This window comes from Labrenzia sp. THAF35 (assembly GCF_009363595.1).
GTDB lineage: Bacteria > Pseudomonadota > Alphaproteobacteria > Rhizobiales > Stappiaceae > Roseibium > Roseibium algicola.
Window position 1 is genome coordinate 1105001 of the sequence record NZ_CP045380.1, and the last position, 55808, is coordinate 1160808.

The window sequence follows — 55808 nt, forward strand, 5'->3', positions numbered from 1 at the left end:
ATCCGGCTTGCCCCCTGGCGTCAGCGGCATCTTTGCCCTGATGTGAATATGCCTCGGCACCTTGCCGGGTGCGAGACGTTCGCGGCAATGGCGCAGCAAGATCTGCTCTGCACCCGCCAAAGACGCACCCAGCTCAACCACCGCCTCCAGCCGGTGACCGCGCACCCGATCCGGTAACCCTGCGACGACTGCAAGGGCGACGGCGGGATGTTCGGCCAATACGGCCTCAACCTCTTCCGGATAAACATTCAGCCCGGAAGTGATGACCATGCGGTTTTCCCGTCCTGTCAGAAACAGGAAGCCCCGCTCATCGAGAAAACCGTGATCGCCGACGGTGAGCCAACCGTCCCGCCAGAGCGTGTCCGGCGATGTGCCGCTTATATAGTGCGAAAACAGCAGTCCGCTCCGCACCCAGATCAGCCCGGCCCGGCCAGGGACAGCGGGGGACGAAGGGTCACCGATCACGATGTCGACCCCTTGCGCGGCACGCCCTACCGAGCCTGCGGGGACATTGTCCTCAGGAGAGGACAGGGTGATGAAGCTGGTTTCCGAAGCCCCGTAGAATTCGAAAAGGCGTGCCTCGGGGAAAACCGACTTCAAGGCCTGCCGGTCGGCTTCACGCCATTTGGCCCCGCTCGCGAGAACTTGTTTCACCGCAGCGATGGGACCGCTGCGCCGGGCAGCCTCGGCCAGAAAGTGCAGCTGGGTCGGCGTTGCATAAAGGACAGAGCCTTCAGGGGCGCTGCCAAGTTCCCTCAGGACGACGCGCGGATCGAACCGCGGCGTGAGCACCACCTGCTGGCCGCATGCGAGGCCGCAGACAGCGCCATAAAGGTGAAGTGAATGCGTGAGCTGCCCGGGCAGGACGACGCGGCTGCCTTTCAAAATACCGAAGGCCTGTGCCGACAGTTTGAAGCTTTCGAGCCACGATCTGTGAGAGCGCACATAGCCCTTGGGGACACCGCTCGATCCGGAGGTGAAGCCTGCATAAAAGAGGTCGTCCTCGTCCGGCAAGATCTCAGGTGGAGTTTCCGGTGACCTTCGCGCTTCAGTGGAACCGGTACCAGCCGTCAGCAACACCGGCAGAGACTGGTCATCGATGACGAGGTCTGGCCCAACCGCTTCCAGAACTGCTGATGCCTGGGCTGAAGGCCAGTCCGGGTCCATGACCGTGGCGACACGCCCGGTGCGGGCGCAGGCAAAGAAGCAGACGACCAGGTCCGCAGGGTCCCGAAGACGCAGGACCACATAGCTTGCATGGTCGGTCCGCTCAAGAAGCACTGCCTCGATCCAGTTGATCCGGGCTGCAAGCTCCTGCCAGGAGAAAGAGTTGGAACCGCATGTGAGTGCGGCCCCAGTGGCTTTCTCACTGGCAAACCGGTCGAGACTGTCGCCGACGAAGGCCATGATGTGGCCTTGCTGGATCTGCGGAATTAAGACCGGGACAACACGGCACCCGGCAGGCCGCGTGCGACGGTCTGAACGATGAGCGCCGTAAGTGCGACCTTGACCAGGTCACCGGGAATATAGATTGCGCTGCCAAGCGCGGCTTTCGGAAGGGAAAGTCCGGCCATGATGGCAACGCCCGGGATGCCGAAAGCGTAGACCACAAGAATGCCGCCGACCGCAGCCGCTATTGCCGAAGACACCAGAATGTTCAGCTCGCGGGTCGACTGCATGATCAAGCCGGCCACGAGAGCTCCGACCGGCCAGCCGATCAGAAAACCGACAGACGGACCCATGAAGACGCCAAGACCACCGCGGCCGCCGGACAGGAACGGCAAGCCCAGCGCGACGAGAAACAGGAAAAGCAGCACGGCAAGCGCACCGCGGATGGGGCCGAGCATGACACCGGCCAGCATGACACCGAGGGTCTGCGCCGTGATCGGCACACCGCCGAGAAAAGCGATCGCCACGGGCGGAACCAACCCCAGGGCGGCAATCAGCGCGGCATAGAAAGCAACGTGCACAAGAGACCTGTCAGCCATGATGAATTCGACCTTCTTCTCGTTAACAAGGGCGCTGCCGTTCAACCTCGCGCGGATCTTACCACATGAGGGTCAGGCAACGTCATCTGTGGGCGGGATATCCCAGTTTTTGGCCGAATGCCAGCCATATGGAGCTTCTTTTCGGTCATCTTGACAAGCCTTCCGAGCCGCCCCGCGCCTTCAATGCCTCGGCAACATGATCCGACATGCTCAGGGACTGAATGGCGAAAGGCGCCAGCAGACGCCACGAATTTCGCGTGCCTGTTCGCGCCTGCCAGGCTTCGCGCAACTGACCGAAAACGACGAGCATATAGGGCGCGAAGCGAAGCACCAGCGCAACGCCCAGCGCCGGTTTGCGGGGAGAGAAACCGAGGAACTCGAGCGGCCTGAACAGCGGCTGGACGGCATTCAACATATCGTCCATGCGGGTGGTCACCGAAACGAAGTTTGCAGCCAGGATCATGATCGCAAGCCGCAGGATGATCGTAACCCCTTCCAGAAGACTTCCGGACACCCAGTGAAGCGCCAGCAGCACGGCAAGCAAAAACGACATTGCCCGCAGGAGCTTCAGTTGCGCCAGTCCCTCGCGCCCGAGGGAGGCATAACACAGGAGAACACCTGCAAGAGCCGGCAGCAGAACCCAAAATGATGTGTATCGCAGCAGCAGCAGGCTGGCGACGGCAACAGCCAGAAGCTTCAGGCCCGCGGGCATCCGGTGGGCCCAGCTGTTGCCCTGGAGATACACCGACATCATAACTCGGCAACCTCCACATCCATGCCCTGCCGCGAGACGACGTCTTCCTGAAACGCCGCCCGAACCGCATCCGGCGCGCCATCCATGCGCAAACGTCCGTCCTCCAGCCAGAGCAGTCTGTCGAAACCGTCGAACTGGCTGAGATCGTGACTGACGAGAACGATCTTTTGCGGCAGTGACAGGATTTTCTGGCGGATGCGCACTGTCGTCAGTGCATCGAGGCTGGCCATCGGCTCGTCCAGCACCAAGAGCCGCGGCTCCATGACCAGAACCGCCAGGATGCAGACGAGCTGTTTCTGACCGCCGGAAAGTTCCGTGATCGGTTTGCCGGCCAGCCCCTCACAGCCATGCAGGGCGAGGAACGCCCGCGCGCGACTGCGGCTTTCTTCCTTGCCGGCCCCGAGTTGGGTGAGGCCAAAGGCGATCTCTTCTTCCACCGTGGGAAAAATGGCCTGATGATCCGGGTTCTGGAACACGAAGCCGACATGACGCGGCAACTCCAGTTCCGCCTCGGCGGAGGGGGCTCCAAAAAGCGTGAGGTTGCCGCTCGTCGGTGTACGCAACCCGTTCAACAGGCGTACAAGAGAGCTCTTGCCGGACCCGTTCAGGCCGATAATGCCGATCCGGTCTTCGGCGAGCTGCAAGGTGAGATCCTGCAGGATATGCTCTTTGCCGACACTCAGGCCAACCCGATCGAAGACCGCGTAGGGACTGGCGTCGGGATTACAGACACTGGGCCTGTCCTTGAGTTTCCTGCTTTTGGGCCAGAATGCCATGTCACCTCGTCGCGGACGGCACTCCTTGCAAGGGCCGGTCCTGTTTTGCGCGCAGCTTATCGGTCGGATCTGCCGGCTTGTCAAAGACTGACAGGTGCCTGGCAAAATCACACATTACCGCAAGGCCTTACCCTACCGGGCGGGTGAGATCGGGCAATTCGGCCAATTGGCCGATGGTGGATCTGATGCGCTGGAGGGCCCAGCGGAAGCGGTCGTCGGACTGTTCGGATCCGAAGGTCAGGCGCAGATAGGGCGCCGGCTGGTGGTCCTTCGCCTGAAAATACCGGGATGACAAAACCGAAATGCCCTGGTGTCCGAGCGCGTTCTGAAGCGCGTCGGGATCGACGGTTTCCGGCAGGCGCAGCCAGCCGAACACCTTGTTGACGTCGCTCTGCAGGAAATGCGGCGCGAGCAGTTCACGCGCCGCCAGGAACCTCGTGCGGTTTGCCTTGCGCTTAAGGCGCAGCGTCTTGAACAGATGTCCCTCGCGTACCCAGCCGGCAATCAGTTCTGCCGTGATGGGGGACGCCATCCAGGTGCTTTCACCGATCTTGTTGCGAATGCTGTCACCGAAAGGCCTGGGCACATGGACGAAGCCAATCCGGCTTCCGGGTGAACAGACCTTGGAGATACTGGCGATTGAGGCCGTGCGCTCCGGCGCCAGCGCACCGAAGGCGGGCAGGGCGTCCGGCAGAAAAGGCGTATAGGGATCGTCCTCGACGATCTTCAGGTCGAATTGCCGGGCAACCGCCACCAGATCCTGCCGTTCTTCGACAGACATTGTGTGGGTGGTCGGGTTCTGCATGTTCGGCATCAGGAACACGCCTTTGACACCATGCGTCTTCGCGGCCTGGGCAAGCGCTGCCGGATCCATGGCGCCGAAGCCGCCATCGGCCCGTATCAATGCGGGCAAAGGCACCGGCTTCAGGCCGATGCTGGCAAAGGAACTGAAGATCGACGGGTAGGTGAACCGGTCGACGGCAACCGCATCGCCCGGGCGGAACAGGGCCTGGCAGGTGACCTGAATTCCGTGCTGCGCGCCACAGGTAACCGCGACCCGGTCCGGGTCGGCTTCCAGACCGTAGTCCTTGAAGACGAGAGCCCCGGTTTCGCGATGCGCCTTGAGCCCTTCAGACGGTACGAACCCGTTCAACCGGTCTATCCCCACCGTGCGCGCCATCCGCGTCAGCCCGTCGGAAAGACTCGGGTTTAGATGCGGATAGGCAAAGTTTCGCGCCAGATCGCAGGTTTCCGGCTCGTCTTCCTTCGGGGCAAGGGGCGAAACCTTCTGGGTTTCAGAGGCAATATAGGTGCCCCGTCCGGTTTCTCCCTTCACCAGCCTGCGCCGCTCGGCTTCGCCGTAGGCACGGGTAATGGTGCCGAGCGTCACGCCAAGCTGATAGGCAAGTTCACGCTGCGGCGGCAGCCTGTCGCCCTGGGCAAGCGCCCCGGTCTTGATGTCGGCTTCCAACGCGTCCGCGATCGCCAGATAGATCGGGCCACCGGCCGCTTCGATGTTCGGGATCCACATTGTCATGAGAACAATGTTATCATTGACTGATACAATACCTCAAGACAATTAGTATCTCCGCTATTTTGTATCGATTGTATCGAAACACTCGATGCTGTGTCTGGAGATACCCATGGATTACGCCACGTTTCTCGCCTTCGCGGTGTTCGTCATCGTCATGACCGGGACGCCCGGTCCGGGCAACCTGACCTTTCTGGCCATCGGCGCATCCGCAGGGTACCGCACCGCCTTTCCCGTGATTGTCGCCTCGCAGATCGGATCTTTGCCGCTCAAGCTCAGCGTTGCCTATGGCCTGGGCCATGTGATGGCCGGAGGCGGCACGGTGGTGACTGTCTTCAAGGTGCTGAGCATGGCCTATATGAGCTATCTTGCCTGGCGGATCGTTTGCCTCAGCGTCAAGCCGAAGGGCGAGGTCGCGCTGCCCAGTTTCTGGGAAGGGTTGCTGATACACCCGCTCAGCCCGAAAACCTGGGCCATGAACCTGGTCGCCTTTTCAACCTTCCTGGCCGGCAATGGGCTCGGAATCCACGAAAACGCGATGATCCTGGCGGCGGGCTTTACCCTTGGCGGGATGGTGTTTCATTCCCTTTGGGCCCTGGTTGGCGTGTCGATCCTCGCCCTGATCGGCGAAGGCCCGCTCATGCGAGCCATCACGGTGACCATGGCAATCGCCATGTTGGCGGCGACTGTTTGGGCATTGCTGATCTGAGGCTGCGTGTCAGTCAGTAAACAAACGGGATGAACTTGTGCGTGCGGGCTGCATAGGCGTCGAATTGCGGGCCATATCTCCGCGAAAGATAGGCATCGAGCGCCGGGATATGAAAGACCACAAAGGAAACCGCCATGAATGCCGGCACGGCAAGCGCCGCAAGATTGTGGGTGAGCAGAGCCCAGCCCGTGAACAGCACCGTGTCGCCGAAATAGTTGATATGCATCGCTGAGGCGAAGAGGCCCCCGGTGTAGCATTGGCCGTGATGGGCGGGATCACGTTTCCACCACTTGCGCTGCAGTTCCGACCAGCTGTTGAGAAACGAACCGCCGACCACCATTGCAAGCGCCACACCATCGAGAACCGAGAAGGGTACGGCGGCCTGCCGAAAGGCACCGCTGCCGAGCAACAAAAAGCCGATTTCGAAGAAGGCGATGAAGGCTCCCAGTCCAAAGACCTCCGGAAAAGCAACCTTCCGGGCAAGCAGGTAGAACAGGGTCAACAGATGGCGGGCAAAATAGAGCAGAGTGCAGGCAAGCAGGAGCAGACCACGCTGCGGATCGGCGAGGGTGAGTTCCAGCCCGAACCAGGCACCGACCCGTACCCATCCACCGCCCAGAAGAAGCCAGATGCTTAAGAGCACACAGATGAGGTGAAGTGCTGCGAAGACACATTTTTGCAGCAGGGACCTTTCGTGCTTGCGACTCACGCCTCCAGGTTGCGCCATGAATACTCCTTCGATCCGACAGCTCGATTTTTGGAGCTTGTGGACCGTCAATTTATTTTCGTCCAACTGGACTAAAAAGAGATCTAGACGACGCACCATCAGGTGGTCAATATGTTTATCGACCAACTGGACGAAATAATGCCGAAACAGATCGATCACGAGGCCTACCGGCTGGAACTTGCGCGCAAGGCTGCGCCGCTTTTTTCCGAACTCGGCTACTCCGGCCTTGGCATGCGCCGCGTTGCAGAAGCCCTGGGATTGTCGAAAAGCGCGCTCTATCACTACTTTCCAAACAAGAAGAGCCTGTTCCTGGCCTGCACCGAAACAGTCATGGCGCAGATGACGTCAGAGGCCGGCGCGAATGATGCTTCACGGGTGCCCGCGTCAGCACTGGTTGACTTTGCCCGGAGCCTGGAGCCTGGATTTGCAGCCGAAATCTCGCTGCTGTTCGACTACCTGCGCGGCAAGACGGGGGAAGAAATCGCCAGTGATCCGGCAATGAAGCTCGCCAATGACCAGCTGCGCGGGCACGTTCGAAGCCTTGCGGGGAGCGAGGCCGCCGACAGCGTGCTGTGCCTTTTGATGGGCACCTTGCTGATGCGCCATTTCACCGGCGGCACACTGGATTATGAGACCATTCTGCCGGCGCTCAAGAAACTGACCTGACCGGAGGCACTGCGTGAAGCGAGACAGATCCGGCAGCATGCGCCTGCCGGATCTGCCCGACCGGCCACAGGGGAGACCGCGGCCGGGTGAAGGTCAGGCAACGGGTAAACTCTACCGCTGCAGGTCCTTCAGTTCCTTTTGCCAACGCGCCTCGAACGACGTTTCATGCAGGTTGGGGCCAAGCCCGATATCCCGGCGCAGCTCGTCCGGCAGATGAGCCACGTTCACACGCTTGCGGCCTCGGGTTGCCATCCTTGCGAACAGAGAACCGATAAGCGACCTGAATGAAAAGCCCAAGTCTTGCTGATGGGTCGCGCAGCCCGATTTCGTCTGGGAGAGCCTGAACACGTCTATAACTCCTGTTTCTTGTGAGTTACATATCGGCGGGTTTCGGTTGTCTTACCAACGAAAATTCGATAGATATGCATAAGGGAGACTTATGCATGTCAGTGAATTTGCCACCACTTTCCGCGATCCGGGCCTTTGAAGCTGCAAGTCGGCACCTGAGTTTTACCAAAGCCGGCGACGAGTTGGGCATGACCCAGGCGGCTGTCAGCTACCAGATCAAGATCCTGGAAGATCGTCTCGGCTTTCAACTGTTCACCCGCAAGGCCCGCAAGATCGAGCTGACCGACAATGGCGGGCAACTGGCGGCGCGAGTGGTGGATGCGTTCTCCTCGCTTCGCAGTGCCTTCGAGGATATTTCCGAAAAGAACGCCGGCCAGCTTGTCGTCTCCAGCAACACCACGTTTGCGGTCAACTGGCTGTCAAACCGTCTGTTCGAGTTCCAGATGCAGAACCCGGACGTGGGCGTGCGCATCGTTCCCTATGGCCCGCATGCTGAACCGGAGTTCAACGAATCCGACGTCGTGATTTCCGCCTGCAAGGCCCCTCCGAAAAACTGGCTCGCCCATGAAATCGTGCGCGCGGACTTTACGCCGATGCTGAGCCCGAAGCTTGCGGACACGATCGGCGGCGTCAAAAAGCCCGAGGACATTCTGAAATTGCCGCTGGTCGATCCGCAGGACCCGTGGTGGCAGATGTGGTTCGAGGCAGCGGGACTGCCGAATGTCGACCTGAGCGGTCACCCTAGCTCGCGCATGGGGTCACAGGCGCTCGAGGCCAACCGGGCGATCGCAGGACAGGGCGTCGCAATCCTGACCCCTTATTTCTGCAAGACCGCCCTTGAAAACGGCCAGCTGATCCAGCCGTTCAAGCTGACCTGCCATGCCGATGACGAAAGCTGGTACATGAGTTACCCGCCCGCCCTGCGCAGCAGCCGCAAGGTCCGCCTGTTCCGCGACTGGGTTCATGCGGAACTGAAGCGCGACGGCATGCCCGTCACCGCGCCGATGGCAGTGGTAGCCTGAGGACACCCGGCCCCCAACCCAAGCTTCCGGATCATGAAAAAGCCCCGGCCATCCATCGGACGACCGGGGCCAATTGCTTTTCGGGCACCAAGGCCTGCCTTACGGCGTGAACACAATGGTCTTGTTGCCGACGATCATCACCCGATTTTCCAGGTGGTATTTGACGGCACGGGCCAGCACGCGGGATTCGATGTCACGGCCACGGGCGACGAAATCGTCAGCGGAGAGCGCATGGCTTACCCGTTCGGCGTCCTGCTCGATGATCGGGCCTTCATCGAGATCCGGCGTCACATAGTGAGCGGTGGCCCCGATCATCTTGACGCCGCGAGCATGCGCCTGGTGATAGGGCTTAGCGCCCTTGAAGCTCGGCAGGAAGGAGTGGTGGATGTTGATGATCTTGCCGAACAGACGCTTGGAAAGGCTGTCGGAAAGCACCTGCATGTAGCGGGCGAGAACCACCAGATCGGCTCCGGTTTCCTTGACCAGCTTCAGCAGTTTCTCTTCCTGCTCGGCCTTGTTTTCCTTGTTCACCGGCCAATGGTGGTACGGAATGCCTTCGTGCTCGGCCGTGCGCTGGCTGTCGGTGTGGTTGGAAACGATCGCGACCACTTCGGCATCCATCCAGCCGACGCGGATCTGGTAGAGAAGGTGCAACATGGCATGGTCGAATTTGGACACCATGACGATGACCTTCGGCCGTTTGGCCGTGTCGACCAGTTTGGCCTTCATGTCGAAACGGCTGATGACCGGGTCAAGCGCCCTCTGAACGCTTTCCAGGGTCACGCCTTCCGGAGCCAGAATGGCAATACGCAGGAAGAACTGGTTGGTTACCCGGTCCCAGAACTGGTCACTTTCGGCAATATTGGCGCCAAAATCCGCCAGTTCCGTCGTGACTGCCGCCACAATGCCAGGCTTGTCCGCGCAGGACAGCGTCAGAACGTAAAGGCTATCCGCCATGATTTTCCAGTCTCCAACCTTGAGGGCCGCAGCCCGCTGATTTTGCTTCGTGCCGGATGCCGGCCCGAACGATCAGGCAGGCATCAGACTGTGTTCCTTCAGGGCCGATACCAGATCGCTGACCCGGTCGGCATTGTCTATCGCGCGTTCTCCGGTCCTGTTCCACAGGCCGTTTTCAAAACCGATCCTGGTCTTGCCGCCCCGCCGGACCGCCTCCACCAGACACTCCGTCTCGCGGTGTCCGAAAGCGCAGACCGCCCAGTCCAGCGACTGCCCCTTGCCGCGTTCCGCGAGCTTTTCCAGAAACGACACCAGATCTTCCGGTGCGCTTTCCTGGTCTGCCGCATAGCGCCCCAGAACGAACAGCAGCTGATGGCTTTCCCCTGCCAGGGTGCCGGCTGCCGCTAGGTCGAAAAACCGGTCCAGATCATCCGCGCTGTAGACGATATGCTGGACCGCACATTCATGGTCGAACGCCCAGTGGTAAAAGGCTTTTGCCTGGTCTTCCCCGCCTTCCGGAACCATCTCCCGGATCGCGACGGAGACCGCATCCGGCTTGACCTTGTAGACCAGTTCGCGTTGCTCTTCCGGAGTGTATTTTCCAACAGCTTCCGTGGTGATTTGAACCTGCATTTGCGGCACCGCAACACGCATTTCCGACAAGAGCTCACGATAAAGCCCGGCGTCAAGCACATGGGCACCGGTAAGGTCGCGTACGTGGGCATGAAGCGCACCGGCTCCAGCCTCAAGACACGCCTTTGCCGCTACCACCGTTTCAGCGATGGTCATCGGCAGGGCGGAATGATCCGCCTTGGTCCGGCGGGCACCGTTGGGAGCCACCATGATCAATGATAAAGGCGGCGGAACAAAAAGCGCACTCATGTTCAGAAGACCGCCTTGAACGCCTGGTTGAGCTTGTCGGTAATCTCTCCGACATGGCTGTCCTCGAGAATGAAAGGCGGCGCCAGCAGGATATGGTCGCCCCGCACCCCATCGATCGTCCCGCCCATCGGGTAGCAGATTAGACCGGCCTCGAATGCTGCCTTCTTGAGCGCCTTGTTGATGCCCCTCTTCGGATCAAACGGCGCCTTGCTGGCCCGGTCCTCGACGATTTCGATGCCTCGGAAAAGTCCGCGGCCGCGAATATCACCAACATGCGGGTGCTGACCGAAAGCATCGTTAAGTGCCGTCGTCAGTTTCTCGCCCATCGGCATCACCCGGTCGGCAACGCCGCCGGTCAGTTTCCTGAACACGGCGAGCGCGGCGGCGCAGGCGGTCGGATGGCCGATGTATGTGTGGCCATGCTGGAAAAAGCCCGATCCGGTCTCGATGGCTTCGTAAATGGCAGCGGTGCACAGCATGGCACCGACTGGCTGATAGCCGGCTCCGAGCCCTTTCGCGATGCATAGAATATCCGGTGCGACACCATCCTGCTCACAGGCGAACAGGGTGCCGGTGCGGCCCATGCCGCACATGACCTCGTCCAGGATCAGAAGCACGCCGTAATTATCGCAGATCTCCCGGATCCGCTTGAAATAACCTTCGACCGGCGGCAGGGCACCCGCCGTCGCACCGACAACCGGTTCGGCAACGAAAGCCATGACGTTTTCCGGCCCGAGCCGAAGGATTTCCGCTTCCAGTTCGTTGGCGATCCGCTGACCGTAGTCGAAGGCGGTTTCCCCCTCGCGGCGGTCCCGATACTCGTAACAGGGGGCAATATGGGTGGTATCGATCATCAACGGTGCAAAAGGCTCCCGCCGCCACTGGTTGCCGCCGGTTGCCAGCGCACCAAGCGTATTGCCATGGTAGCTCTGCCTGCGGGCAATTACCCGGTGCCGTGACGCTTCACCCTTCTCCAGAAAGTACTGACGCGCCAGCTTCAGCGCCGCCTCCATGGCTTCCGATCCACCGGAGACGAAATAGACACGGTCCAGATTGCCTGGTGCTTTTCGGATCAGGAGATCCGCCAGTTCCTCTGCAGGTTCGCTGGTGAAAAAGCCTGTATGGGCGAAGGCGATCCGGTCCACCTGGGCCTTGATGGCAGCGATCACATCCGGATCGCTGTGCCCGAGACAGGAGACCGCGGCGCCGCCGGATCCATCGAAATATTTCTTTCCGGACCGATCGAGAATGTAGCAACCGTCCCCTGTTACTGCGACGGGAAGATCGGCTTTGGTGTGGCGGGGAAAAACATGAGACATGGCAAACGCATCCGACAACTGACGGGACAGCCCACATTGGGTTGACGCATTTGTATCAGAAAACGTTAGCTCCTGAAACATTTGTTTCGAAGGCGCGTTAACCACGTTTTTCATTAGAATTTTAATAAAATTCAATCAGCCTGCGCGCGGGGGACGAGATTGTAATCAGTAACCGAAGGCCGCCCGTCATGCGTCAGCGCCTCACCGCCTGGATCGTATTCCTAGGATTGACTGTCACACTTGCCGGCTGCGGAACCGTCGCCGGTGTTACCGGCATGGGCTGGATGACCGCATCCCACAATTCCATCGACTATAACGACAGTTCCTGGTGCGTGCCGCGCAAGCTGAAGAAGGTTCTAAACCGGGTTGCATCCCGCTATGGCAAAGTGACTGTCAGCTCGACCAAGCGCTGGTGGCTTGAGAACTGGTGGAAGGGTGGCGCCAAGGATTCCTATCACCTCAACTGCCGGGCGGTCGATTTTTCGGTCCGTGGCAACCCGTCGTCCGTCATTGCCTTCTTGAAATCACAGCCGGAAGTTGGCGGATACAAGCACTATTCTTCCGGCCACTACCACATTGACACCGGCCCGCGCCGGACCTGGTAGCCGCCTGGCAGGCAATAGCCCGGCCCGGTATGTACCGGGCCTGATTGGCCAGTGACGGCAAACGCTACTTCAGTTCGCCCAGTTCCAGTGCCATTTCCCATGCGACAGGGTCAAAGCCGACGAAATTCTTGGTTTCGCCTGCCACGATCGGCCTTTTGATAACGGACGGGTTCTCGATCATCACGTCGAGCGCGCTCTTGGCGTCGACAACGCTGTCCTGCGTTGCTTCGTCCAGGCGCCGCCAGGTGGTGCCGCGCTTGTTCAGGATAGACTCCCATCCGAATTCACCGACAAAGCCGGCCAGTCGATCGGCATCGACGCCATCCTTCTTGTAGTCGTGGAACTCATAAGGCACGCCGGCCTCTTCCAGAAACTTCCGCGCCTTCTTGACGGTGTCGCAGTTCTTGATGCCGTAGACCTTCATCGCCTCTTCCCGATTGTTGGATGTCCGGCCCGGAATGTGCCGACTGACGCCCGGGATGCAAGGTCATAGCCGAAGAAAACCCGAAATTTTGCGAAATTTGACCTGACAGTGCCTGCATACCGAGGAGTTTTCCCCGTTTCGCGTGCCTTCACGGGCAGTTCACCGCATTTCCTTTTTGCCTCCTTGACCTCGGCTGCCCCCCGCGCTTCAAGTGGCAATTGACAGGGCAGACCGGCAGAAGGCCGGAACGGCCAGACCGGAGACTGAAAATACATGCAGGAAGAGGCCCCCGGCACAAGCCGGCCGAACAGGCCCGCGACGGCCGCCAAATCTTCTGAAAAGTCCGCTTCGGCGGCAAGACCGGGCAAGAAGTCCGACAGTGTCATGGTCGCCGGAGGGAACTGGCGTCAGCGGCTCCGACTGTGGAGCGGCCTGATCCTGTTCACATTCTGCCTCAGCCATTTTTCAAATCACGCCCTCGGCATCATTTCCTTCCAGGCCATGGACCAGGCCTCGGTCTGGCACTACTGGGTCTGGAGAAGCCCGCTTGGCGAAACTGTCCTCATCCTCGCCGCGCTGACCCATGTGCTGCTCGCCTTGTGGCGGACAAGCAAACGGCGAACGTTGAAGATGTCCCGTTGGGAGCTTCTGCAGCTCGCCCTCGGTCTTTACATTCCCTGGCTCCTGATACCGCATGTCACCACGACCATGGGCGTTGCCAAGGAGTTCGGCTTCCTGCCGCTCTACGAGCAGATGCTGACGCTGCTGTGGCCGAATGCGGCGGTCAATCAGTCTATTCTGCTGCTCATGGTGTGGACCCACGCCATGATCGGCCTGCACTTCTTCCTGCGCCTTTATCCGGCTTACCAGAAGCTGAAGCCACTGGCGGCCGGGTTTGCCTTTGCGATGCCGGTTCTTGCCATCTGGGGCTGGATTGAAGGCGCCCGCCGACTGGCCCTCAGCCGTGACGTAACCCTCCGAATCACTCCGGACCAGCAATTGTGGGCCAGCGAGGTCGTCGTTCAGTTCCGGGCAGTCGTGTTCGGCCTGATTGCCGTCAGCCTGTTGGCCATCCTGATCCGTTACCTTCTCAGCCTGAAAGCGCGCAGCCTGACCGTGGTCTACCCAGGCGGACTGACGGTGAAGGCGCAACCGGGCGCAACGCTGCTGGAAATCAGCCGTATGAACGACATACCGATCGCATCGGTGTGCGGCGGGCGGGCCAGATGCTCCACCTGCCGGGTGAAAATTCTGGAGGGCGGCGAAACCTTGCCGAAACCGAGTGTTGCCGAAGCTGCGGTGCTGACACGGATCGGCGCGGGAAGCGACATTCGGCTGGCCTGCCAGGCGCGCCCGGAAAGCAACGTGGAAGTGCAGCCCCTTGTACCGGTCAAGGCCAGTGCAATTATCGGCGAACACCTGAAGGACGCCTATTACTGGGGCGTCGAGCAGGATGTGGTGGTCATGTTCGTGGACCTGCGCAATTTCACCGGCATCACCGAAAGCCAGCTCGCCTATGACGTGGTTTATCTGCTCAACAGCTACCTGGACCAGGCCTCTGCCGCGATCCGGGAGGAGGGCGGCTATGTCGACAAGTTCATTGGTGACGGCATCATGGCCATCTTCGGCATGGACAGCAACGCGGAAACCGGCGCCCGGCAGGCTCTTGCCGCCTGCCGCCGTATCGAGAAGGTCATGAAATCGCTCGACAAGGAGAAGGGTCCGCAGTTTCGCGATCCGATCCGGCTCGGCATCGGCCTGCACCTGGGGCCGGCCATTCTCGGTCGCATCGGCGCCGCCGGAACGGCAGGCAAACGCGGCGGGCTGACTGCGCTTGGCGACGTGGTCAACACCGCAAGCCGGCTGGAAACGGAGAACAAGAACCACGGCAGCTTCATGGTTGTTTCCAAAGCTGTTGTCGATGCGGCAGGCGCCCGGATCGACGGTGCCGAAGAGGCCGAGATCAAGGTGCGCGGCAAGGAAATCCCCTTGCAAATCCTTGCGGTGAAAAGCTTAGATGGTCTCCATCTCGCTGACGCCGTTCCCGCCTGAGACCTATCCTCCCTGTCACAAAACCACTGGAGACCACGTGAGCCGGACCTACACGCCTCGGGAAATGCTGGAGAAACTGATCTCCTTCAACACCGTTTCGGATCGAAGCAACCTCGATCTGATCACCTTTGTCGAAGACTATCTCAGCCAATGGGGTGTCGCTTCAGGGCGGGCGCTGGATGAAACGGGTCAAAAGGCCGCTCTTTATGCCCGCATCGGTCCGGATATCAACGGCGGAACGGTCCTGTCCGCCCACACCGATGTCGTTCCGGTGGCGGGCCAGAACTGGTCTCACGATCCTTTTTCCGCCTGGGAGGAAAACGGCCGCCTCTACGGCCGTGGCGCGGCGGACATGAAAGGCTTCGCGGCAACTGTGCTTGCCAAGGTTCCGGATTTTCTGAATGCACCGCTCAGACGGCCCATCCATATCGCGCTGTCCTATGACGAGGAAACCGGCTGCGACGGGGCCAGGGTGCTGATCCCTGAAATGCTGGCAAACGGCCCGCGCCCTTCGGTGGTGATTGTGGGCGAACCGACCAGCATGAAGGTCGTTACGGGCCACAAGGGCATTACGGTACTGAAGACGCGCATCCAGGGGCATCCGGTCCATTCCAGCCAGTTGCACCGGGGTGTTTCGGCGATTTCGGTGGCGGCCAGGCTGATCGGATGGCTGGATGCCAGAACCGCGGAGAACCGGGCCAAGGCCGATCCTGACTGCCCGTTCGAACCGCCCTACACCACCTTGCATTGCGGCACCATTTCCGGCGGCCAGGCACACAACATCACGGCCCAGCACTGCGAATTCGTGACTGATATCCGTCTGCTGCCGGGTGAACACGCGAAGGACTGGGTCGCCGCCTACCGGGCGTTCATCGAAAATGAGGTTCTGCCGGGAATGAAAGCGATCTCGCCGGACTGCGCCATCGAGGTGAGAGAACTTGCCTATGTGCCCGGGCTGGGAGAGGAACCGGACGGGCTGGCGGAAACGACCGCCAGGCGTCTGACCGGCGACAACAGCCGCAACGTCGTGGTCTATGCCACCGAAGGCGGGATCTTCCAGGATCACGGACTTTCGACCGTGGTTTGCGGTCCCGGATCCATCGATCAGGCCCATCAGCCCGACGAATTTATCGAGCTTTCCGAACTCGACCGCTGCGCTGCCTTCCTCGACAAGCTGATTGACAGAATGTCGCAATTTGACAGCTAAACGGGTTTGAACACAGAGATTTGCGATGTCATAGTCGTTTTTGACAACATGGCCGCATGGTCCTGGCAGGGGGGTGCGGCCGTGGAGCAAAGCCGAAACCGGAAAACGAGGGGACTATGAACAAAAGAAAAATTGTCATCGCCGCAGCGCTGTTTGCGGCGGGAACGGGGACTGCTGTTCATGCTGAAACGCTGAAATTTGCCTTTCAGGGTGCACTGAACGCGCTTGATCCCTACAGTCTCAACGAGACCTTCACCCTGTCGTCGCTCGGCAATACCTATGAAGGCCTGACGCGCCGTGGTCCGGATCTGGCCATTGAACCGGCCCTGGCCGAGAGCTGGGAAATCGTCGATCCGAACCGCTGGCGTTTCCACCTGCGCAAGGGCGTAAAGTTTCACAACGGTAGCGATTTCACTGCCGAAGACGTTGCCTTTTCCGTCGACCGCGTGCGCTCGGAAGGGTCTGACCTGACCACCCGCGTCCCGGCTGATGCCAAGGTCGAGATTGTTGACGACTACACGGTCGATTTCGTTCTCACCGGTCCGAACCCGATCCTGCATTACGAGTGGGACACGTTCTACATCATGGACAAGGAGTGGACGACGGAGAACGACGCGGTGAAAGTCACCTCGGCGTCCGACACTTCTGCGAACCATGCCGCGCTCAATGCAAATGGCACCGGACCGTTCAAGATCGTCAGCCATGAAGCCGGCGTGAAGACCGTCTACGAAAAATACGACGGCTGGTGGGACGAAGCCAAACACAACATCGACACGGTGGAATTCACGCCGATCGGTTCCGATGCAACGCGCGTTGCCGCGCTGCTGTCCGGCGAGATGGACATGGTCTACCCGATCCCGGTGCAGGACATCAAACGCATCAACGATAATGCGGGAACCAAGGCGCTGACCGGCCCGGAACTGCGCACGATCTTCCTTGGCATGGACCAGATGCGCGACGAGCTGCTCTATTCCGACGTCAAGGGCAAGAACCCGCTCAAGGATGCCCGGGTGCGCAAGGCCTTCTACCAGGCGATCGACATCGAGGGGATCAAGAAGAAGGTCATGCGGGACCTGTCCAACCCGTCTGCCCTGATGGTTTCGCCGCTGCTGTTCTCCAAGTCCGCCGATTTCGAGCGTTATCCCTATGACCCGGAAGCCGCCAAGGCACTGCTGGCCGAAGCCGGCTATGCAGACGGCTTTTCCATCGGCATGGACTGCCCGAATGACCGCTACGTCAACGACGAGGCGATCTGCCAGGCGGTTGCCGCCATGCTGGCCCGTATCGGCGTGAAGGTGAACCTCAACGCCCAGCCAAAGGCGAAATACTTCGCCAAGATCCTTGCTTCCGGTGGTTACGATACGTCGTTCTACCTGCTTGGCTGGACCCCCGGATCCTTCGACAGCTGGAACGTTCTGGACAACCTGATGAACTGCCGCGACGAATCCGGCAAAGGCTCGCCCTTCAACAACGGTGGCTTCTGCGACGAGAAGATCGACCAGCTGACCGATGAAATCCTGGTCGAGATCGATCCGGAAAAGCGTGATGCCATGATTGCTGAAGCTTTCCGCATCAGCCACGAGAACGCCTACTACCTCCCGCTGCATCAGCAGAGCCTGGCATGGGGCGTTTCCGACAAGCTGGACCTTGTTCAGCGTGCCGACAACCAGTTCCAGTTCCGCTTCGTGACCAAGAACTGATCCTGAAGCACAGCCAATGACGCTCCCGGCAACTCCGCCGGGGGCGTATTTTCATGACTAAAGCATTCAAAGAGCCGAAATGATTGGATTTGCAACGCGCCGCATCGTGCAGGCGATGATTGTCATGCTGGTGGTCGCCCTTCTCGCGTTCACCATGTTCCGCTTTGTCGGCGATCCCATCAACCAGATGGTCGGCATCGAAACCTCGATCGAAGAACGGGAGGCCCTGCGCGAGCGCCTGGGTCTGAACGACCCGGTTCCGGTCCAGTTCTTCCGTTTCGTCACCAAGGCCGCGCAATTCGATTTCGGCACGTCCTACCAGTTCCGTCAGCCGGTTTCCGAGCTTTTCGCCAAGCGCATACCCGCCACGCTCGAACTCAGCTTCGCGTCTGCGGTGTTTGCGCTCGTTGTCGGCATTCCCATGGGCATCTACGCCGGGCTCAATCGGGAATCGCCCGTTTCCAAGCTGTTTCTGTCAGTTTCACTGATCGGCATCTCGCTGCCGACGTTCTTCATCGGGATCCTGCTGATCTTCCTGTTTTCCGTTACGCTGCAGTGGCTGCCGAGCTTCGGACGCGGCGAGACCGTGCAGATCGGATCCTGGTGGACGACCGGCTTTCTGACCATCTCCGGCCTGAAGGCGCTGATCCTGCCCTCCATCACGCTCGGCCTCTACCAGATGACCCTGATCATGCGGTTGATCCGAGCCGAGATGCTGGAAGTCATCCGGACCGATTACATCAAGTTCGCCCGGGCGCGCGGTCTGCCGGACAGGCTGGTGAACTTCCGGCATGCCCTCAAGAACACGCTCGTTCCGGTCATCACCATCACCGGGCTGCAGCTTGGCGCGATCATCGCTTTCGCGACCATCACCGAGACCGTTTTCCAGTGGCCCGGCATGGGCCTGATGTTCCTGCAGGCCGTGCAGAACGTCGATATTCCGATCATGTCCGCTTATCTGCTGCTGACTGCCTTCCTGTTCGTGACGATCAATTTCATCGTCGACATCCTTTACTTCTTCATCGATCCGCGTCTGCGGGTCGGTCGGCCATAAGGGAGACCGACGCCATGCCTTTCGTCACCAACGAAGAAGCAAAATCCAGTGTTCAGGACAGGGCGACACCGGTCAAGGAACCGGGGCGGATGGCTCGCGCTCTCGACAGCGACCTCTTTCATTCGTTCCTGAAATCGAAGGTCACCGTTGTCGCTGCCACCGGCACGGCAATCCTGTTTCTCCTTGCGTTCCTGGCGCCGTGGATTGCTCCACATGATCCGTTCGACCTGGCGTCGATTTCCATCATGGACGCCCGCGTTCCGCCGGTCTGGATGGAATATGCCGATCCCCGCTTCCTCCTGGGAACGGACGATCAGGGCCGCGATATGCTCTCCGGCATCTTCTACGGCATGCGAATTTCGCTGATCGTTGGCTTCTGCTCTGTTGTCGTCGCCGCCTTCATCGGCATCTCGCTGGGGCTGGTCGCGGGCTACATGGGTGGTCGGGTGGATGCGATCATCATGCGGATTGCCGACGTTCAGCTGACGTTTCCGGCCATTCTGATCGCCCTTCTGATCGACGGTGTCGCGCATGGCATTTTCGGCGCGATCGACCGGGAGGTCTTCGCCTTCTACATTCTGATCGTGTCGCTGGCGCTGTCCTTCTGGGTGCAATATGCGCGCACGGTTCGCGGTTCCACCATGGTGGAGAAGAACAAGGAATATGTTCAGGCCGCCCGCGTGATCGGCATTCCCTCGGTCATCATCATGGTGCGCCATATCCTGCCGAACGTCACCGGACCGGTGCTGGTGATCGCGACCATCAACCTGGCACTTGCCATCGTGACCGAAGCGACGCTCTCGTTCCTGGGTGTCGGCATGCCGCCTACCCAGCCGTCCCTCGGCACATTGATCGCCATCGGCAACGATTTCCTCTATTCGGGGGAGTGGTGGATCGCGATCTTCCCGGGCCTTGCACTGGCCCTGCTGGTGTTGAACGTCAACCTTCTGGGCGACTGGCTGCGCGACGCCCTCAACCCGAAACTCAGGTGAGGCCGGTATGAGCGTTCTCGATATCAAGGACCTGAGGGTTGAGTTTCCGGGCCGAAAATCCGTCTTCGTCGCCGTCGATGACGTTACTTTGAGCGTCGATGCCGGCAAGGTTCTCGGCGTCGTCGGAGAATCGGGTGCAGGCAAGTCGACAGTCGGCAACGCGGTGATCGGGCTGCTGCAGGAACCCGGACACATAGCCGGCGGTGAAGTCTATCTTCACGGCAAGCGCATCGACCAATTGCCCTACAAGGAAAAGCGTCGTTTGCGCGGCCGAAAGATCGGCATGATTTTCCAGGATCCACTGACGTCTCTCGATCCGCTGCAGACGGTGGAAAGCCAGCTTGTGGAGACGATCCGCACCCATTTGCCGCTCTCCGGATCGCAGGCCCGCCAGCGCGCGATCGAACTGATCGAGGCCGTGGGCATTCCAGATGCGCCCGAACGCATCAAGCAGTATCCGCATCAGTTTTCCGGCGGCATGCGCCAAAGGGTGGTCATCGCGCTTGCGCTGTGTGCGGAACCTGAACTGGTGATCGCGGACGAGCCGACAACCGCGCTCGACGTTTCCATCCAGGCGCAGATCCTTGAACTGATGAGGAAGCTGTGCCGGGAGCGTAACGTCGCCATGCTGGTGATCACTCATGACATGGGCGTGATTGCCGACATCACGGACCATGTGGCGGTGATGTACCACGGTGAACTGGTGGAATACGGCGAGACGACCCAGGTGCTGGGCGCTCCGGAACACCCCTACACCCAGAGCCTGATTTCCGCCGTGCCACGCCCTGATATCAAGGTCGAGCGGTTTCCGGTGGTCAACTACATCGAAAAGGCCGGCACGCCACAGAAGCAGATCGACATCGCCACACACTGGCTCGGCAAGGCACGCGACTATGAAAAAGTGTCCGGTGCGCTGGTCAAGGCAACGGACCTCGACATGCGGTTCGAGACCCGTGGCTCGATCTTCCCGTCCAAACGCAAATACTTCCAGGCGGTCAAGAAGGTCAGTTTCGACATCAACGAAGGCGAGACCTTCGGCCTCGTCGGCGAGAGCGGGTCGGGCAAATCGACCATCGCGCGCCTGATCACCGGCCTCTACCAGCCGACCGGAGGGTCGATCCTGTTCGGCAAGACCGAACTGACGTCGCTCAAGAATCGCAAGGACGTTCTGGCGATGCGCCGCCAGATGCAGATGATCTTTCAGGATCCCTATTCCTCGCTGAACGCCCGCATGCGCGTCAGCGACATCATCGCGGAACCGATCAAGTTCCACCGTCTGGCGTCAAGCAATGCGGAAGTGCGCCAGATCGTTGATGACCTGCTCGATCATGTCGGCCTGGGCGCGGCGGCCGGAAGGAAATTTCCGCACGAGTTTTCCGGCGGTCAGCGCCAGCGCATCTCCATCGCACGGGCGCTCGCGACGCGGCCCAGGTTCCTGATCTGTGACGAGCCCACCTCGGCACTCGACGTGTCGATCCAGGCGCAGATCCTGAACCTATTGAAGGATCTTCAGGAAGAACTTGGGCTGACCATGCTGTTCATCAGCCACGATCTGGCCGTGATCCGGCAGATGTGCAACCGCATCGGCGTCATGCGCCATGGCGAGTTGTGCGAGGTGGCAGACTGCGACCAGCTCTTCGAAGCGCCGCAACACCCCTATACCCGCGAACTCCTGAACCTGATGCCGTCACTGGAGTTGCTGTCGCGGGCAAACCTCGCAACGGCCTGAAGGAACCGGCGGCGTTGTCGCCGGCCTTCCCAAGTCTTTGAAGATGAGTCTTTTTTCGGATTCGGCCGAGTCGCTGACTTGACTCCAAGCCCCACCCCGATTCTCCGGTGACCGCAAAACGTTAGTCACAATCCAGTCCGAACCGGGCAGTTTTTGCCGCCCAGGGCGCCACTACGATCTGCACCCAAATAGATTCATTCTGATTTTTAGTCCGGACTCGATTGTTAACAGACGTTAACCATGTTTTTCCGGCGCGCCCAAACGTAAAAGGGAGAGCCTTTCGGCTCTCCCATTAATATACCACACCCCGAAATAATCTTCGTCCAGAGGACTATTAAATACAGGCCCTCAATACTTGCAGGCCGTTTAAAAAATTACCCTTTTATACTACCCGCAATTCAGTTTCGCTCAAGTTCCACGCTGCACAAATGGTCAGCACCCATTCCGATGCACTGCGACTGGGACAGGCAACATGCTTACCGAACTGACTCTGCGGCATTGCCTGTCTCCGGCCGCTCCCGCATTTTCAGACGGTCCCCAGGGCGTGCCGTTTGTATCTCCAGTTGGCCCACGACCCGGTTCCAGCAGAAGAATTCCAGATACGAGAGCCGACCGGCTATGCCGAAAACATCATTGATTTCAGTTCTTTGGGCGTTTTTTCTTATCATTGCCGTAGTGTGCCTTGTTCTGGCTCTGGCAACAGCAGGCGGAGAACCCTCTGACGCCGCAACGTCAGTTTTGGTTTTCGGTTCCTACAGCGCCTTAATTTTCAGCATGTTTTCCGCGATTTTTTCGCTTCTCGGCCTCTCTTTTTCGCTCAACACCTCTGTCGGCCGGCCCTTGACGCTTTTCACGGCGGTGGTCAGCACCGGATTGCTTGCCGTTTCGACCGGCCTCCACCTGTCCGGTCCGACATCGCCCCAGACCAATGCACCCGCCCTTGCCGCAGCCTTCCTGATGGTGCTGCGGGCGTTCGGTGTGGTTCTGCTGCCACCAAGGGGTGACCTCAGCGGAGTGCCACAAGCGGCATGGTCTGTCCTGTTGGCGCTGCTGGCTGCCGGTACCTGGTGGTGGGTCCTCGACAGGACCGAGGCCCCGGCCGCTCTTGCCGCCGCTCTGCTTCTTTCCTGGCCGCAACTGATCGACGGAATCAACGCATTCGCGGACAAGGTCTTTCACAAGGCAGCACTGGCGGCAGGCGCCCGTGACATTGCCCCCGGCGCCTTCACCAAGGTCGCTCATGCCCGCGATATCCTCATCGACAAGGCTGCCGTGATGTCTGGACCCAACCTGATGGTCACCAATGTCATGGCCTTCAACAACGAGCCGAAAACGCTCCTGGCCGTTGCCGCCTCCGCGGAAGCCGGATCAACCCACCCAGTCGCCCAGGCCCTGCGCGAACTGGCAAGCCAGTGGCAAGTCGCCCTCAAGATGCCGGACCGGTTCGAACCGACACCTGGTCTGGGTGTTGTTGCGCTGCTCGGCGGACAGACCGTGGTGATCGGCACGACGGACCTCCTGAAGCGCCTCAAGATCGACAGTTTTACCGCCGACGCCATTGCCCGGTCGCTGGAAGCAGACGGCAAGACGGTGCTGCGTGTCGCTGTCGGGGGACGCGTCGTGGGTGTTTTAGGACTGGAAGGCACATTGCGTCAGGATGCCGGCGTTGCGGGGATGGCCCTGCGCAAAGAGGGCCTCGTGCCGTGGCTGTTCAGTGGTGACAGCCCCAACACACGCAGCGCGCTGGCTGGCATGCTTGGCCTAGAGCTGACCGATGATCCGAAGCCGGGAGAAACCGCGCCCGAGGCCGCCTCACGCTGCTTTCCGGACACGCCTCCCCTGGTCCTGACCCTGTCGCAGGACCGTATGGCGCTGGAACTGCGCGAAGGCGCCACGCCCGGAAAGGACGGGACGGATGCAAGGCATTCCCCCCTTGCTGTCAGCGACACCGACGACATTGGTGCCTTCTCTGCCCTGAAGGCGCTGGCCATGCGCCGCAATCTGCTGGCCGTGCACGCCCGCCGGCTGCTGTCAGGTCTCTGGCTTTTCGCCGGCCTGTGCGGTGCCTTGACCCTCCTTCCGCTCTCGGCCGCACCCGTTCTTTTTGCTGTCTGTCTTGCCGTCCTTTGGACATTTGCCCGATTTTCCATTGCAGATACGCTGCACCGGAATACATGACGGGCGCATTCTCAGATTGTGGAACCGAAATCGGGTTTCAGCGCCTTTACAGCCTCATGGAGCTGGTGTTTATCGGCTTTTGACACTTTGTGAGTGCATTGAGGGATGAGGCGACATGAGCGACACCAAAACACCGAAACTGCGGTCCGCCGCCTGGTTCGACAATCCCGACAATCCGGGCATGACCGCGCTCTATATCGAGCGATACCTGAATTTCGGCATCACGCGTGAAGAGCTGCAGTCGGGCAAACCGATTATCGGCATCGCCCAGACCGGCTCTGACCTTTCACCCTGCAACCGCCACCATCTGGAGCTGGCCAAGCGTGTGCGCGAAGGTATTCGCGACGCCGGTGGTATTGCCTTCGAATTTCCGGTTCACCCGATCCAGGAGACCGGCAAGCGCCCGACCGCAACACTGGACCGGAACCTGGCCTATCTTGGTCTCGTCGAACTGCTGTATGGCTACCCCATCGACGGCGTGGTGCTGACAATCGGCTGCGACAAGACCACACCTGCCTGCCTGATGGCCGCCGCGACGGTGAATATTCCGGCCATCGCGCTGTCCGTCGGTCCGATGCTGAACGGCTGGTACAAGGGCGAGCGCACGGGCTCCGGCACCATCGTCTGGAAAGCCCGCCAGATGCTTGCCGCAGGCGAGATCGACTACAAGGGCTTCATGGACCTCGTCGCCTCCTCCGCGCCGTCCGTCGGCTTCTGCAACACCATGGGCACGGCAACGACCATGAACTCGCTGGCCGAAGCCCTGGGCATGCAGCTTCCGGGGGCGGCCGCCATTCCGGCGCCTTACCGTGAGCGCGGTGCAATTTCCTACGAGACCGGCAAACGCATTGTCGACATGGTGCGCGAGGATCTGAAACCCTCCGACATCATGACCCGCGAAGCGTTTGAGAACGCCATTGTCGTCAACTCGGCCATCGGCGGTTCGACCAATGCACCGATCCACCTGAACGGCATTGCCCGCCATCTGGGTGTGGAACTGGACAACGACGACTGGCAGGAGATCGGCCATGACGTGCCGCTGCTGGTCAATCTGCAGCCAGCCGGCGAATATCTGGGCGAGGATTACTTCCACGCAGGCGGCGTGCCTGCTGTCGTCGCGGAGCTGATGCGAAACGGCAAGCTGCCGCATCCGGGCGCGCTTACCGTCAACGGCAAGGGCATCGGCGACAATTGCGACGGTGTCGTCACAGACCTGCCGGACGTCATCAAGCCGTTCAACAATCCGATGAAAGACAAGGCTGGTTTCATCAACCTGAAGGGCAACCTGTTCGACAGCGCCATCATGAAGACCAGCGTGATCTCGGAAGAGTTCCGCGACCGCTATCTCTCCAATCCGGACGATCCGGAAGCGTTCGAGGGCCGTGCCGTTGTGTTCGAAGGGCCGGAGGATTACCACGACAACATCGACAATCCGGACCTTGAGATCGATGAGCACTGCATGCTGTTCATCCGGGGCACCGGCCCGATCGGTTATCCGGGCGGTGCCGAGGTGGTCAACATGCAGCCACCCGCAGCCCTGATCAAACGCGGGATTACATCCCTGCCCTGCATCGGCGACGGCCGTCAGTCGGGCACATCCGGTTCGCCGTCGATCCTGAACGCATCACCGGAAGCTGCCGCCATGGGTGGACTCGCGCTTCTGAAAAGCGGGGACCGTGTGCGCATCGATCTGAGGAAAGGCACTGCCGACATCCTGATTTCCGATGAGGAACTTGCGCAACGACGCACGGACCTGGAAGCGGCGGGCGGCTTCAAGATTGCGGAGAGCCAGACACCCTGGCAGGAGATCCAGCGCGCCATGATCGGGCAGTTCGACAAGGGCATGGTTCTGGAGCCGGCGGTTAAATACCAGGACGTCGCGCATACCAAGGGGCTGCCACGGGACAATCATTGATCTGACGATCCTGTCAGGTGCATTGCCTCTGGCACCGCGAAATGTTGAAATTCTCGGTCATTGCCGGACTTGATCCGGCAATCCATGCGATGATCACGGCGGCCGCGCTGCCGGTGAAACGACATGGATCCCATGGTCAAGCCATGGGGTGACGGCGCGTGTAGCGAAACGCTGCCGGCGGCGCATCTCTTTCGACACAGATTTCTACTTGACGATTACGTAAACGTCATGCTTCAAGAGGGCAAAGACGGGCTCCGGCCCAATTCAAACGGGAGAAAACGACATGTCCTTGGAACAGCTTACCGAAGGTGTCCGCGCGAAGGTTGCCGATGGCGGCATTGAAGAATCCGTCAAGTTCGATCTTGGGGAAACGGGTGTCATTTTCCTGCAGGGCTCCAGCGTTTCCAACGAAGATGACGAGGCAGACTGCACCATAAAGATGTCCGCCGAAGACCTCGGTGACCTTCTCTCGGGTGATCTGAACCCGACGGCTGCCTTCATGGGCGGCAAGATGCAGGTGGAAGGTGACATGAGCGTTGCCATGAAACTCGGCAGCATCGTCTAAGCAAGCCTTTGCAGCAGACCTTTTCAAGCCGGTCCCAACAGGGCCGGCTTTTTTTGTTCCACAATCTCCACTCCCACTCCCCCATTCCCATCAGCCTCATCCTGAGGAGCCCGGTACAGCCGGGCGTCTCGAAGGATGGGCCGCTTGTTTCGGAGTGTGCCGCCCATCCTTCGAGACAGGTCTTTGGCCTTCCTCAGGATGAGGTGGCGGGGATGAGGCCCGGTGAACGACGTGAAGGCTCCCTCCCGGGCACGGCAAACAAAAAAACGGCGGGCAGGGCCCGCCGTTCGAGTTTCTGGATGGTCCGGGTCGTTACCGGTTTGTGATGATTTCCGGTCCCATCAGGCTGTAGGGCAGCCAAGTGGACAGGGCCGGGACATAGGTCACCAGGATGAGGAACAGGAGCAGGATGAGCACGAACGGCGCTGCCGCCTTGACCACCTGCACCAGACTCATCCCCGTTATCCCCGATGTGACGAACAGATTGAGCCCGATTGGCGGCGTGATCATGCCGATTTCCATGTTCACGACCATGATGATGCCGAGGTGAACCGGATCGACGCCAAGTTCCATGCCGATCGGGAAGACCACCGGCGCCACGATCAGAAGCAGGCCCGACGGTTCCATGAACTGACCACCAAGCAGCAACAGCAGGTTGACCGCGATCAGGAAGGTGAACCAGTTGAAACCGGCTCCGACCATCCAGTCGGTGATTGCCTGTGGAATCCGCTCCGATGTCAGCACGTGGGCAAACAGCAGGGCGTTGACGATGATGAACATCAGCATGATGGTCGTCTTCGCCGCATCCACCATCACCTTCTTGGTGTCCTTGTGGAACATGGCCGGAAGAAACTTCCAGACGATCAGTCCGATATTCCGACCCCAGATCTTTGCGCCGATACCATAGATGGACGGCAGCTCGGCAGGGCTGACACGGCCGCGCAGAAGCGGATAGCCAATCAGCGCAGCCAGCAGGACAATGGCACTGTCGATGCCGTAGAAACCCTGTCTGTCCGTGACCATGCCGGCGATGCTCGACCAGGCGAACATTGCAGCAAACCCGTAGGTGATGGTCTTGAAACCGGCCAGCCCCAGAGGGCCGTCCTGTTCCTGCACCCAGCGAATGCCACTGAGCGGGCCCATGTCGCGATAGACGAAGAGTGCCACCAGACAGGCGTAAACGGCCGCCACCGCCGCAGCTTCGGTCGGGGTGAAGATACCGCCGTAGATACCGCCCAGGATGATGACCATCAGGAACAGGCCGACGGCCGCTTCCATCATGGCATGCCAGATTTCCTTGAAGCCCGGCCACGGCTGGGCCGGCAGGTTCTTGACGCGTGCCATGACATAGATGGCGATCATCAGCATCAGACCGGCGATCAGCCCTGGAACCACACCGGCAAGGAACATGCGGCCAACGGAAACGTTGGTTGCAGCCGCATAGACCACCATGACGATGGAAGGCGGGATCAGGATGCCGAGCGTACCGGCATTGGCGATGACACCCGCGGCAAACTCCTTCGTGTAGCCTGCCTGCCGCATGCCGGCGATGGCGATGGTACCGATGGCAACGACGGTTGCGGGCGAGGAGCCTGACAGAGCTGCAAACAGCATGCAGGCGAAGACGCCGGCGATGGCCAGACCGCCCCGGATCGCACCGACGGACGCGATCGAGAAGCGGATGATGCGCTTGGCAACACCGCCCGTCGACATGAAGGCCGATGCCAGAATGAAGAAGGGAATCGCCAGGAGTGTGTAGTTCTGCGACGCCGTGAACAGCTGCAGCGCCACCGACGAGATGGAATCGTTGGAGAAGATGGCAATCGCCAGAACGCTGGACAAGCCGAGCGAAATGGAGATCGGAACGCCCAGGAACAAGAAGCCGAGGACGAGAATGAAGAGAATTGCTGCTTCCATTGCCCCGGCCTCAGTCCTTCAAGACGTCTTTGTTTTCAGCGACGAGGTCTTCCGCCTCATGCGCGGCGATCATCATCTCGCGCTCGCCGGTAATGATCTGCCAGGCCGCCTGGATGCAGCGAAACATGAACAGGAACAGGCCGATGGGCAGGATCAGATAGGCGATCCAGCGTTGAACACGCTCTTTCGTGCCGAAGGTTTCAATGATCGCGTCGGGATAGCGCAGGTCGTCGAGACCGATGCCGATCTTGTACATCTTGGACCAGTAGTCGATCGCGCCGCCTCTGGTATCGAGACCGAAGATGTGCAGCCATTCCGACCAGAGCAGCGTCAGCGCATAGACAACGCCGCAGAGTGCACCGAACACGGCAACAGCCCGGAACACCGGCTTGGGAAACAGGCGGATGACCGCATCGACGCCCAGATGCGAGCCGATTTTAACGCCATAGCTCATGCCGAACAGGATCAGCCAGGCGAACAGGATACGTGTGAATTCCAGGGCACCGGTCCAGCCGGAATTAAAGCCGTATCGCGCCACCACCTGGGTGAAGGATACGATGGTCATGGCGGCCAGGAGAAAGGCAAGTACACCTTCCTCGAAGCGCGTGACCCAATTGTCGACGCGTTGCATGCGTTTCCCCCGAATTGGCCTCTTGGTTATCAGCGTGTCCGCCGGCATGGTTGCGCGGGCGACCGCGGGACCTTGGCAGAAGGGCCGGACGATCCGGCCCTTCCAGGAGTTGTTTCAGGTCAGCCTTAGCTGGCGTTGTTGGAAGCGACGGCGGAGTCGATCAGGTCCTTACCGATATCGCCTTCAAACTTGTCCCAAACCGGCTTCATGGCGCCAACCCATGCCTTGCGCTGCTCCGGGGTCAGTTCACGAATGGTGGAACCGGCATCCAGAACGTTCTGGCGGTTCTGGGCTTCAGCAGCTGCCACGTTACCGTTTGCGGTTGCAGTGACTTCTTCCACGATGGTCAGGAACTGGTCACGAACTTCCGGGTCCAGGCTGTCCAGCCACTCGTCGGAAGTGACGAGCAAGTAAGCAAGCAGCTGGTGGTTGGTTTCGGTGATGCCGTCCTGCACTTCGAAGAACTTCTGGGTGTAGATGTTGGACCAGGAGTTTTCCTGACCGTCCACAACACCGGTCTGCAGTGCACCGTAGACTTCCTTGAAGGCCAGCTTCTGAGCGTTGGCGCCCATGGCTTCGATCATGGCAACAGCCACGTCAGAGGTCTGCACGCGGAACTTCAGGCCTTTTGCATCGTCCGGAACCAGCAGCGGCTTGTTGGCGGAGAACTGCTTCAGGCCGGAGCTCCAGTAGCCAAGGCCCTGGAAACCGTAGTCGGTCATGGAGTTCAGGAGTTCCTTGCCGTTTTCACCGGTGGTGAAGCGCTCGACGGCGTCCAGATCCTGGAACAGGAACGGCAGGTCGAACAGGCGGAACTTCAGCGTGTAGGCTTCGAACTTGGAAAGCGACGGCGCAGCAAGCTGGACATCGCCGAGCAGAAGAGCTTCCATTACCTTGTCGTCGTCGAAAAGCTGAGAGTTCGGGAACACCTGCATGCAGGCCTTGCCGTTCATCTCGTCGTTGACGCGTTCCGCCAGCAGCGTGGCAGCGTCGCCTTTCGGGTGGCCGGTTGCGGCAACCACGTGGCTGAACTTGATGACGATTTCACCGTCATTGCAATCGTCAGCCGCATAAGCGTTCGCAGACAGGGCCAGAGACGCCGCGGTAGCTGCGGCGAGAGCGAATTTTTTCATCGGATGTCCTCCCAGACATTTCAGTATGACGGCCATTCGGGCCGGACAGCGTGGTGGCTGGTCGGCACCCTATTGGCAAAGTCCGTGCCAAGTGCCGGAAGAGCAACAAAAAGCGCAGATTTCTGCAGGTTAACAAAAAGTTTCAAATGAACCTGGTCGGGAGAGACTTTCGTTTATGGGTCGAGTCAGACACATGGCATCAAACCGGATGTGTCGAAACCGACACATCTCAGGCCTGCTACATCATATTTTAAGCCGTAAAGCGCCGAATTATCAGTGCCAGATAGCGCCTGAAGACCGGTCATGGCGCAGCTTGACCTTCAGGCGTGCCAGCTTGTCCGGATTGCGCATGTTGTAGATACGCTCCAGTCGTCCATCGGCGTCATAGGCGAACATCACGGCTGTCACGATCTCGTCGCCGTAGAACATGACGAGGCCACGTGTGCCGTTCAGATCCAGTATCTTGATCTGGCAGGGCTCCCAGAGGCGGCCAAGAATAAGAACCGCGTAGCGAGCGACCTCGTCCGCGCCTTCCAGGATCCGGCTCATGGCCGTTGCCTTGCCGCCACCATCGGACTGGAGTTGTACGGTTTCGGCGAGAAGGCCCGTCAGGTGGTCCGTGGACCCTGTTTCAATAGCAGTGAGAAAGGCAGACAGGATCCGGTCCTGATGATCGGCCGGAGGAACAAAACGGGAGGTCGGACCCTGCACATGTCTGCTTGCGCGGGACACCAACTGGCGGCAGGCCTGTTCGGTAACCCCCAGAGTTTCGGCAACTTCGTCATAGGGCTTTGCGAAGATTTCGCGCAGCAGGTAGGCGGCGCGCTCCTTCGGGCTGAGGCGCTCCAGCAGCAGGAGGAACGCTGTCGTCAGGGACTGTGCCCTGTCCAGATCGGTCTCCGGGTCCGAGCCACTTTCGAACTGAAGCGGTTCGGGGATCCACGGGCCGACATAGTCGACCCGTTTCCTGTGAGCGGCCTTGAGAGTGTCCAGGCAGCAATTGGTGCAGACCGTGGTGAGGAATGCTTCCGGATTCAGGATGCCGGCACGATCCGTGGATTGCCACTTCAGGTATGTGTCCTGCACCGCATCCTCGGCATCCGCCATGGAGCTGAGCATGCGATAGGCCAGCCCCATCAGCTTCGGGCGTACCGTCTCGAAAACATCGATGCCTGGAGCGTCACTCATGTCAGTGGTTCGATACCTGGACCCGGTTCCACAGATTGATCATCGCGACCGCGGCGGTGATCGCACTGATCTCGGCGTCATCGAAGTGGCGGCGCAATTCACCGCGCAACGCCTCATAGTTCGTATCGACCTGAAGACTGGTCAAGGCTTCCGTCCAGGCAAAGGCAGCCTTCTCCGCCGGCGTGTAGTCATCAACGTGCCGCCAGACCGTCAGGCGCTGCAAACGCTCCTGGGTCTCGCCCGCGTCGAGTGCTTCCTGGGTGTGCATCTTCACGCAATAGGCACACTGGTTGATCTGCGATGCACGCAGATCGATCAGGTGCCGCAGTTTCGGCTCCAGTCCTGCCTTGCCGATCTCACCACTGGCAGCGACGAAACGCTTCACGATATCGGGGACATTTTCGTAGTGATTGATGGCATTAGAGGTCGTCATTGGCGTGTCTTCCATTCAGGTTTCAGGGTGTGACACAGGGTTGACGACCGGGGGCAGCGATTTGTGACACCGGCCCGAAACTTTTTTCGGCCATTCGTTTTGCCGACCCGCCTAGCAAGCCGGGACGGCAAGGAAATCAGGTCATTGTCAGACGGAAAGCGCTTCGTCCTTGCCGAGACCGTATTTGCGCATTTTCTCGTAAAGCGCCTTTCGCGAGAGCCCAAGGTTCTCGTAAGTGGGCTTGATGGCACCGTCGTTGCGCTTGAGTTCGGCGACGATCAACGCCCGTTCATATGTCGCAACCTGTTCGAACAAGGTGGATCCGGCACCGCTGCTGGGCGCGTTGACCAGCTCGACACCGAGCACGAAACGGTCGGCGACATTGCGCAACTCGCGGACGTTGCCCGGCCAGTCCCGCGCCATCAGCTCGGCGAGATATTCCTCGTTGATGTCCGGGATCTCGCGCCGGTAGCGTGCCCGGGCTTCCACCGCCAGATGCCGGAACAGGAGGGGGATATCCTCCAGCCGGTCGCGCAACGGTGGAATGGCAACGTTGACGACATTGAGCCGGTAGAACAGGTCCAGTCGGAACCGGCCTTCCTTGCCGGCGGCCTCAAGGTCTTCCTTGGTGGCCGCAATGAAGCGCACATCCAGTTCGATCGCCTTGTTGGAACCGAGCCGTTCGATTGTCCGGGTCTCGATCACGCGCAGCAGCTTGACCTGCAGTTCCAGCGGCATGGATTCGATTTCGTCCAGAAATACGGTGCCCCCATGGGCATGTTCCAGCTTGCCGATGCGCTGTCCGCTGGCACCGGTAAAGGCGCCCTTCTCGTGGCCGAAGAGTTCAGATTCGATGATTTCGGCGGGAAGCGCCCCGCAATTGAGGGCGACGAAAGGCTTTTCCTTGCGAGGACCTTCGTCATGCAGTGCCCGGGCGACCACCTCCTTGCCGGAGCCGGTCTCCCCCAGGATCAGCACATCGGCATCGGTTGCCGCCAGGGCCGTGACATTGCGGCGAAGCAGTTCCATGGCGGCGGTGCGCCCCACGAGACGGCTTTCCAGGCCCGTTCGGTCTGCCAGCTCCTCGCGCAGCTTTCGGTTTTCCAGCACCAGCCGGCGCTTGTCGAGCGCGCGTTCCACCACGGAGGCAAGGCGCGAAACGGAAAAGGGCTTTTCCATGAAATCGTAGGCACCGGCGCGCATGGCCTCGACCGCCAGTGGCACATCGCCATGGCCGGTGATCAGCACCACGGGCAGGGCGGGATCGATCTCGAAGGCCCGCTTCATGACCTGGAACCCGTCCGTTCCGGGCATGCGAATATCTGTAACAAGCACGCCGTAGAACCCGCGGTTGACCCGCTCCAGGGCTTCTTCCGGTTCACCGGTTGCAAACACCGCCTGGCCGGACAACTCCAGCCCCTGGCTCAAGGAGCCACGCAGGTCCGCTTCATCGTCAATCAGTAGGACGGTCGCCTGATCCATTAACGCCTATCTCATTTCATTCCGCTGCAAGGACATGTTCATCGGCCACCGGCAGACGCATGGTGAACACCGCACCGCCACCGTCGCGATTCGCCGCCTTCAGCGATCCGGAAAAGTCATGAACGATCTTGTAGGCAATCGACAAGCCCAGCCCGAGCCCGGCGCCGACATCCTTGGTGGTGAAAAACGGGTCGAAGATCTGTGGCAGCACATCGGCATCAATGCCTGTGCCATTGTCACTGACGGTCAGAACCGCTTCGCTGCCTTCCTGCCTCAGTTCCAGGCGCACTTCGGGCATGGCAAGCGATGCGGCGTTGCCGCTGACGGCATCCAGTGCGTTGGACAGGAGATTGATGACCACCTGCTCCAGGCGGATGCGCCCGCCCTTGACGATGATATCTTCTGTCGGCAGCGCCAGATCGAGGCGCACCTTGCTCTGCTTGATGTGTGGCTGCAGCAGCAACGTTGCCTCGTCGATCACCTGACGCAGGGACACCGGCTTGATGTCGGTGCCCGACTTGCGGGTGAAGCCTTTCAGCGTCTTGGCGATTTCGGCCATGCGGCTGACCATGCCTTCGATTCGCGAGAGATTGCCGAGGGCCTCTCCCGCACGCCCCCGCTCGATCAGCATGCCTGCCACTTCGGCATCGGAACGGATAGCTGCCAGTGGCTGGTTGTACTCGTGGCTGAGAGCCGCAGACATCCGGCCGAGCGTTGCGAGCTTGGCTGCCTGCACGAGTTCGGCCTGGGCCAGACGCAAATCGGCTTCAGCCTGTTCGCGCTCGCGCACTTCCTGTTCCAGAAGGACGTTGGTGCGGCGAAGATCCGCTGTCCGTGATTGCACACGGCGCTCCAGGCGCAGTGCGCTCGCCCGGTTGCGCCGTTCCTGGCGCACGAATTCTTCCCGCCTGACGATCAGGATGGCGATACCTCCGGCGGCGATCACACAGACCAGAAGCGCGACCAGCATGGCCCAGCCGGATCGCTGGCGGGCATCCTCGATCGTCACAAGCGTTCTGACCTGCCAACCGAGAACGGCCAAGTTCTCCGTCAATTGCAGGTAATAGTAGGGCGACGGCGTTGCCGGCAGCAGGACCTCGATGCGCTCCGCCACCGACATGTCGGCGATATCCCGGCCGACAGAAAGCTCGTCCATCCGTTTGCCGCGCCATGCGGGCACATTGGTGACCACAATCCGGCCACTGCCATCCAGCGCGACCAGCGGTTCCTTGCTGAGTGCCCAGGCCTGCTCGACGTCTTCCAGACTGACCCGGACGGCAATCACGCCGACAATGGAGCTGCCCCGGCGCAGAGGCGAGGCGAAGACATAGTTCGATGCGGCCTCTGGCGTACCGGGGATGAGCTGCCGGCCGAGCTGGCCCTGAAGGGCCTGTTCGAAGGCATGTCCGATGCGTTCCGCCCCGCCGAAGGAGCCCGTTGGCACACCATCCTGGCTGGAGACCACGACATTGCCTTGCCTGTCCATCAGCCAGATCTCTTCCGCGCCCGACATACCGGCAGCGATCGCGGCGATGCCAGGGTCTCCAGATCTGCCCGTGCTCATCAGCAACTGACCGATATCCGGACCACGTGCCAACAGCGGCGACAGCAGGCGGAACTTGTCGAGAAGTCTTTCGAGAACGGCGGTCTGAACCGCAAGATTGGCCCGCGCACCGGTTTCCACCTCCGCAAGCGTGATCCGCAAGCTGGCAAGCCCGGTCAGCCACATCAGTGCGACCGTCGACAGGATCGCCGCCGCTCCGATACCGATCTTCAGCCTGCGCCAGGTCCGGCGCTTGGTCTTGCGCAACATCGCGTCAGTATAAACAAGCCGCGCGCCGCGTGAAGCGGGAGCCTTATCCAGCGAAATCCTCCCCGGTAGCCGTGTCCGACAGGGCCGGCGCACGCTGGCGCCGGTCAATGGCAACGCTCTTGATCAGAACCGTGACGTCCTTGCCTGTGTGGAGATCGAGGTCGGCGACGGACGCGCGGGTGATGCGGGCACGCAGCACCTGTCCGCTGACGGAGCAAAGGATTTCCGCATAGGGACCGCTTTCACTCGAAATACTGCGGATTGTCGCCGCGAAGGCATTGCGGATGGACAGGCCCTCCGGCGGTTTGACTGCCAGGGCAACGTCCCTGGCCCGGATGCGCAGGCGCACCGCATCGCCCGGCACGGCTGCCATATCCGGTATCTGCAGTGTGGCTCCGCCGATATCGACATCGGTCAGGCCCCAGTCCGGGTCACATCTGGTGACGGTACCTTCCAGCAGCGCACTGGCCTCGTGACGGCCGGTTGCCCGGCCCAGATCCGTCCGCGCGAGCATGTCGGCCACCGGTCCAAAGGCGGGTGTGCGTCCATCCGACAGGATCACGAGCGTGTTGGACAGGCGCGCCACTTCCTCGATGGAATGGCTGACATAGAGGATCGGAATTCCCGCTTCCACGCACAGACGGTCCAGATACGGAAGAATGTCGTTTCGCCGCGCCTGATCGAGATTGGCCAGCGGCTCGTCCATGATCAGGAGCCGCGGGTCCGACAGAAGCGCCCGCCCGATGGCCACCCGTTGCCTCTCGCCGCCGGAAAGAGTTCCGGGCTTTCGCTCCAGGAGCCCGCCCAACCCCAACAGATCGACCACTTCGGGCATGTCCCGGGTCCCAGGCCTGCGACCCGCCCAGCGCGCATAGGTGAGGTTCGAGGCAACGCTGAGATGCGGAAACAGCCGGGCATCCTGAAAGACGTGACCGATCCTGCGTGCCTGCACCGAGAGGTTGATATTCTTGTTCGCGTCGAAAAGGGTCGTGCCGTTGACGGTGATATGTCCGCTGAGCGGCTTGATCAGCCCGGCGATCATGTTGGTCAGCGTTGTCTTGCCGGCCCCCGACTGGCCGAAAAGCGATGTCACCCCGCCACGGCTGTTGAACCGGGCTTCAAGATCGAGTTGACCGACACGGCCGGTGATGTCGACATCAAGCATGACCGCCCCCCATGCGCGCGCGCAATCGGCGCGCCAGTGCTTCCGAGGCGATCAGCGCCGCGAAGGCGACAAAGGCCGCAATCAGCGTCAGGCGGAAGGCAGCCAGTTCTCCACCAGGGGTCTGGGTGGCGGTATAGAGCGCCAGAGACAGGGTTCTTGTCTCCCCCGGAATGTTGGAGACGAAGGTTATGGTCGCACCGAATTCGCCCATGGCCTTTGCAAAGCCCAGGATCGCGCCACCGAGAATGCCCGGCAGGGCAAGAGGCAGGGTGACCGTTAGAAAGGCGGTCAGGCGATGGGCACCGAGAGACTTGGCCGCTTCTTCCAGTTTCGGGTCCACGGCTTCGAAGGAAATACGGATCGGCCTGACCATCAACGGAAAAGCCATCACACCGGCAGCAAGCGCTGCACCGGTCCAATTGAAAGCGAAGGTGACACCGAAGACACTGTCCAGAAACGATCCGACCGGACCCTTGCGGCCAAAGGTCAGCAGTAGCACGTAGCCCGTGACCACCGGTGGCAAGACGAGCGGCAGATGCACAAGAGCATTGACGGCGCCATGGCCGGTGAACCGGTAGCGGGCAAGTACGAAGGCCATCAGAACGGCAAGCGGCAGCGCGACAGCGAGGGCGGCAGAAGCGACCTTGAGGGTCAAGAGAAGGGCCTGCCATTCCCCGGGCTGGAGATTGAAAAAATCCACGTCTGCTCAGTCTTCTCGTTCCGGTACGCGGCCGAATTTTCTCAGCCACCTGCCGTTATCGGTTAGAACACCGCAGGAACGCAAGATGTCGTTTGTCTTGAGCCTTCGATGCAAAGCAGCGTGCCTGGGGTCAAAAGCCCCTGTCCGGCTAGAGCATGTCTATTCCGATGGCCAGCGCCGGTGCGATCGGCTAGGCTCGCGTTCCCTCCTTGTTGCAGCCGATTCCAGGACACTGCATGACAATCTCGCTGAAGACCCAGGTCCCCGACATCGATACCTATTTGCGCCTGCGGGTCGATTCCGGGCTGAGCGGCTACGGCAGGGACGCGGCGGAAATCGGGCTGAAGAACAGCCTGTTTTGCGTGATGCTATATGACGGTGATGAAGCGATCGGCATGGGGCGTCTCATCGGTGACGGCGGCTGTTTTGTCCAGGTGACGGATATCGCGGTTTTGCCCGCCTACCAGGGGCAGGGCCTTGGCAAGCGCATCATGGCAGCCCTGACTGCCCATATCGAAAGCGCATTCCCGCCCTCGACCTATGTCAGCCTGATCGCCGATGTTCCGGCCAATGCGCTTTATGCCCAATTCGGCTTTGAAGAAACCGCGCCGGTTTCCCTGGGTATGGCACGCCGGGCAGGTGTCAAAAACCCGGCCTGAAAGACCGGTAGCGGGAAAATATTTTCCCGCTCGCAAATCGGGTCGTTTGGGCGTTTTGAGCCGCCTAGGGTCTTCTCACAACCATTGAGGAGACAACACCATGTTTCAGATCGAGCCTCTTCCCGCCACCGAGTTTGCACATTTGAGCAGCCTGAGTGATACGGAACTCGCGCAGAAGGGCATTCAGGTGCACATTTCGGACGGCGCGTTTCCCTGCCGTGTGTCACTTGCCGATGCAGCCCCGGGTACCCGGGTTTACTTGCTCAATTTCGAACATCAACCTGGCGAAACGCCCTACCGCTCCCGGCATGCGATCTTTGTCGCCGATGGCGCGAAGGAAAGCCATCCGGACCCGGACACGATCCCGGAAGTCGTGGCAAAGCGCCTGCTGTCGGCACGAGCCTTCAACCGGGCCCACGAGATGATCGACGCGGAAGTCGTTGAAGGCCGCGAGCTGGAAGGTGTCATCCGGACGTTCTTCGACAATCCGCAAGTCGACTACATTCACCTGCATTTTGCTCGCCGCGGCTGCTACGCGGCAAGGGTTTCACGCACCGCATGGACCTGATCAATAAAGCCTGAGCAAGCCTTCGGAGGTGGCTTCTTCCAGAAGCGCCTCCGGGGTCTGTTTCAGCTTGCCATGCCGGATCATCGCATCGCCGATGTCGCCCAGGTCATCAGCATTGCGCCAGCTTTCCGGTTGCCAGATCTTCGAGCGGACCATGGCCTTCGGGCAATGCATGAATGCCCGGGTGATCTCCACTGCCAGCGCCATCGCCGGCTGTTTGCCCTCCACCTGCATCCGCTCCAGCAACCAGGCATCCCGGACGATGCGGGCTCTGCCCGACACCCTCAAGGTCTCGCCCTTGCCCGGGATCAGGAAAATAAGTCCGACGCGCGGGTCCTTCAGCAGATTGTGGTAGCTGTCGAGGCGGCGGTTTCCGGGGCGGTCGGGGATCGCCAGCACTGTGTCGCTCAAGACGGTGACAAAACCGGCCGGGTCCCCCTTGGGACTCACATCGATCACACCCTCCGGATCAACCGTCGCGATCAGGCAGAAGGGGGATCGTGCAATGAACTGCCTGCACAGGTCGTCCAGTGCCTTGATCTCCTTTACCCTCACCTTTTCGGGCGCGGTTCCGGCATGGGCTTCGAGCTGGTCAACCGTTGTTATCGGGTCGTTGAAATCTGAAAGTGTCGTGGGATCTTCCGGCATGGCAACCTCCCTGGATCTGCCTGCTGGCGCTTTCACCATCAAACGGCGCTGCGAACGCAAAGACAAGGCGTTTCGCTGGAATCACGGTTTTTCCAAACTGGCGCCCCGATTATGGCTAAACTGGATCTTACCAGATCAACATCGCACCCATCATAAAGGGATCGCATTGCCGATTTAAACTTTAACGGTAATCTTTGCGAAATACACCTCAAGGGAGATCCGGCCATGCCGACCGCAGCCAAACGCCGTGCCGCCTTCAAAGCTCTTCACGAAAAAGGGCGTGCTTTCCTGATGCCGAATCCCTTCGATATCGGCACAGCCCGCATTCTGGACGGGTTGCGGTTTGACGCGATGGCCACGTCCAGCGCCGGATATGCCTGGACGCAAGGCGTGAAGGATGCCGAAGGGCTGATCACACGTGACGATGCGCTCGGACATGCCGCCGACATCATTGCCGCGACCAGCGTGCCGGTGAACGGTGACCTGGAGAACGGGTTCGGCGACAGCCCGGACGATGTGGTGGCAACGGTCAAGGGGGCGATCGAGGTTGGCCTCGCCGGCTGCTCCATCGAGGATTACACGACCGATCCGAAACATCCCTACTACGATCTGGAGCTGGCGGTGGAGCGGATCAAGGCGGCGGTGGATGCCAAGAACCGGCTGTCGCCGGATTTCGTTCTGACTGCCCGCAGTGAAGGGCCCGTCCAGACGCAGCATGAACTTGACGAGACCATCAAGCGGCTGAACGCCTTTGCAGAGGCGGGTGCTGATTGCGTCTATGCACCGGAGCTGAAGGACAAGGAACAGATTGCCGCCGTTCTGGCCGCCGTGAAAGCGCCGATGAACGTCCTGGCCGGGCGCAAGAACTTCCACCTGACCCGCAAGGAACTGGGCGACATGGGCGTTACGCGTGTCTCCATCGGGGCAGGTCTGGCACGGCTTGCCTACCGCGCCTTCATTGCTGCTGCCGAAGACATGAAAGACGGTGGCACGTTCGGCTGTTTCGACAGGACCGAAACCATGCCGGAAGGAATTCCCGATTTCGAATCCTTCATGAAAACAAGGCCCTGATTCGTAATGGACGCCCAACAGGTTTCCGAAGGCTTTGACCTGGCGAACCCGGGTGATGCAGTCGCAATGACCGAACTCGCCCGGCGGGCCTATGCGCATTATATCCCGGTCATCAACGCCGTGCCCGTGCCAATGACCGCCGATTATGCCGCGCATATCCGGCGGGACGATGTCTGGGTGCTCCGCTCCGGCACCTCTCTTGCCGCCAGCATCGTTCTGATCCGGCATCCGGACCATCTCCTGATCGAAAGCATTGCCGTTGATCCGGAAGAGCAGGGCAAGGGCCGTGGCAGGCAGCTGCTCGACTGGGCGCGGCGGCGGGCAGCGGACCTCGGGCTGAGCGAAATCCGGCTCTATACCAACGTGCTCATGACCGAAAACCGGGCCTGGTACCAGCGTGCGGGTTTCGCGGAAACCCTTGAGGAACAGCGCGGCGACAAGCGGATCGTCCACATGCGGCTGACACTGTGACCAAGCTGCTTGCCAACTCCGGGTGCGCTGGAAAGCATTGATCCGGGGCCGGGCAGAGCCCGGCCCCGGATGTCAGCAGCTACGTAAGCCTTGGCCTTCCAGACCCGCTACGCCGGACCCCAGGTTTTCTGCTTCTTCTGTTTCATGACGCTTCGGACCATCTTGCCGAATGCCCGGTCCTTGGACCTGCGCTCCGCCAGACTTGCAGAGTTGAAGGCTTCTTCCGCCTTCAGCTTTCGCCACCTGTTCAGCCGGCCAGGTTCCAGGGTGCCGTCCGCCAGCGCGGCCTGAACGGCGCAACCGGGCTCCGTCTCGTGCCGGCAGTCATTGAAACGGCAACGGGATGCCAGCTCGTTCAGATCCGAGAACAGATCATCGATCCCGGCTGCCACATCCGTCAGCTGCAGTTCCCGCATGCCCGGTGTATCCAGCACCAGACAGCCGCCTGGAACCACGTGAAGTTGCCGGTGGGTCGTCGTGTGACGGCCCTTGGCATCGTCTTCACGAATAGCCTGAGTGGCTATGTCCTCGGTGCCTGAAAGCGCGTTGGTAAGCGTCGACTTGCCGACGCCCGAAGAGCCAAGGAAGGCAACTGTTTTGCCCGGCTTGCACCAGGCCGCGAGTTTCAGGCCCGGCTCATCGCCGCGCGCGTCCAGCGTCACGACCGGAACCGAGTTCGAAATCGTTCGAGCCAGATCGACATAGTTTTCCGGATCGCTCGCCAGATCCGACTTGGTCAGGACGATCACCGGATCGATACCGGCTTCGAAAGCAAGGGCGATGTACCGCTCCAGCCGGGCAATATTGAAGTCCTGATTGCAGGAAGACACCACGAACACCGTGTCGATGTTGGCTGCGATCAGCTGGATCTGTCGATCGGTTCCAGGTGCACGGCGTTTGAGCAGGCTCTGTCGCTCCAGCACCCGGCTTGACGGCGGATGAGCGCGGTCCAGCAGCAACCAGTCGCCTACCGTGGCGTTCCTGACAGGCAGGATCGCTTCGTCAAGCCCTTCGCCGACCACGTGAAACGCGTTTCGATGGACCTCGACAACACGGACGGGCGGTGTTGCCGTCAGCTCGTCGGAGCTGATCTGTTGTGCAAAATAGGGCCGCCAGCCAAGTGAAAGAAGCCGTGAAGTGTTTTTGTCCGGCCCATCGTTTTTAGGGCGTGCGGGAAAGAAGTCGGAATAGTTCCGTACCATTGGATTGTCTCGTGAATTAAACACACGTCATCAGGCGCCCGCCAAGGCACCGGTTCATGTATTCAAGGCTCTCTGATCTTCAGAGAGCCTGCTCACGCAATCTCTGACATCCAATCTCCATGGGACGCACCTCGAAGGTGCCCGTTTTAAGTAGTCGCAAAGACGCCCCGATACAAGCATCCCGCAAATGTGACCAGGCTTATTCCGGCCGCTCGCCGACATAGGCAGCCCGAGGCCGGATCTGTTCCGGCGCCGCGTATTGCTCCAGTGCATGAGCGATCCATCCGGTCATGCGGGCAGCGCAGAAGATGATCTTGCCGGCGTCCTTCGGCAGGTCATAGGTCTTTTGTGTTGCCGCCAGGGCAAGATCGATGTTCGGCGCCTCGCCGAACAGGTCACGCGCGACCGTAATCAAACCCGGCAGACGCTGAACGAAGGGGTGTGCGGGCTCGCTGCGGTATAGCACGTCGAGCAGGCAAGCGGCGCGCGGATCCGGACCCCGGTAGATTGTGTGACCGAAGCCGGGCAGGGGCTCGCCCCGGCTCAACCGGTCCGAAAGCAGGGTTTCTATATCGGTGTCCGGCCCGACATCGGACAGCCACGCCGTTGTCCTGTCGGATGCAGCACCGTGGCGCGGACCGGCAAAGGCTCCCAGACCGGAAATGAGGGCTGCGTGGAGGGGCGCCCGGGTGGAGGCAGCGCAGCGCGTCGCGAAGGCACTGGTGTTGAGTTCGTGATCGGCACACAGGATCAGCGCCGCCCGGATCACGTTCTTCGCCGAAGACGACACGCCGAAAGCGTTGGCAATCTGCGTGTGGATCGGCACGTCGACCGGATCTGCGTTGAGGAGAGCTGCAACCGCGTAGCGCAGCAGGGCAGCGCCTTTCACCTGCAGAAGCTTGGGTGCCTGCGTGTAGGCCGCCTTGTCCTGCAGCGGCCAGGCGGCAAGGGCGACCATCAGCCGGTCCAGAGGCGCAAGTCCCTCCGGCAGGTTGGGCGGGGGCAATGGAGCGCTTTCGGCAAACGGGTCTTCCTGCGACGCCCAGAGCAGTGTGGCCACGGTTTCAAGCGTGGAGGTTTGCGCCAGATCGACCGCCGGTCGGCCACGATAGACCGGACCGGCTTCCGAAATCAGCGTCAGTTCGGTTTCCAGCACCGGGTCGCCGGTCAAGGGCCGAGCACCGGAGTAGTCGTCGGCAGCCTTGCGGCCTTTCATGCGGCGCACATCCACCGCGTCGTAGCGGCGCTGCTTGCCCGGGCCGGCAACGGAATTGATCAGCCCCCGGCTGACATAGGCGTAGAGAGTCGCGGGCTGAACACCAAGTTCGGCGGCGGCTTCACGGGCGGACAGGTAGATCGGCTTGCTCATACATTGATTTTAATTATCAACATTGATCAATGCAATCTTCTCTTTCTATCTGACCGGGAAAGAAAAGGAGATAGCCATGACCGAAGCGCCGAACCCCGCCCGGATGACGCCGGACCCGATTGCCGGTTTGGAGGGCGTTGTTGCCGCCACCACCATGCTCAGCCATGTCGACGGCCAAAAGGGTGTCCTCATCCTCTATGGCCGCCATATCGAAGATCTGGCCGGCAAGCTGAGCTTCGAGGAGGCCGTCCGGCATCTGTGGCAGGATTTCCAGATGCCTGAGGCCTCGTCCCTGCGTGAGGCTTTCGGTGAAGCCCGGAGGGCCGCCTTTGCCGTCATGCCGGTTCTTGAAGCTGCCCCTTCCAGCCTCGGCGTTTATGAACGCATGCAGCTGGGCCTGGCTGCCTTGCCGATGTCCACCGGCCTGCCCGACGCGATTGCGATCAGCGGCGCATTGCCCGTCTTTCTGGCTGCGTCTCACCGGATTGCCAGGGGACAGACGCCGATCGCACCGGACAGCACCCTGGAAACCGCAACCGATCTTCTGCGCATGCTGACGGGCGAGCTGCCGCCTGCCGACCATGCCGCCGCGCTCAATCGCTATCTGGTGACAATCCTGGATCACGGGCTGAACGCTTCCACCTTCACGGCGCGCGTGATTGGCTCGACCCAGGCGAACCTGAAACAGGCCGTTCTTGGTGCAATGGGCGCCCTCAGCGGACCGCTGCATGGCGGCGCGCCGGGCCCTGTGCTGGACATGATCGATGCTATCGGCAGTCCGGAAAACGCAGCTGCCTGGATCGGCGAAGCCTTGGCACGCAAGGAGAGGTTGATGGGATTCGGTCACCGGATCTACAGAACAAGGGATCCGCGCGCGGACGTCCTGAAGGCAGGGCTGCGCCTGCTTGGGCCTGACAACCCGAAAGTGCGTCTGGCGGAGGAGATCGAACAGGCAGCGCTTGCCGCACTGAAAACTGCCAAGCCCGACCGCCCGCTGGAAACCAACGTGGAGTTCTATACCGCCGTCCTGCTGGACGCGATCGGCATCGACCGGACCCTGTTCACGCCGCTGTTTGCCGTCGGCCGGACACCGGGCTGGTGCGCCCATGTCCTGGAACAGCAGGAAACCGGCAAGTTGATCCGGCCTTCGTCGCATTATGTCGGGCCGAGCCCCGCGTGACGGAGACCAGCTGAAAGCTTGTTACCGCGAGATACCCAGCCCGGAAGGCGGATCATCCGCCTTCCGGGCGCGTGTGTTCAACCGGTAGACCATGTCGCGCACCCACATATGCAGCGGTGCGCGGTGGTTGAGCGTGGTCCACACGAGGCTGATCGTCACCGACGTTTCCACCGGGCAGGGAACCACATGAAGTCCATCCGCAACTGATCTGGACAGCCGTTCCGGCACCGTGGCGACGAGGTTCGATCCGGCGACCAGACGCTCCAGCCCGGCCGGGCTCGGCACGCGCAAGGCGACTTTCAAGTCCTTGTTCATGCGCTCAAGCTCGATGATGTAGCGCGACCGCCATTGACCGCCGTAGGTGACGAGCACGTGGTCGAGATCCAGATAATCGTCCAGGCTCAGTGCCGCTCCGGCTTTCGGATGCTCCGGATCGAGCAGGCAGACGTAGCGATCCTGATAGAGGTCGCGCCTGTAGAAATGCGGGTCCGACCGTTCGAACGGACCAAGCAGGAGATCCGCCTCATTGCGCAGCAGGCGCTCGTGGCCGATCCCCGACGCATCGATGATCTCCAGGTCCAGGTTGGGCGCTTCGCGCTTCAGAAAATGAACGATTTCCGGAATGATCAGGACGCGTTCATAGAAGTTGCAGGCGATGGTGAAGGTCTGCGCCGCCGTCTTCGGATCGAAGTCCGGCGGAGCGACCAGTTGCCGGAACTCGGCCGTCAACCGTTTGGCCTGATGAACGATATCTTCGCAGCGTTGTGTCGGGTGGAGCCGACGAGCCTGGCGGACGAACAGCGGATCCTGAAACACGTCCCGCAGCTTGTTGATCGTGTAGCTGACCGCTGACTGATTGACGCCGAGTTCTTCCGCCGCACGCGTGAACGAACGGAGCTGGTGCACCCAGACCAGAACCTGCAGCGCCCGAAAATCGACTTCCAACGGATCGCCCGACATCGGCAATTTCCTCCCGGATCCGGCAAGAACACTCGCCACGATTCGTAAAATCAAAAAATTCGATGACAACTATAAAGTCAATCGTATTGCCTGATTTTATTCTGCCCGCTTAACCTGCCATCAGTGCCGGATTTGGGAGGAGAAGGCAGATGGCGGTCGCACCTGTCGACGAAACGCTGACGCTTGCGGACCTGACGCGCGACCCCTATCCGATCTACAAGCGGATGCGGGCCGAAACGCCGATCGTTCAGGTTCCGGCGGCAAACCGTATCTTTCTGACCAAGGCGAAACACACCAAGATGGTGAAGGACGATCCCGAGCTTTACAGTTCGGACGATCCTGTCACACCGATGCGGCGCGCCTTTCTGGCCCACACGCTGATGCGCAAGGACGGCGAGGAACACCGGCGCGAGCGCATGGCCATGCAGCCGGCATTCTCGCCCAAGGTCATCAAGACAGACTGGGCCGATCTCTACCGCAAGATTGCCGCGGAGTATCTCGACCGGCTGCCACGAGGCGAAACGGTTGACCTTTTCACCGACCTGTGCGGACCGGTGGCGGCACGGATCCTCGCGCACATCCTGGGTCTCGACGAAGTCGGCGACGCCGACATGCAGCGCTGGTCGCAGGTGCTGATCGACGGCGCCGGCAATTTCGGCTTCGCGGATGAACCGTTTGCCCGGTCCGATGCAGCCAATGCCGAAATGGATGCCGTGTTCGACAGCCTGATTGCCCGGCATCTGGCAGAGCCCAACAACTCCGCGTTCTCCGTCATGCTGAATGCCCGCGACCCGATCCCCAGAAGCCAGATCTACGCTAACATCAAGATTGCCATCGGCGGCGGCATCAACGAGCCGCGCGATGCGCTGGCAACCATCGTCTATGGCCTGCTGACAAATCCGGACCAGCTTGAGGAAGTGAAGCGGCAGGACGCCTGGGCGGATGCATTCGAGGAAGGTGTCCGCTGGGTCGCGCCGATCCAGGCGTCGTCTCGCCGGGCGACGCGGGATCTGGAAATCGACGGCATCGACATTCCCGAAGGCGTGACGCTGATGACCATCCAGGCATCGGCGAATCGCGACGAGGATCTCTACGAGGACGGCGAATCCTTCAACGTCTTTCGAAAGAAAGCGCCGCATCAAGCCTTCGGCAGCGGCCCGCACCATTGTGCCGGCGCCCATATCTCGCGGCGGACTGTCGGGGAAATCATGCTGCCGATGCTGTTCGAACGGTTCCCCGGCATGACGCTGGACAAGCCCGAAGACGTTGTCTGGAGCGGTTTCGGTTTTCGTGGCCCCCTGAACCTGCCCGTCAAACTGAGCTGACAAAAAGAAACCAACCGGGCCGGGTTAGAGCAGGCTGAAAGGAAAACCGCATGGTGCAGATCACCTTCGTCCAGCCGAACGGCAGCCGGAAGACCATAGAAGCGAGCGAAGGGGCGAGCGTCATGGAAACGGCTGTCAGCCACGGGGTCGATGGCATCTTTGCCGAATGCGGCGGGGCCATGATGTGCGCCACCTGCCATTGCTACGTGGACGAGGCGTGGAGCGACAAGACCGGCGCGCGCACGGACGGCGAGGAAATCATGCTGGAATGCGCGGCCGCCGACTTGCGCGAAACATCCCGCCTGTCCTGCCAGATCAGGCTGACCGGTGCGCTCGACGGACTGGTGGTGCATCTGCCGGACGAGCAGGCGTGAGGAAACGATTTCGAACAAGGGAGGAAACCATGTCGAAGTACCGGATGATGAGATCGGTGGCCGCAGGTGCGCTCACCGTGGGAGCGGTTACCGTAGCCGCGCTTTCGCTAAGCCTTACGGCGGGCCAGGCCGTGGCAGCGGAGGTCACGCTGCGGCTGCACCAGATGCTGCCGGCGCAAGCCAGTGTGCCGAAGAACATCCTTGAACCGTGGATGGCCAGGATCGAGGAAGAATCGGGCGGGCGGATCGAGTTCCAGCATTTCCCGGCCATGCAGCTTGGCGGCAAGCCGCCGGAACTGGTCGACCAGGCCATCGACGGCATCGCCGACATCGTCTGGACCTTGCCTGGCTATACGCCCGGCCGCTTTCCAAGGACGGAAGTCTTCGAACTGCCCTTCGTCATGACCAATGCCGAGGCCGTGTCGCGTGCCTTCTGGCAGTTGGCGGAAGAAACCATGCTGGACCAGGACTTCAAGGACATGAAGGTTCTGGGGCTCTGGGTGCATGGACCCGGGCTGATCCACTCCAAGGACCCGATCGACTCGCTCGACGACCTGAACGGCGTGAAGCTGCGGGCGCCGACGCGGGTGACCAACGACATGTTCAGTTCACTCGGGGCAACACCTGTCGGCATGCCTGTGCCGGCGGTTCCGGAAGCCCTGTCCAAGGGCGTTATCGATGCCACCGTTGTGCCGTGGGAGGTGACCGGCGCACTCAAGATCAACGAACTCGTCAGCAACCACACGGACTTCGGTGACGATGCTCTTTACACGGCAACCTTCGTGCTGGGCATGAACCGGGCGGCCTATGACGGACTGCCCGACGACCTGAAGGCGATCATCGACAAGAACTCCGGTCTTGAACTGTCCGGATTCGCAGGTGGCCAGATGCAGCGGGACGATGCCAAGCCTCGCGACGAAGCGATCGAGAAGGGCGCGACGATGATTGTCCTTCCACCGGAAGAAGTTGCCCGCTGGAAGGAAGCCTCGGCACCGACGATTGAAAAATGGGTAGCCGAAATGGACGAAAAAGGCATGGACGGCACAGGGCTTTACAAGCGCGCCATCGAGCTGATCGAGGAGAACACCGGGAAATAGCCGGCAGTGGTGGTGTGCGGCTCCCCCACAGGGCTGCGTGCCTTTAGGCTCGCTTCGCGGCTTGCCTTTTCGACGGCCGCGCGGCATGTGCCGGTTATTCAGGGCGTCCCGTGATCTGTGGTCACGGGACGCCCGATTTTCTTCACGCCGTTTTGCCGGTCATCCCGCCATCTGCGCTTCGCGAACGGCGTATTCGATCTCCTGAACGAGGCCGTCCTCCAGACCAAGCCGGGCAGCGAGCATCTGCAGGTAAGCCTTTTCCGCCGGATGATCTGGATCGATGGCAAGACGCGACGCGGCGTAGATTTCGGCCGCAGTCTCCTCACAGGTTGCACTGGCCACGACCTTGTCCAGATCAAGCGGCGAGCGCAATTCGTCCATCAGGAACGCCTTCGCCTCGCTGTCCAGTCCGGCCTCGTCGATCTTGTCGAAAATCCGGTCCTGTTCGTCGCGATCAATATGACCGTCGGCCTTTGCGGCGGAGATCATTGCCGTCAGCAAAGCGATTGCGGCCTGATGTTCGCCGCCCGGATGCTCGCACGGATCGAAGGCGGTGCCGCGCGGTGCTTCCAGCGGGATCGGATCATCGGCCGGATACTGTGGGCGCGGCGCGTTCTGCTGATTGGCCTTGTGGCCCTGGTAGGCCTTGTAGGCAAGGCCGGCAACCAGTGCGAGGCCGCCGTAGGTGACTGCCTTCTTGCCGAGCTTGCGTCCGCTCTTGCTGCCAAGCATGAGACCGGCCAGGCTGCCGAGTGCCAGACCGCCACCCTGGGACGACAGAAAATCCTTGCCCTGGGACAGGAGATCTCCGGATCCACCCTTGCGGGCAGTCCCGCGCTGGCCGGATTGACCACCGCCCTGGGTCCCCAGAAACTGATCCAGCAAGGATTTTGCGTCGAACATATTCGGCTCCTTAAAATTGCCGCGTGAAGCGGCTTAAATCACGGTTGCACTATCAAATGGGATTTTCTGCAAGGGACGCAAGTTTGCGTTACACTCGGTCACACTTCTCCAATCCACAATGCTTGTCTTCCAGGCAACAACGAGAACAATCTTGAACTTCCTCGCCTCAGTCCGCAGTCTTTCCCTACGATGCTGCCTCATCGCCGGGACTTTGGGGAGCGGGAGTGCGCATGCCCTGTCGCTGAACGACGAGGCCGATACCTACCGCAAGATCTGGCAGGAGGATCTGCTGAGCGCCTATTCGCGCACGCTTGCCGATGCAGGCGTAAGCACGACCGGCAATCTTTATGCCTTCAACATCAAGGGCTGCTCGCGTGAAGACGCGCCCGGAAGCCTGCTGTACATCCATGCGATCCAGGACCGTGGCCAGCCGCGCGGCAGCGAGTTTCCGACCTATGTCTTCACCTCGGGAACAAGGCAGGACAAACCGGAACTCGCATTCAAGACCTTTGCGGGAAAACGGATCTATCTCTCCGACACGATCACCTGTGAACCGGAGCGATGTCTTCTCTCCGGCAAGACCGGGTTTTCCGATGTCTGCCTGGCGGACCCATACGGCAACCCGGCACCGGATCTCAAAGGCCTGCGCAAGGATTTCTGGACCGATCTCATGGGCTGGCTGGGGCTTTGAGCGGTCATTTCAGCGGCAGCAGATTGTCGTCCTTCAAGGTTTCCATGGCAATGGAAGAGCGCACATGATGGACCGCCTCCTGAGGCAGTAGCTCGTCGTTGATGATGTGGCTGAGCGCCTTCAGGTCCGGCACCACGATCTTCAGCATGTAATCGACATCGCCGGTCAGCGTGTGGGCCTCCTGCACTTCCGGCATGGCGGTCACCATGTTGCGGAACTTGCGGGCGTTTTCTCTGGAATGCGCGCCAAGCGTCACGCCGACATAGGCCGTCACCATCAGACCCAGGGCTTCCGGATCCAGTGCCGCCCGATACCGGCGGATGATACCCGCTTCTTCCAGTTTCTGCCGCCGCCTGGAAACCTGGCTTGCGGACAGGCCGATCACGTCACCCAACTCGGCATTGGTGAGGGCGGCATTGTTCTGCAAGGCGGCGAGCAGCTTCACATCAAAGCCATCCAGCGCAATGGTCATGCGTTACTCCGAAATTTCCTGCATGTTTCGTGCATCATCTTACGCGAAAACACGTGGATTGCACACACACTGCGCGTCCTTCGCGGCATTCTGGCTGCAATGACCCGTTTTACCGAGGAGGACTTTCATGGGACCGTTCCCGCACGACGCGCCGCCGGCACAGATCACGTCTGAAAATCCGGCAGGGACCGATGGCTTCGAATTTGTCGAATTCGCCCATCCGGAACCGGAAAAGCTGGACGAACTGTTCCGCAAGATGGGCTACCTCCCCGTTGCAAAGCACAAGAGCAAGAACATCACGCTCTATCGCCAGGGTGACGTCACATACGTGCTGAATGCCGAACCGGGCAGCTTCGGCATGAAGTTCGTCGACACGCACGGCCCGTGCGCGCCTGCCATGGCCTGGCGCGTCGTCGATGCGCAAAAGGCGTTCGAGCATGCAGTTGCCAAAGGCGCGACGCCTTATAAAGGCGACGACAAGACCCTGGACGTTCCGGCAATTGTCGGCATCGGCGGCTCGCTGCTTTATTTCGTGGATACCTACGGCGCCAAAGGCTCGGCCTATTCCAGGGAATTCAACTGGCTGGGCGAGTTCGACCCCAAGCCGCAGGGCGTCGGCTTCTACTATCTCGACCACCTCACCCACAACGTCTATCGCGGCAACATGGACAAGTGGTGGGACTTCTATCGCGACCTGTTCAACTTCAAACAGATCCATTTCTTCGACATCGACGGGCGGATCACCGGTCTCGTCAGCCGTGCGATCACCAGCCCTTGCGGCAAGATCCGTATTCCGCTGAACGAATCCAAGGACGATACCAGCCAGATCGAGGAATACCTGAAGAAGTACAACGGCGAAGGCATCCAGCACATTGCTGTCGGCACGGACAACATCTACCAGAGCACGGACCTTCTGGCGGACAACGGTCTGAAATTCATGCCCGGCCCGCCGGAAACCTATTACGAGATGTCACATGCCCGGGTGAACGGCCACGACGAGCCCATCGAGCGGATGAAGCGCCACGGCATCCTGATCGATGGTGAGGGTGTGATCGACGGCGGCATGACCAAGATCCTGCTGCAGATCTTCTCCAAGACCGTGATCGGCCCGATCTTCTTCGAGTTCATCCAGCGCAAGGGTGACGAAGGATTTGGCGAAGGCAATTTCCGCGCCCTGTTCGAATCGATCGAGGAAGACCAGATCCGCCGCGGCGTCATCAAGACTGAAGCAGCCGAATAATCCCACTTGCAGGTTGCTTCTGAAAGGCCGCTGTCCTCCGGGAAAGCGGCCTTTGTTTTGCCCTGCAGTCCAGATTTTTCTTTTTCCGATGCAGCAAAGCCCGGACCCGGCTCAGGACTTGATCTTGTTTGCCCGGCCCGAAGGAGTGGCCGCCCTGCCAAGCGACATGCCCCGGGGGAACACGAAAAGTCACGCCATTTCCGGGTGTTGCGCCTCGCTGACAGCGCGATCCGGGGTTTCAGCGGGTATCAATGGAAAAAAATCTTGAGCGTCCTTGGCCGGATTAATCCCGTATTTTCAATACGATAACGACAGCCTGAAGTAGAAACTTGAAAAATTTCACGTGAATCACGTTTTTCCAAGGAACGATTCCATGTGGAACGGGTTTTACATACAGAGGCTGCCGAGTAGGCCCTCTGTTGCATTGTCTAAGCACAAACTCTTTATACCTCCGCACCCCCATGCGGAGGTTTTTTTTGCCTTGGCGCGGGCTGTGCGCGCGACCTCCGCATGCGGGTATTCCCGTTCGAACCGACAGACATCAGACAGCGTTCATGTTCGCCATGACCGCCTTTGCACCGATTTGCTTCAGGAAGGCCTGCGGGTCGAACGCGACCTTGCGGTATTCATCGGCAATTCGGGCCTTCGCCTCCAGAAAGACCTCTTCGTTCTGCCATTCGACAAAGGTGACGAATTTTGCCATCCCCTCGCCGGAAGGCTGCTCAAGCACGAGGTTCTGGCGACACCCTTCGATGCTCTGAAGCAGGCCGCGAATGACATTGAGCCGTTCCAGCAGAACGTCTCGCGCCTCGAGCGGCACTTCAAAGCGGTCTACGCGGTAGATAGGCCGGGATTCCGTATCCGATTTCATGCTTTTCTCCTTGGGATTTGAAAGGAGAGAAAGCTCTACAACCTCAACTTAAATTGAGGTCAAGCGGATATTCGAACTGGCTGGCGGGAAGGGCTGATCAGCCCTTCACCTTCGCTTCCAGCACGTCCCAGACCATGCCAGCCACATCCGGTCCGCCGAGATTGCGGATGGCGCGGATGCCTGTGGGGGCGGTGACGTTGATTTCTGTCAGGTTGCCGTCGATGACATCGATCCCCACCAGGATCAGGCCCTTCTCCTTCAGCGAAGGCCCGAGGCGCGCACAGATCTCGCGTTCGCGCTCGGTCAGCTCACTGTCGGTCGGCGCACCGCCCCGCACCATGTTGGAGCGCAGGTCGCCCGCGGCCGGAACGCGGTTGACCGCACCGGCGAACTGGCCATCGACCAGCAGGATGCGCTTGTCGCCGTGCTTCACATTGGGCAGAAACTGCTGGATGACCCAGGGCTCGCGGAAGGTCGCGGCAAAGAAGTCGTAGAGCGAACCGTAGTTGAGGTCGTCCTGGGTGATGCGGAAGACGGCCGCGCCACCATGGCCGAACAGCGGCTTCATGACGATGTCGCCGTATTCCTTCCGGAACAGATCGATTTCCGACTTGTCCTTGGTGATCAGGGTCGGCGGCATCAGGTCGGCGAATTCGGTCACGAACAGCTTTTCCGGCGCGTTGCGAACGGCTGCAGGATCGTTGACCACCAGAGTGTCCGGATGGATCTTTTCCAGAATGTGGGTCGCGGCGATGTAGGACAGGTCAAACGGCGGGTCCTGGCGCATCAGCACCACGTCCATCTCGCGCATGTTGAACCGGCTCTTTTCACCCAACGTGAAGTGATCACCCTTCACATCGCGCACTTCGATCGGCTCCAGCGCGCAGAACACTTCGTCACCGCGCATCGCCAGACGGTCCGGCGTGTAGTGATAAAGTTCGTGTCCGCGAGACTGTGCTTCCAGCATCATTGCGAAGGCGCTGTCGCCGGCAATGTTGATGGACGAAACATGGTCCATCTGGACCGCAACTTTCAAAGCCATGAGGCAACTCCCGGCGGGCGGCGCCGCTTGAGCGCCTTTGGGATTTTCAGAACGATTGGTCCAGATATGCGGTGCGCAGTCGGCTTTGTCCAGAGGGGGAGGTCAGAAGGATCCGAGTTCGGTTCCCGTCATTCCAGAGACCGGCAAATGAGGTGAAGTCTCTCGGCCATAGTCAGCGTCAACCCGGCGACCGACAGGAGACCCGAGGCCTGTTCGTTTCAAGAGCGCTCCCAAGGTGACGCAAACATCCGGGACATTGAGACCACTGTGAGCGAGCAGGTCAGCGAGCAAGCCCCGGATCCGCGCTGCGCTTGTCCGGCGTGACGCCGAAGGTGAATATCTCGGCAGCCGAAAAATTGCGCCCCGAACTACTCCCAGGCCTGAAACCCATTCACGATCCGCTCGGGCAACGCGCGGGGTCGGACGACGATAATATCGAAGCGCAGGGTGAAGAACCCGGCCTTCGGGTGTTCCGTGACGAAGATCTTCGCGGCACGCGAGATGCGCTTCTGGCTGGCAGGCGTGACGGCTTCCAGCGCCGCCTGCCGCGATTTGCGGGCCTTGACCTCGATGAAGGCGACTGTCTTGCGCCGCTTGGCGATGAGATCGATCTCGCCAGCCTTTGTCTTGTAGCGGCGCTTGAGAATGCGCCAGCCGGTGAGGCGCAGGTACCAGGCGGCAAGGGTTTCGGCAGAAAGGCCCAGGGCATGTGCCCGGCGGCGGCGATCGGTTTCTGCCGGTTGCCTTCCGGCTCCGCCGGGACGACGTGCCATCAGGCGTCGTCCGCCTTCAGTTCCAGCGCGCGTTTATAGACCTCGTTGCGGTCAAGCCCCGTCGCTTTCGAGATTTTCTTGGCCGCGGCACTGACCGGCATTTCGGTAAGCGCCTCACTCAGCAAGGCATCCAGATCGTCCACCTCGGCTTCCGGCTTGTCTTCCGGCGGACCGACAAGAATGACGATTTCACCCTTGACCTGCTGGCCCTCGAACCGGGTGCTCAGGTCTTCCAGGGTGCCACGCTCGAAGGTTTCGAACCGCTTGGTCAGCTCGCGCGCGACGACGGCTTCGCGGCCAGGGCCGAGCAGTTCCGCCATCAGCGCCAGGGTCGCGGCGGTGCGGTGGGGCGATTCAAAAAAAATCAGCGTCGAAGGGACCTTGGCCAGCTCTTCCAGCCGCCGGGTCTTCGGGCCTCCCTTTTGAGGCAGGAAGCCGGCGAAAAGCACCGTATCGCTCGGCAGACCCGCGGCGACAAGGCCAGCCAGCGGGGCCGACGCACCGGGGATCGGGATGACTTTATGCCCTTCTGCGACCACATCACGCACCAGCCGGTAGCCCGGGTCGGAAACCAGAGGCGTGCCAGCATCGGACACCAGCGCCACGGCGCGGCCTTCCGCCAGAGTTTCCAGGATCTTCGGCCGCTGCTTGTCGGCATTGTGTTCGTGATAGGGGAGAAGTGGCGTCTTCAGCGAAAACCGCTGGGTGAGCGTTGCCGTGACCCGCGTATCCTCGCAAGCGATTACGCTTGCTGCAGCAAGCGTTTCCAGGGCCCTGACGGTGATATCGCCGAGGTTGCCGATCGGCGTGGAGACGATGTAGAGCGCGGGTTCCAGATTGGGTGCAGTGAAGACATGTTCGGAGAGGCTGTAGCGGTTCTTGTCCGCAGCCGGCCCGGCTGTTTCCTTGACCATGTCGCCTTTCCTCTTGTCCGCCGCGAATTGCAGCATCGGCCCCGTTTGCGCCCTTGCGCTAGCCTTTCAATACAACTGATGCAAGGCAAATCCACCGTTGATCGGGCCGATATGCCATTGAAAGGCCACTAAATCTTTACAGGCCTGTAGCGAATACGTAAGTCTTTCCCAAAGGGTGAACCAACAAATATGGCAAGTGCAAGACGGGGCGACATCGTGCAACAGCACAGACGTGTTTTCTTGAAAACGGCGCTGGCTGGAGCCAGCACGATGTTGCTGGGTGGCTGCATGGGGTCCACGCTCGGCTCTCTGCCGGGTGACCAGATCCAGCCAAGTGCCCAGCCGCAACCGACTGGTGAAATCATCGGCACGGGCGGGGTGCGCATCGGATTGCTGCTGCCATTGGCAAGTTCCGACGGCAATGCCTCCATCGGTACGGTTTTCAAGAACGCCGCCTCACTGGCGCTGCAGAACTTCCCGAGCGCGGATGTGCAGTTGCTGGTGAAAGATACCGGCGGCACGTCCGAAGGCGGACGCGCGGCAGCGCAGGCTGCGATTTCGGAAGGCGCGGAACTGATCCTTGGCCCGGTGTTCTCACCTGCGGTATCCGGCGCTGCGCAGGCTGCGCGGGCAACCGGCGTTCCGGTCATTGCCTTCTCTACCGACACCTCCGTCGCATCCCGGGGCGTCTATCTGCTCAGCTTCCTGCCGGAAAGCGACGTGAAACGGGTCGTCGGCTATGCCAACAGCCAGAAGAGACATTCCTATACCGCCCTGATCCCCGAAGGCTCCTATGGTGCCATCGTCGAGGCGGCGTTTCGCCAGGAAGTCGGCCGCGGAGCAGGCAGGATCGCATCGATCCAGCGCTATTCCATGAACGGATCGGACACATCCGATCTTGTTGCCAAGACCACGGCGCTGAAATCGGTTCTGAACAATGCAGACGCCCTGTTCGTACCGGCCGGGGGCGGTGTGCCGGCAGTTGTCGTGCAGACCCTGGTCAGCCAGGGCGCCAATCTGGGCAATGTGAAATTGCTCGGGACCGGACAGTGGGACTCTCCCCAGGTCAAGAACAACCCGGTGCTTGCAGGTGCCTGGTTCGCCGGGCCGGAGGACAAGGGTTTCCTGGCCTTTGCCCAACGCTACCAGAGCATCTATGGCTCCGCGCCGCCGCGCAATGCCAGCCTGGTCTATGACGGTGTCACGCTGGCCGCAGGCCTGATCCGCTCAGCCGGACAGCAGCGCTTCCAGCAGAACATCATCACAAACCGCGATGGCTTCATCGGCATTGACGGATTGTTCCGCTTCCAATCCAATGGCCTCAACCAGCGGGGCCTTGCCGTCTACCAGATCACCGGGCAGGGCACACAGGTGATTTCTCCGGCACCACGGGATTTCCGCACCGGATTCTGATCT

55 protein-coding genes (1 of these 55 cut by a window edge) are annotated in these 55808 nt (G+C 60.5%); 25 read left to right on the plus strand and 30 right to left on the minus strand.

The annotated features are described in order from the left end of the window. From FIU93_RS05045 to FIU93_RS05065, 5 genes are all read right to left on the minus strand, one after another. A protein-coding gene (locus FIU93_RS05045) for an AMP-binding protein (RefSeq protein WP_152504986.1) crosses the window boundary here: on the minus strand, positions 1–1407 show its 5' portion. 48 nt of this gene lie to the left of the window's left edge; only the first 1407 of its 1455 coding nucleotides appear in the window; the start codon lies at positions 1405–1407; the stop codon falls past the left edge of the window. Positions 1408–1433: 26 nt separating this feature from the next. After that, on the minus strand, positions 1434–1988 hold the full coding sequence (locus FIU93_RS05050; RefSeq protein ID WP_031269905.1) for a BioY family transporter: 555 nt from the start codon (positions 1986–1988) through the stop codon (positions 1434–1436). 145 nt (positions 1989–2133) lie between these two features. Then, positions 2134–2742: an energy-coupling factor transporter transmembrane protein EcfT gene (locus FIU93_RS05055; protein WP_023002284.1), complete on the minus strand. Its 609-nt coding sequence runs from the start codon at positions 2740–2742 to the stop codon at positions 2134–2136. Continuing rightward, positions 2739–3518 (minus strand): ABC transporter ATP-binding protein, encoded by a 780-nt coding sequence (locus tag FIU93_RS05060; RefSeq protein ID WP_062485726.1) that lies wholly within the window; start codon positions 3516–3518, stop codon positions 2739–2741. The genes FIU93_RS05055 and FIU93_RS05060 overlap by 4 nt, the downstream gene beginning before the upstream one ends. Positions 3519–3645: 127 nt before the next feature. Beyond that, positions 3646–5055 carry a PLP-dependent aminotransferase family protein gene (locus FIU93_RS05065; RefSeq protein WP_209010284.1) on the minus strand — a complete coding sequence of 470 codons (1410 nt, stop codon included), beginning with the start codon at positions 5053–5055 and terminating at the stop codon, positions 3646–3648. Between the two features lie 106 nt (positions 5056–5161). Between FIU93_RS05065 and FIU93_RS05070 the strand changes: the two genes are divergently transcribed. Next, positions 5162–5758, plus strand: a complete 597-nt coding sequence (locus FIU93_RS05070; protein ID WP_152504987.1) for a LysE family translocator — start codon at positions 5162–5164, stop codon at positions 5756–5758. A 13-nt stretch (positions 5759–5771) separates the two neighbouring features. Here the strand turns inward: FIU93_RS05070 and FIU93_RS05075 are convergent, their stop codons facing one another. Next, positions 5772–6644 carry a DUF1295 domain-containing protein gene (locus FIU93_RS05075; RefSeq protein ID WP_209010285.1) on the minus strand — a complete coding sequence of 291 codons (873 nt, stop codon included), beginning with the start codon at positions 6642–6644 and terminating at the stop codon, positions 5772–5774. Here FIU93_RS05075 and FIU93_RS05080 point away from each other — a divergent pair. Continuing rightward, on the plus strand, positions 6624–7151 hold the full coding sequence (locus tag FIU93_RS05080; RefSeq protein WP_152504988.1) for a TetR/AcrR family transcriptional regulator: 528 nt from the start codon (positions 6624–6626) through the stop codon (positions 7149–7151). The genes FIU93_RS05075 and FIU93_RS05080 overlap by 21 nt on opposite strands. Before the next feature lie 111 nt (positions 7152–7262). Here the strand turns inward: FIU93_RS05080 and FIU93_RS05085 are convergent, their stop codons facing one another. After that, positions 7263–7499 carry a hypothetical protein gene (locus tag FIU93_RS05085; protein WP_152504989.1) on the minus strand — a complete coding sequence of 79 codons (237 nt, stop codon included), beginning with the start codon at positions 7497–7499 and terminating at the stop codon, positions 7263–7265. 95 nt (positions 7500–7594) lie between these two features. On the opposite strand from FIU93_RS05085, the gene FIU93_RS05090 reads away from it, so the two are divergent. Then, complete coding sequence (locus FIU93_RS05090; protein ID WP_152504990.1) at positions 7595–8521, plus strand: LysR family transcriptional regulator; 927 nt, start codon at positions 7595–7597, stop codon at positions 8519–8521. A 99-nt stretch (positions 8522–8620) separates the two neighbouring features. Here the strand turns inward: FIU93_RS05090 and purU are convergent, their stop codons facing one another. The 3 genes from purU to FIU93_RS05105 form a co-directional block, all read right to left on the minus strand. Beyond that, a complete protein-coding gene (gene purU / locus FIU93_RS05095; protein ID WP_023002292.1) occupies positions 8621–9478 on the minus strand; it encodes a formyltetrahydrofolate deformylase in 858 nt (285 codons plus the stop codon). 72 nt (positions 9479–9550) lie between these two features. Then, a complete protein-coding gene (locus tag FIU93_RS05100) occupies positions 9551–10360 on the minus strand; it encodes a 3-keto-5-aminohexanoate cleavage protein (RefSeq protein WP_152504991.1) in 810 nt (269 codons plus the stop codon). Between the two features lie 2 nt (positions 10361–10362). Beyond that, the gene (locus FIU93_RS05105) at positions 10363–11679 is read right to left on the minus strand and encodes an aspartate aminotransferase family protein (RefSeq protein ID WP_152504992.1); all 1317 of its coding nucleotides are present in this window, start codon (positions 11677–11679) and stop codon (positions 10363–10365) included. A 188-nt stretch (positions 11680–11867) separates the two neighbouring features. On the opposite strand from FIU93_RS05105, the gene FIU93_RS05110 reads away from it, so the two are divergent. Continuing rightward, positions 11868–12284, plus strand: coding sequence for a D-Ala-D-Ala carboxypeptidase family metallohydrolase (locus FIU93_RS05110; RefSeq protein ID WP_075284578.1), 417 nt, complete (start codon positions 11868–11870; stop codon positions 12282–12284). A 64-nt stretch (positions 12285–12348) separates the two neighbouring features. On the opposite strand, the gene FIU93_RS05115 is transcribed toward FIU93_RS05110, so the two are convergent. Next, on the minus strand, positions 12349–12708 hold the full coding sequence (locus FIU93_RS05115) for an ArsC family reductase (RefSeq protein ID WP_023002296.1): 360 nt from the start codon (positions 12706–12708) through the stop codon (positions 12349–12351). A gap of 273 nt (positions 12709–12981) precedes the next feature. On the opposite strand from FIU93_RS05115, the gene FIU93_RS05120 reads away from it, so the two are divergent. From FIU93_RS05120 to FIU93_RS05160, 9 genes are all read left to right on the plus strand, one after another. Then, the gene (locus FIU93_RS05120; protein ID WP_152504993.1) at positions 12982–14760 is read left to right on the plus strand and encodes an adenylate/guanylate cyclase domain-containing protein; all 1779 of its coding nucleotides are present in this window, start codon (positions 12982–12984) and stop codon (positions 14758–14760) included. Positions 14761–14824: 64 nt separating this feature from the next. Beyond that, complete coding sequence (argE, locus tag FIU93_RS05125; RefSeq protein WP_152507504.1) at positions 14825–15967, plus strand: acetylornithine deacetylase; 1143 nt, start codon at positions 14825–14827, stop codon at positions 15965–15967. Positions 15968–16083: 116 nt separating this feature from the next. After that, positions 16084–17667, plus strand: coding sequence for an ABC transporter substrate-binding protein (locus FIU93_RS05130; protein ID WP_031269916.1), 1584 nt, complete (start codon positions 16084–16086; stop codon positions 17665–17667). Positions 17668–17746: 79 nt separating this feature from the next. After that, positions 17747–18721: an ABC transporter permease gene (locus FIU93_RS05135; RefSeq protein WP_023002301.1), complete on the plus strand. Its 975-nt coding sequence runs from the start codon at positions 17747–17749 to the stop codon at positions 18719–18721. Positions 18722–18735: 14 nt separating this feature from the next. Beyond that, positions 18736–19713: an ABC transporter permease gene (locus FIU93_RS05140; protein ID WP_173017272.1), complete on the plus strand. Its 978-nt coding sequence runs from the start codon at positions 18736–18738 to the stop codon at positions 19711–19713. Between the two features lie 7 nt (positions 19714–19720). Then, positions 19721–21442 carry an ABC transporter ATP-binding protein gene (locus FIU93_RS05145; RefSeq protein WP_152504994.1) on the plus strand — a complete coding sequence of 574 codons (1722 nt, stop codon included), beginning with the start codon at positions 19721–19723 and terminating at the stop codon, positions 21440–21442. A 774-nt stretch (positions 21443–22216) separates the two neighbouring features. Continuing rightward, entirely contained in the window at positions 22217–23620 is a 1404-nt protein-coding gene (locus FIU93_RS05150; protein ID WP_152504995.1) for an HAD family hydrolase, read from the plus strand. 115 nt (positions 23621–23735) lie between these two features. Continuing rightward, the gene (locus FIU93_RS05155; RefSeq protein ID WP_023002305.1) at positions 23736–25535 is read left to right on the plus strand and encodes an IlvD/Edd family dehydratase; all 1800 of its coding nucleotides are present in this window, start codon (positions 23736–23738) and stop codon (positions 25533–25535) included. Between the two features lie 283 nt (positions 25536–25818). Next, positions 25819–26100, plus strand: a complete 282-nt coding sequence (locus tag FIU93_RS05160) for an SCP2 sterol-binding domain-containing protein (RefSeq protein ID WP_152504996.1) — start codon at positions 25819–25821, stop codon at positions 26098–26100. Positions 26101–26412: 312 nt separating this feature from the next. Here the strand turns inward: FIU93_RS05160 and FIU93_RS05165 are convergent, their stop codons facing one another. The 9 genes from FIU93_RS05165 to modB form a co-directional block, all read right to left on the minus strand. Continuing rightward, positions 26413–28017 carry a TRAP transporter large permease gene (locus FIU93_RS05165; RefSeq protein WP_023002308.1) on the minus strand — a complete coding sequence of 535 codons (1605 nt, stop codon included), beginning with the start codon at positions 28015–28017 and terminating at the stop codon, positions 26413–26415. 10 nt (positions 28018–28027) lie between these two features. Next, a complete protein-coding gene (locus FIU93_RS05170; protein WP_023002309.1) occupies positions 28028–28648 on the minus strand; it encodes a TRAP transporter small permease in 621 nt (206 codons plus the stop codon). Positions 28649–28773: 125 nt separating this feature from the next. Beyond that, positions 28774–29781: a DctP family TRAP transporter solute-binding subunit gene (locus FIU93_RS05175; RefSeq protein ID WP_023002310.1), complete on the minus strand. Its 1008-nt coding sequence runs from the start codon at positions 29779–29781 to the stop codon at positions 28774–28776. 273 nt (positions 29782–30054) lie between these two features. After that, a complete protein-coding gene (sigJ, locus tag FIU93_RS05180) occupies positions 30055–30969 on the minus strand; it encodes an RNA polymerase sigma factor SigJ (RefSeq protein WP_023002311.1) in 915 nt (304 codons plus the stop codon). 1 nt (position 30970) lies between these two features. Next, positions 30971–31402, minus strand: coding sequence for a carboxymuconolactone decarboxylase family protein (locus FIU93_RS05185; protein ID WP_031269919.1), 432 nt, complete (start codon positions 31400–31402; stop codon positions 30971–30973). Positions 31403–31549: 147 nt separating this feature from the next. Further along, complete coding sequence (locus FIU93_RS05190) at positions 31550–32884, minus strand: sigma-54 dependent transcriptional regulator (RefSeq protein ID WP_023002313.1); 1335 nt, start codon at positions 32882–32884, stop codon at positions 31550–31552. Between the two features lie 16 nt (positions 32885–32900). Beyond that, positions 32901–34697, minus strand: coding sequence for an ATP-binding protein (locus FIU93_RS05195; RefSeq protein WP_152504997.1), 1797 nt, complete (start codon positions 34695–34697; stop codon positions 32901–32903). A 43-nt stretch (positions 34698–34740) separates the two neighbouring features. Beyond that, complete coding sequence (gene modC / locus FIU93_RS05200; RefSeq protein WP_152504998.1) at positions 34741–35862, minus strand: molybdenum ABC transporter ATP-binding protein; 1122 nt, start codon at positions 35860–35862, stop codon at positions 34741–34743. Continuing rightward, positions 35855–36562 (minus strand): molybdate ABC transporter permease subunit, encoded by a 708-nt coding sequence (gene modB, locus FIU93_RS05205; protein WP_055660401.1) that lies wholly within the window; start codon positions 36560–36562, stop codon positions 35855–35857. The genes modC and modB overlap by 8 nt, the downstream gene beginning before the upstream one ends. A 236-nt stretch (positions 36563–36798) precedes the next feature. Here modB and FIU93_RS05210 point away from each other — a divergent pair, with 236 nt between their 5' ends. Further along, on the plus strand, positions 36799–37221 hold the full coding sequence (locus FIU93_RS05210) for a GNAT family N-acetyltransferase (RefSeq protein ID WP_023002317.1): 423 nt from the start codon (positions 36799–36801) through the stop codon (positions 37219–37221). A gap of 100 nt (positions 37222–37321) precedes the next feature. Continuing rightward, complete coding sequence (locus FIU93_RS05215; RefSeq protein WP_055660398.1) at positions 37322–37789, plus strand: DUF1203 domain-containing protein; 468 nt, start codon at positions 37322–37324, stop codon at positions 37787–37789. On the opposite strand, the gene FIU93_RS05220 is transcribed toward FIU93_RS05215, so the two are convergent. Further along, complete coding sequence (locus FIU93_RS05220; protein ID WP_208997801.1) at positions 37790–38437, minus strand: pyridoxamine 5'-phosphate oxidase family protein; 648 nt, start codon at positions 38435–38437, stop codon at positions 37790–37792. Here FIU93_RS05220 and FIU93_RS31315 point away from each other — a divergent pair. From FIU93_RS31315 to FIU93_RS05230, 3 genes are read left to right on the plus strand one after another with little or no spacing between them, the layout of a single operon-like run. Further along, positions 38436–38615, plus strand: a complete 180-nt coding sequence (locus FIU93_RS31315) for a hypothetical protein (RefSeq protein ID WP_173017231.1) — start codon at positions 38436–38438, stop codon at positions 38613–38615. The two genes, FIU93_RS05220 and FIU93_RS31315, sit on opposite strands and share 2 nt — an antisense overlap. A 47-nt stretch (positions 38616–38662) precedes the next feature. Continuing rightward, positions 38663–39508: an isocitrate lyase/phosphoenolpyruvate mutase family protein gene (locus FIU93_RS05225; protein ID WP_152504999.1), complete on the plus strand. Its 846-nt coding sequence runs from the start codon at positions 38663–38665 to the stop codon at positions 39506–39508. Between the two features lie 6 nt (positions 39509–39514). After that, on the plus strand, positions 39515–39979 hold the full coding sequence (locus FIU93_RS05230; protein ID WP_152505000.1) for a GNAT family N-acetyltransferase: 465 nt from the start codon (positions 39515–39517) through the stop codon (positions 39977–39979). Positions 39980–40086: 107 nt separating this feature from the next. Here the strand turns inward: FIU93_RS05230 and rsgA are convergent, their stop codons facing one another. After that, on the minus strand, positions 40087–41181 hold the full coding sequence (gene rsgA / locus FIU93_RS05235; protein WP_152505001.1) for a ribosome small subunit-dependent GTPase A: 1095 nt from the start codon (positions 41179–41181) through the stop codon (positions 40087–40089). A 199-nt stretch (positions 41182–41380) separates the two neighbouring features. Next, positions 41381–42550: a citrate/2-methylcitrate synthase gene (locus FIU93_RS05240; protein ID WP_075284145.1), complete on the minus strand. Its 1170-nt coding sequence runs from the start codon at positions 42548–42550 to the stop codon at positions 41381–41383. Between the two features lie 76 nt (positions 42551–42626). Here FIU93_RS05240 and FIU93_RS05245 point away from each other — a divergent pair, with 76 nt between their 5' ends. Further along, positions 42627–43730 (plus strand): citrate synthase/methylcitrate synthase, encoded by a 1104-nt coding sequence (locus tag FIU93_RS05245; protein WP_173017273.1) that lies wholly within the window; start codon positions 42627–42629, stop codon positions 43728–43730. A gap of 21 nt (positions 43731–43751) precedes the next feature. On the opposite strand, the gene FIU93_RS05250 is transcribed toward FIU93_RS05245, so the two are convergent. Then, entirely contained in the window at positions 43752–44690 is a 939-nt protein-coding gene (locus FIU93_RS05250; protein WP_152505003.1) for a LysR family transcriptional regulator, read from the minus strand. Positions 44691–44839: 149 nt separating this feature from the next. Between FIU93_RS05250 and FIU93_RS05255 the strand changes: the two genes are divergently transcribed. From FIU93_RS05255 to FIU93_RS05265, 3 genes are read left to right on the plus strand one after another with little or no spacing between them, the layout of a single operon-like run. Continuing rightward, a complete protein-coding gene (locus FIU93_RS05255) occupies positions 44840–46015 on the plus strand; it encodes a cytochrome P450 (protein WP_152505004.1) in 1176 nt (391 codons plus the stop codon). A 50-nt stretch (positions 46016–46065) separates the two neighbouring features. Continuing rightward, on the plus strand, positions 46066–46389 hold the full coding sequence (locus FIU93_RS05260; protein WP_152505005.1) for a 2Fe-2S iron-sulfur cluster-binding protein: 324 nt from the start codon (positions 46066–46068) through the stop codon (positions 46387–46389). 29 nt (positions 46390–46418) lie between these two features. Beyond that, positions 46419–47486, plus strand: a complete 1068-nt coding sequence (locus FIU93_RS05265) for a TRAP transporter substrate-binding protein (RefSeq protein WP_173017274.1) — start codon at positions 46419–46421, stop codon at positions 47484–47486. Positions 47487–47645: 159 nt separating this feature from the next. On the opposite strand, the gene FIU93_RS05270 is transcribed toward FIU93_RS05265, so the two are convergent. After that, a complete protein-coding gene (locus FIU93_RS05270; RefSeq protein ID WP_023002329.1) occupies positions 47646–48389 on the minus strand; it encodes a tellurite resistance TerB family protein in 744 nt (247 codons plus the stop codon). A gap of 151 nt (positions 48390–48540) precedes the next feature. Here FIU93_RS05270 and FIU93_RS05275 point away from each other — a divergent pair, with 151 nt between their 5' ends. After that, complete coding sequence (locus tag FIU93_RS05275; RefSeq protein WP_152505006.1) at positions 48541–49080, plus strand: hypothetical protein; 540 nt, start codon at positions 48541–48543, stop codon at positions 49078–49080. A 4-nt stretch (positions 49081–49084) separates the two neighbouring features. Here the strand turns inward: FIU93_RS05275 and FIU93_RS05280 are convergent, their stop codons facing one another. Further along, positions 49085–49552, minus strand: a complete 468-nt coding sequence (locus FIU93_RS05280) for an Lrp/AsnC family transcriptional regulator (protein ID WP_023002331.1) — start codon at positions 49550–49552, stop codon at positions 49085–49087. Between the two features lie 127 nt (positions 49553–49679). Between FIU93_RS05280 and hppD the strand changes: the two genes are divergently transcribed. After that, positions 49680–50792, plus strand: coding sequence for a 4-hydroxyphenylpyruvate dioxygenase (gene hppD, locus FIU93_RS05285; RefSeq protein ID WP_152505007.1), 1113 nt, complete (start codon positions 49680–49682; stop codon positions 50790–50792). 541 nt (positions 50793–51333) lie between these two features. Here the strand turns inward: hppD and FIU93_RS05290 are convergent. The 4 genes from FIU93_RS05290 to rsmI form a co-directional block, all read right to left on the minus strand. Then, positions 51334–51663, minus strand: a complete 330-nt coding sequence (locus tag FIU93_RS05290) for an antibiotic biosynthesis monooxygenase (RefSeq protein WP_152505008.1) — start codon at positions 51661–51663, stop codon at positions 51334–51336. A gap of 97 nt (positions 51664–51760) precedes the next feature. After that, positions 51761–52705, minus strand: a complete 945-nt coding sequence (gene gshB / locus FIU93_RS05295) for a glutathione synthase (RefSeq protein WP_023002334.1) — start codon at positions 52703–52705, stop codon at positions 51761–51763. 368 nt (positions 52706–53073) lie between these two features. Continuing rightward, positions 53074–53478 carry a YraN family protein gene (locus tag FIU93_RS05300; protein ID WP_152505009.1) on the minus strand — a complete coding sequence of 135 codons (405 nt, stop codon included), beginning with the start codon at positions 53476–53478 and terminating at the stop codon, positions 53074–53076. Beyond that, complete coding sequence (gene rsmI / locus FIU93_RS05305) at positions 53478–54392, minus strand: 16S rRNA (cytidine(1402)-2'-O)-methyltransferase (protein ID WP_152505010.1); 915 nt, start codon at positions 54390–54392, stop codon at positions 53478–53480. Before rsmI ends, FIU93_RS05300 begins: the two co-directional genes overlap by 1 nt. Positions 54393–54581: 189 nt before the next feature. On the opposite strand from rsmI, the gene FIU93_RS05310 reads away from it, so the two are divergent. After that, complete coding sequence (locus tag FIU93_RS05310) at positions 54582–55805, plus strand: penicillin-binding protein activator (RefSeq protein WP_023014453.1); 1224 nt, start codon at positions 54582–54584, stop codon at positions 55803–55805. The last annotated feature ends 3 nt before the right edge of the window (positions 55806–55808 follow it).

Excerpts from the sequence above, each read along its gene's own strand:
- FIU93_RS05050 (WP_031269905.1), bottom strand. The coding sequence starts at position 1,988 with ATGGCTGACAGGTCTCTTGTGCACGTTGCTTTCTATGCCGCGCTGATT.
- FIU93_RS05055 (WP_023002284.1), bottom strand. The coding sequence starts at position 2,742 with ATGATGTCGGTGTATCTCCAGGGCAACAGCTGGGCCCACCGGATGCCC.
- FIU93_RS05060 (WP_062485726.1), bottom strand. The coding sequence starts at position 3,518 with ATGGCATTCTGGCCCAAAAGCAGGAAACTCAAGGACAGGCCCAGTGTC.
- FIU93_RS05065 (WP_209010284.1), bottom strand. The coding sequence starts at position 5,055 with ATGACAATGTGGATCCCGAACATCGAAGCGGCCGGTGGCCCGATCTAT.
- FIU93_RS05070 (WP_152504987.1), top strand. The coding sequence starts at position 5,162 with ATGGATTACGCCACGTTTCTCGCCTTCGCGGTGTTCGTCATCGTCATG.
- FIU93_RS05080 (WP_152504988.1), top strand. The coding sequence starts at position 6,624 with ATGCCGAAACAGATCGATCACGAGGCCTACCGGCTGGAACTTGCGCGC.
- FIU93_RS05090 (WP_152504990.1), top strand. The coding sequence starts at position 7,595 with ATGTCAGTGAATTTGCCACCACTTTCCGCGATCCGGGCCTTTGAAGCT.
- purU (WP_023002292.1), bottom strand. The coding sequence starts at position 9,478 with ATGGCGGATAGCCTTTACGTTCTGACGCTGTCCTGCGCGGACAAGCCT.
- FIU93_RS05100 (WP_152504991.1), bottom strand. The coding sequence starts at position 10,360 with ATGAGTGCGCTTTTTGTTCCGCCGCCTTTATCATTGATCATGGTGGCT.
- FIU93_RS05105 (WP_152504992.1), bottom strand. The coding sequence starts at position 11,679 with ATGTCTCATGTTTTTCCCCGCCACACCAAAGCCGATCTTCCCGTCGCA.
- FIU93_RS05110 (WP_075284578.1), top strand. The coding sequence starts at position 11,868 with ATGCGTCAGCGCCTCACCGCCTGGATCGTATTCCTAGGATTGACTGTC.
- FIU93_RS05115 (WP_023002296.1), bottom strand. The coding sequence starts at position 12,708 with ATGAAGGTCTACGGCATCAAGAACTGCGACACCGTCAAGAAGGCGCGG.
- FIU93_RS05120 (WP_152504993.1), top strand. The coding sequence starts at position 12,982 with ATGCAGGAAGAGGCCCCCGGCACAAGCCGGCCGAACAGGCCCGCGACG.
- argE (WP_152507504.1), top strand. The coding sequence starts at position 14,825 with ATGCTGGAGAAACTGATCTCCTTCAACACCGTTTCGGATCGAAGCAAC.
- FIU93_RS05130 (WP_031269916.1), top strand. The coding sequence starts at position 16,084 with ATGAACAAAAGAAAAATTGTCATCGCCGCAGCGCTGTTTGCGGCGGGA.
- FIU93_RS05135 (WP_023002301.1), top strand. The coding sequence starts at position 17,747 with ATGATTGGATTTGCAACGCGCCGCATCGTGCAGGCGATGATTGTCATG.
- FIU93_RS05140 (WP_173017272.1), top strand. The coding sequence starts at position 18,736 with ATGCCTTTCGTCACCAACGAAGAAGCAAAATCCAGTGTTCAGGACAGG.
- FIU93_RS05145 (WP_152504994.1), top strand. The coding sequence starts at position 19,721 with ATGAGCGTTCTCGATATCAAGGACCTGAGGGTTGAGTTTCCGGGCCGA.
- FIU93_RS05150 (WP_152504995.1), top strand. The coding sequence starts at position 22,217 with ATGTTTTCCGCGATTTTTTCGCTTCTCGGCCTCTCTTTTTCGCTCAAC.
- FIU93_RS05155 (WP_023002305.1), top strand. The coding sequence starts at position 23,736 with ATGAGCGACACCAAAACACCGAAACTGCGGTCCGCCGCCTGGTTCGAC.
- FIU93_RS05160 (WP_152504996.1), top strand. The coding sequence starts at position 25,819 with ATGTCCTTGGAACAGCTTACCGAAGGTGTCCGCGCGAAGGTTGCCGAT.
- FIU93_RS05165 (WP_023002308.1), bottom strand. The coding sequence starts at position 28,017 with ATGGAAGCAGCAATTCTCTTCATTCTCGTCCTCGGCTTCTTGTTCCTG.
- FIU93_RS05170 (WP_023002309.1), bottom strand. The coding sequence starts at position 28,648 with ATGCAACGCGTCGACAATTGGGTCACGCGCTTCGAGGAAGGTGTACTT.
- FIU93_RS05175 (WP_023002310.1), bottom strand. The coding sequence starts at position 29,781 with ATGAAAAAATTCGCTCTCGCCGCAGCTACCGCGGCGTCTCTGGCCCTG.
- sigJ (WP_023002311.1), bottom strand. The coding sequence starts at position 30,969 with ATGAGTGACGCTCCAGGCATCGATGTTTTCGAGACGGTACGCCCGAAG.
- FIU93_RS05185 (WP_031269919.1), bottom strand. The coding sequence starts at position 31,402 with ATGACGACCTCTAATGCCATCAATCACTACGAAAATGTCCCCGATATC.
- FIU93_RS05190 (WP_023002313.1), bottom strand. The coding sequence starts at position 32,884 with ATGGATCAGGCGACCGTCCTACTGATTGACGATGAAGCGGACCTGCGT.
- FIU93_RS05195 (WP_152504997.1), bottom strand. The coding sequence starts at position 34,697 with ATGTTGCGCAAGACCAAGCGCCGGACCTGGCGCAGGCTGAAGATCGGT.
- modC (WP_152504998.1), bottom strand. The coding sequence starts at position 35,862 with ATGCTTGATGTCGACATCACCGGCCGTGTCGGTCAACTCGATCTTGAA.
- FIU93_RS05210 (WP_023002317.1), top strand. The coding sequence starts at position 36,799 with ATGACAATCTCGCTGAAGACCCAGGTCCCCGACATCGATACCTATTTG.
- FIU93_RS05215 (WP_055660398.1), top strand. The coding sequence starts at position 37,322 with ATGTTTCAGATCGAGCCTCTTCCCGCCACCGAGTTTGCACATTTGAGC.
- FIU93_RS31315 (WP_173017231.1), top strand. The coding sequence starts at position 38,436 with ATGGCAACCTCCCTGGATCTGCCTGCTGGCGCTTTCACCATCAAACGG.
- FIU93_RS05220 (WP_208997801.1), bottom strand. The coding sequence starts at position 38,437 with ATGCCGGAAGATCCCACGACACTTTCAGATTTCAACGACCCGATAACA.
- FIU93_RS05225 (WP_152504999.1), top strand. The coding sequence starts at position 38,663 with ATGCCGACCGCAGCCAAACGCCGTGCCGCCTTCAAAGCTCTTCACGAA.
- FIU93_RS05230 (WP_152505000.1), top strand. The coding sequence starts at position 39,515 with ATGGACGCCCAACAGGTTTCCGAAGGCTTTGACCTGGCGAACCCGGGT.
- rsgA (WP_152505001.1), bottom strand. The coding sequence starts at position 41,181 with ATGGTACGGAACTATTCCGACTTCTTTCCCGCACGCCCTAAAAACGAT.
- FIU93_RS05240 (WP_075284145.1), bottom strand. The coding sequence starts at position 42,550 with ATGAGCAAGCCGATCTACCTGTCCGCCCGTGAAGCCGCCGCCGAACTT.
- FIU93_RS05245 (WP_173017273.1), top strand. The coding sequence starts at position 42,627 with ATGACCGAAGCGCCGAACCCCGCCCGGATGACGCCGGACCCGATTGCC.
- FIU93_RS05250 (WP_152505003.1), bottom strand. The coding sequence starts at position 44,690 with ATGTCGGGCGATCCGTTGGAAGTCGATTTTCGGGCGCTGCAGGTTCTG.
- FIU93_RS05255 (WP_152505004.1), top strand. The coding sequence starts at position 44,840 with ATGGCGGTCGCACCTGTCGACGAAACGCTGACGCTTGCGGACCTGACG.
- FIU93_RS05260 (WP_152505005.1), top strand. The coding sequence starts at position 46,066 with ATGGTGCAGATCACCTTCGTCCAGCCGAACGGCAGCCGGAAGACCATA.
- FIU93_RS05265 (WP_173017274.1), top strand. The coding sequence starts at position 46,419 with ATGTCGAAGTACCGGATGATGAGATCGGTGGCCGCAGGTGCGCTCACC.
- FIU93_RS05270 (WP_023002329.1), bottom strand. The coding sequence starts at position 48,389 with ATGTTCGACGCAAAATCCTTGCTGGATCAGTTTCTGGGGACCCAGGGC.
- FIU93_RS05280 (WP_023002331.1), bottom strand. The coding sequence starts at position 49,552 with ATGACCATTGCGCTGGATGGCTTTGATGTGAAGCTGCTCGCCGCCTTG.
- hppD (WP_152505007.1), top strand. The coding sequence starts at position 49,680 with ATGGGACCGTTCCCGCACGACGCGCCGCCGGCACAGATCACGTCTGAA.
- FIU93_RS05290 (WP_152505008.1), bottom strand. The coding sequence starts at position 51,663 with ATGAAATCGGATACGGAATCCCGGCCTATCTACCGCGTAGACCGCTTT.
- gshB (WP_023002334.1), bottom strand. The coding sequence starts at position 52,705 with ATGGCTTTGAAAGTTGCGGTCCAGATGGACCATGTTTCGTCCATCAAC.
- FIU93_RS05300 (WP_152505009.1), bottom strand. The coding sequence starts at position 53,478 with ATGGCACGTCGTCCCGGCGGAGCCGGAAGGCAACCGGCAGAAACCGAT.
- rsmI (WP_152505010.1), bottom strand. The coding sequence starts at position 54,392 with ATGGTCAAGGAAACAGCCGGGCCGGCTGCGGACAAGAACCGCTACAGC.
- FIU93_RS05310 (WP_023014453.1), top strand. The coding sequence starts at position 54,582 with ATGGCAAGTGCAAGACGGGGCGACATCGTGCAACAGCACAGACGTGTT.